The 57,671-nt window shown below is 42.8% G+C and carries 49 protein-coding genes and 6 pseudogenes; 18 read left to right on the top strand and 37 right to left on the bottom strand.

The window, feature by feature from the left end; translation table 11 throughout:
* Positions 1-9: 9 nt before the first annotated feature.
* Entirely contained in the window at positions 10-675 is a 666-nt protein-coding gene (locus tag DYE66_RS07200; RefSeq protein WP_002998235.1) for a Crp/Fnr family transcriptional regulator, read from the bottom strand.
* 163 nt (positions 676-838) lie between these two features.
* On the opposite strand from DYE66_RS07200, the gene nrdI reads away from it, so the two are divergent.
* The 10 genes and pseudogenes from nrdI to DYE66_RS07150 all read left to right on the top strand — a co-directional run bounded on the left by nrdI (position 839) and on the right by DYE66_RS07150 (position 12,025).
* The gene (gene nrdI / locus DYE66_RS07195) at positions 839-1,333 is read left to right on the top strand and encodes a class Ib ribonucleoside-diphosphate reductase assembly flavoprotein NrdI (RefSeq protein WP_002998064.1); all 495 of its coding nucleotides are present in this window, start codon (positions 839-841) and stop codon (positions 1,331-1,333) included.
* Positions 1,320-3,497 carry a class 1b ribonucleoside-diphosphate reductase subunit alpha gene (gene nrdE / locus DYE66_RS07190; protein WP_115325064.1) on the top strand — a complete coding sequence of 726 codons (2,178 nt, stop codon included), beginning with the start codon at positions 1,320-1,322 and terminating at the stop codon, positions 3,495-3,497. The genes nrdI and nrdE overlap by 14 nt, the downstream gene beginning before the upstream one ends.
* Before the next feature lie 50 nt (positions 3,498-3,547).
* Complete coding sequence (locus DYE66_RS07185; protein ID WP_002997906.1) at positions 3,548-4,504, top strand: ribonucleotide-diphosphate reductase subunit beta; 957 nt, start codon at positions 3,548-3,550, stop codon at positions 4,502-4,504.
* 11 nt (positions 4,505-4,515) lie between these two features.
* Positions 4,516-5,466 (top strand): class 1b ribonucleoside-diphosphate reductase subunit beta, encoded by a 951-nt coding sequence (gene nrdF / locus DYE66_RS07180; RefSeq protein WP_002998382.1) that lies wholly within the window; start codon positions 4,516-4,518, stop codon positions 5,464-5,466.
* Between the two features lie 88 nt (positions 5,467-5,554).
* Positions 5,555-6,121 (top strand): hypothetical protein, encoded by a 567-nt coding sequence (locus DYE66_RS07175; RefSeq protein ID WP_044123795.1) that lies wholly within the window; start codon positions 5,555-5,557, stop codon positions 6,119-6,121.
* Between the two features lie 117 nt (positions 6,122-6,238).
* On the top strand, positions 6,239-6,526 hold the full coding sequence (locus tag DYE66_RS07170) for a cupin domain-containing protein (RefSeq protein ID WP_115325063.1): 288 nt from the start codon (positions 6,239-6,241) through the stop codon (positions 6,524-6,526).
* A 200-nt stretch (positions 6,527-6,726) separates the two neighbouring features.
* A pseudogene (gene leuC / locus DYE66_RS07165) lies at positions 6,727-8,131 on the top strand (3-isopropylmalate dehydratase large subunit).
* A 157-nt stretch (positions 8,132-8,288) separates the two neighbouring features.
* Positions 8,289-9,701, top strand: a complete 1,413-nt coding sequence (gene sufB / locus DYE66_RS07160) for a Fe-S cluster assembly protein SufB (RefSeq protein ID WP_002998447.1) — start codon at positions 8,289-8,291, stop codon at positions 9,699-9,701.
* 196 nt (positions 9,702-9,897) lie between these two features.
* Positions 9,898-10,854 (top strand): annotated as a pseudogene (locus tag DYE66_RS07155) (zinc-binding dehydrogenase).
* 178 nt (positions 10,855-11,032) lie between these two features.
* The gene (locus DYE66_RS07150; RefSeq protein ID WP_115325062.1) at positions 11,033-12,025 is read left to right on the top strand and encodes an aldo/keto reductase; all 993 of its coding nucleotides are present in this window, start codon (positions 11,033-11,035) and stop codon (positions 12,023-12,025) included.
* 233 nt (positions 12,026-12,258) lie between these two features.
* On the opposite strand, the gene DYE66_RS07145 is transcribed toward DYE66_RS07150, so the two are convergent.
* The 7 genes and pseudogenes from DYE66_RS07145 to DYE66_RS07115 form a co-directional block, all read right to left on the bottom strand.
* Positions 12,259-13,467: a tyrosine-type recombinase/integrase gene (locus DYE66_RS07145; RefSeq protein WP_002997834.1), complete on the bottom strand. Its 1,209-nt coding sequence runs from the start codon at positions 13,465-13,467 to the stop codon at positions 12,259-12,261.
* A 13-nt stretch (positions 13,468-13,480) separates the two neighbouring features.
* The gene (locus DYE66_RS07140; RefSeq protein WP_115325061.1) at positions 13,481-13,672 is read right to left on the bottom strand and encodes a DUF3173 domain-containing protein; all 192 of its coding nucleotides are present in this window, start codon (positions 13,670-13,672) and stop codon (positions 13,481-13,483) included.
* The gene (locus DYE66_RS07135; RefSeq protein WP_002998462.1) at positions 13,662-14,249 is read right to left on the bottom strand and encodes a replication protein; all 588 of its coding nucleotides are present in this window, start codon (positions 14,247-14,249) and stop codon (positions 13,662-13,664) included. The genes DYE66_RS07140 and DYE66_RS07135 overlap by 11 nt, the downstream gene beginning before the upstream one ends.
* 179 nt (positions 14,250-14,428) lie before the next feature.
* Positions 14,429-15,046, bottom strand: coding sequence for a hypothetical protein (locus tag DYE66_RS07130; protein WP_002998198.1), 618 nt, complete (start codon positions 15,044-15,046; stop codon positions 14,429-14,431).
* A 2-nt stretch (positions 15,047-15,048) separates the two neighbouring features.
* Entirely contained in the window at positions 15,049-16,125 is a 1,077-nt protein-coding gene (locus DYE66_RS07125; protein ID WP_002997943.1) for an ATP-binding protein, read from the bottom strand.
* A pseudogene (locus tag DYE66_RS07120) lies at positions 16,125-16,429 on the bottom strand (hypothetical protein). The gene DYE66_RS07125 and the pseudogene DYE66_RS07120 overlap by 1 nt, the downstream one beginning before the upstream one ends.
* A gap of 156 nt (positions 16,430-16,585) precedes the next feature.
* Positions 16,586-17,020 carry a sigma-70 RNA polymerase sigma factor region 4 domain-containing protein gene (locus DYE66_RS07115; protein WP_002998364.1) on the bottom strand — a complete coding sequence of 145 codons (435 nt, stop codon included), beginning with the start codon at positions 17,018-17,020 and terminating at the stop codon, positions 16,586-16,588.
* Positions 17,021-17,300: 280 nt separating this feature from the next.
* Here DYE66_RS07115 and DYE66_RS07110 point away from each other — a divergent pair, with 280 nt between their 5' ends.
* A complete protein-coding gene (locus DYE66_RS07110; protein ID WP_115325060.1) occupies positions 17,301-19,055 on the top strand; it encodes a helix-turn-helix domain-containing protein in 1,755 nt (584 codons plus the stop codon).
* 114 nt (positions 19,056-19,169) lie between these two features.
* On the opposite strand, the pseudogene DYE66_RS07105 reads toward DYE66_RS07110, so the two are convergent.
* The 3 genes and pseudogenes from DYE66_RS07105 to guaA all read right to left on the bottom strand — a co-directional run bounded on the left by DYE66_RS07105 (position 19,170) and on the right by guaA (position 23,380).
* Positions 19,170-20,257 (bottom strand): annotated as a pseudogene (locus DYE66_RS07105) (IS256 family transposase).
* Between the two features lie 225 nt (positions 20,258-20,482).
* Complete coding sequence (locus tag DYE66_RS07100; protein ID WP_115325059.1) at positions 20,483-21,658, bottom strand: ATP-binding protein; 1,176 nt, start codon at positions 21,656-21,658, stop codon at positions 20,483-20,485.
* A 168-nt stretch (positions 21,659-21,826) separates the two neighbouring features.
* Complete coding sequence (gene guaA, locus DYE66_RS07095) at positions 21,827-23,380, bottom strand: glutamine-hydrolyzing GMP synthase (RefSeq protein WP_002998024.1); 1,554 nt, start codon at positions 23,378-23,380, stop codon at positions 21,827-21,829.
* 173 nt (positions 23,381-23,553) lie between these two features.
* Between guaA and DYE66_RS07090 the strand changes: the two genes are divergently transcribed.
* Positions 23,554-25,092, top strand: coding sequence for a hypothetical protein (locus tag DYE66_RS07090; RefSeq protein WP_002998036.1), 1,539 nt, complete (start codon positions 23,554-23,556; stop codon positions 25,090-25,092).
* A gap of 127 nt (positions 25,093-25,219) precedes the next feature.
* Positions 25,220-25,918, top strand: coding sequence for a GntR family transcriptional regulator (locus DYE66_RS07085; RefSeq protein ID WP_002997775.1), 699 nt, complete (start codon positions 25,220-25,222; stop codon positions 25,916-25,918).
* 516 nt (positions 25,919-26,434) lie between these two features.
* Here DYE66_RS07085 and DYE66_RS07080 read toward each other — a convergent pair.
* Positions 26,435-27,196: an alpha/beta hydrolase gene (locus DYE66_RS07080; RefSeq protein WP_002998485.1), complete on the bottom strand. Its 762-nt coding sequence runs from the start codon at positions 27,194-27,196 to the stop codon at positions 26,435-26,437.
* Between the two features lie 167 nt (positions 27,197-27,363).
* On the opposite strand from DYE66_RS07080, the gene DYE66_RS07075 reads away from it, so the two are divergent.
* The 4 genes from DYE66_RS07075 to xerS all read left to right on the top strand — a co-directional run bounded on the left by DYE66_RS07075 (position 27,364) and on the right by xerS (position 30,995).
* Positions 27,364-27,696, top strand: a complete 333-nt coding sequence (locus tag DYE66_RS07075; RefSeq protein WP_002998425.1) for a putative DNA-binding protein — start codon at positions 27,364-27,366, stop codon at positions 27,694-27,696.
* A gap of 25 nt (positions 27,697-27,721) precedes the next feature.
* On the top strand, positions 27,722-29,296 hold the full coding sequence (gene ffh / locus DYE66_RS07070; RefSeq protein ID WP_002998300.1) for a signal recognition particle protein: 1,575 nt from the start codon (positions 27,722-27,724) through the stop codon (positions 29,294-29,296).
* A gap of 67 nt (positions 29,297-29,363) precedes the next feature.
* Positions 29,364-29,612, top strand: a complete 249-nt coding sequence (locus DYE66_RS07065; protein ID WP_002997864.1) for a hypothetical protein — start codon at positions 29,364-29,366, stop codon at positions 29,610-29,612.
* A 312-nt stretch (positions 29,613-29,924) separates the two neighbouring features.
* On the top strand, positions 29,925-30,995 hold the full coding sequence (gene xerS, locus DYE66_RS07060; RefSeq protein ID WP_019782409.1) for a tyrosine recombinase XerS: 1,071 nt from the start codon (positions 29,925-29,927) through the stop codon (positions 30,993-30,995).
* A 145-nt stretch (positions 30,996-31,140) separates the two neighbouring features.
* On the opposite strand, the gene queF is transcribed toward xerS, so the two are convergent.
* The 20 genes and pseudogenes from queF to DYE66_RS06955 all read right to left on the bottom strand — a co-directional run bounded on the left by queF (position 31,141) and on the right by DYE66_RS06955 (position 51,883).
* Entirely contained in the window at positions 31,141-31,635 is a 495-nt protein-coding gene (gene queF, locus DYE66_RS07055; RefSeq protein ID WP_115325058.1) for a preQ(1) synthase, read from the bottom strand.
* 84 nt (positions 31,636-31,719) lie between these two features.
* Positions 31,720-32,436 (bottom strand): 7-carboxy-7-deazaguanine synthase QueE, encoded by a 717-nt coding sequence (gene queE / locus DYE66_RS07050; RefSeq protein WP_115325057.1) that lies wholly within the window; start codon positions 32,434-32,436, stop codon positions 31,720-31,722.
* Positions 32,433-32,879 (bottom strand): 6-carboxytetrahydropterin synthase QueD, encoded by a 447-nt coding sequence (queD, locus tag DYE66_RS07045; RefSeq protein WP_115325056.1) that lies wholly within the window; start codon positions 32,877-32,879, stop codon positions 32,433-32,435. Before queD ends, queE begins: the two co-directional genes overlap by 4 nt.
* Positions 32,879-33,532, bottom strand: a complete 654-nt coding sequence (queC, locus tag DYE66_RS07040) for a 7-cyano-7-deazaguanine synthase QueC (protein WP_115325055.1) — start codon at positions 33,530-33,532, stop codon at positions 32,879-32,881. Before queC ends, queD begins: the two co-directional genes overlap by 1 nt.
* Before the next feature lie 541 nt (positions 33,533-34,073).
* Positions 34,074-34,700: a hypothetical protein gene (locus tag DYE66_RS07035; RefSeq protein ID WP_019787781.1), complete on the bottom strand. Its 627-nt coding sequence runs from the start codon at positions 34,698-34,700 to the stop codon at positions 34,074-34,076.
* A 438-nt stretch (positions 34,701-35,138) separates the two neighbouring features.
* A complete protein-coding gene (locus DYE66_RS07030) occupies positions 35,139-36,281 on the bottom strand; it encodes an AI-2E family transporter (RefSeq protein ID WP_044123768.1) in 1,143 nt (380 codons plus the stop codon).
* A 547-nt stretch (positions 36,282-36,828) separates the two neighbouring features.
* Complete coding sequence (trmFO, locus tag DYE66_RS07025; RefSeq protein WP_002998386.1) at positions 36,829-38,160, bottom strand: methylenetetrahydrofolate--tRNA-(uracil(54)-C(5))-methyltransferase (FADH(2)-oxidizing) TrmFO; 1,332 nt, start codon at positions 38,158-38,160, stop codon at positions 36,829-36,831.
* Positions 38,161-39,257: 1,097 nt separating this feature from the next.
* The gene (locus DYE66_RS11205; protein WP_115325054.1) at positions 39,258-39,338 is read right to left on the bottom strand and encodes a CAT RNA binding domain-containing protein; all 81 of its coding nucleotides are present in this window, start codon (positions 39,336-39,338) and stop codon (positions 39,258-39,260) included.
* A gap of 438 nt (positions 39,339-39,776) precedes the next feature.
* Positions 39,777-41,501, bottom strand: coding sequence for an ABC transporter ATP-binding protein (locus DYE66_RS07010; RefSeq protein WP_115325053.1), 1,725 nt, complete (start codon positions 41,499-41,501; stop codon positions 39,777-39,779).
* Positions 41,498-43,225 (bottom strand): ABC transporter ATP-binding protein, encoded by a 1,728-nt coding sequence (locus tag DYE66_RS07005; protein WP_002998008.1) that lies wholly within the window; start codon positions 43,223-43,225, stop codon positions 41,498-41,500. Before DYE66_RS07005 ends, DYE66_RS07010 begins: the two co-directional genes overlap by 4 nt.
* 1 nt (position 43,226) lies before the next feature.
* Positions 43,227-43,832 carry a lysozyme family protein gene (locus tag DYE66_RS07000; protein ID WP_002998120.1) on the bottom strand — a complete coding sequence of 202 codons (606 nt, stop codon included), beginning with the start codon at positions 43,830-43,832 and terminating at the stop codon, positions 43,227-43,229.
* Between the two features lies 1 nt (position 43,833).
* Complete coding sequence (locus DYE66_RS06995; protein ID WP_115325052.1) at positions 43,834-44,811, bottom strand: nucleoid-associated protein; 978 nt, start codon at positions 44,809-44,811, stop codon at positions 43,834-43,836.
* Position 44,812: 1 nt separating this feature from the next.
* Positions 44,813-46,063 carry a serine hydroxymethyltransferase gene (gene glyA, locus DYE66_RS06990; RefSeq protein WP_002998209.1) on the bottom strand — a complete coding sequence of 417 codons (1,251 nt, stop codon included), beginning with the start codon at positions 46,061-46,063 and terminating at the stop codon, positions 44,813-44,815.
* A 159-nt stretch (positions 46,064-46,222) separates the two neighbouring features.
* Positions 46,223-46,672 (bottom strand): GNAT family N-acetyltransferase, encoded by a 450-nt coding sequence (locus DYE66_RS06985; RefSeq protein WP_002998250.1) that lies wholly within the window; start codon positions 46,670-46,672, stop codon positions 46,223-46,225.
* A 16-nt stretch (positions 46,673-46,688) separates the two neighbouring features.
* Positions 46,689-47,288, bottom strand: coding sequence for an L-threonylcarbamoyladenylate synthase (locus DYE66_RS06980; protein ID WP_002998341.1), 600 nt, complete (start codon positions 47,286-47,288; stop codon positions 46,689-46,691).
* Positions 47,281-48,111 (bottom strand): peptide chain release factor N(5)-glutamine methyltransferase, encoded by an 831-nt coding sequence (prmC, locus tag DYE66_RS06975; protein WP_002997804.1) that lies wholly within the window; start codon positions 48,109-48,111, stop codon positions 47,281-47,283. Before prmC ends, DYE66_RS06980 begins: the two co-directional genes overlap by 8 nt.
* Complete coding sequence (gene prfA / locus DYE66_RS06970; protein ID WP_002998141.1) at positions 48,108-49,187, bottom strand: peptide chain release factor 1; 1,080 nt, start codon at positions 49,185-49,187, stop codon at positions 48,108-48,110. The genes prmC and prfA overlap by 4 nt, the downstream gene beginning before the upstream one ends.
* Positions 49,184-49,777 (bottom strand): thymidine kinase, encoded by a 594-nt coding sequence (locus tag DYE66_RS06965; RefSeq protein WP_115325193.1) that lies wholly within the window; start codon positions 49,775-49,777, stop codon positions 49,184-49,186. The genes prfA and DYE66_RS06965 overlap by 4 nt, the downstream gene beginning before the upstream one ends.
* Before the next feature lie 365 nt (positions 49,778-50,142).
* Positions 50,143-50,787 (bottom strand): endonuclease III domain-containing protein, encoded by a 645-nt coding sequence (locus tag DYE66_RS06960; RefSeq protein ID WP_019770227.1) that lies wholly within the window; start codon positions 50,785-50,787, stop codon positions 50,143-50,145.
* A gap of 93 nt (positions 50,788-50,880) precedes the next feature.
* Positions 50,881-51,883: pseudogene (locus DYE66_RS06955) on the bottom strand (NADP-dependent oxidoreductase).
* A 436-nt stretch (positions 51,884-52,319) separates the two neighbouring features.
* Here DYE66_RS06955 and DYE66_RS06950 point away from each other — a divergent pair.
* On the top strand, positions 52,320-52,502 hold the full coding sequence (locus tag DYE66_RS06950; protein WP_002998552.1) for a 4-oxalocrotonate tautomerase: 183 nt from the start codon (positions 52,320-52,322) through the stop codon (positions 52,500-52,502).
* A 216-nt stretch (positions 52,503-52,718) separates the two neighbouring features.
* Here the strand turns inward: DYE66_RS06950 and DYE66_RS06945 are convergent.
* From DYE66_RS06945 to DYE66_RS06920, 5 genes and pseudogenes are all read right to left on the bottom strand, one after another.
* Positions 52,719-53,251 (bottom strand): annotated as a pseudogene (locus DYE66_RS06945) (DUF7010 family protein).
* A 621-nt stretch (positions 53,252-53,872) separates the two neighbouring features.
* Complete coding sequence (locus tag DYE66_RS06935) at positions 53,873-54,946, bottom strand: ABC transporter substrate-binding protein (RefSeq protein ID WP_019788506.1); 1,074 nt, start codon at positions 54,944-54,946, stop codon at positions 53,873-53,875.
* Positions 54,939-55,715, bottom strand: coding sequence for an ABC transporter permease (locus DYE66_RS06930; RefSeq protein WP_002997707.1), 777 nt, complete (start codon positions 55,713-55,715; stop codon positions 54,939-54,941). Before DYE66_RS06930 ends, DYE66_RS06935 begins: the two co-directional genes overlap by 8 nt.
* Positions 55,712-56,512, bottom strand: a complete 801-nt coding sequence (locus DYE66_RS06925) for an ABC transporter permease (protein ID WP_002998221.1) — start codon at positions 56,510-56,512, stop codon at positions 55,712-55,714. The genes DYE66_RS06930 and DYE66_RS06925 overlap by 4 nt, the downstream gene beginning before the upstream one ends.
* On the bottom strand, positions 56,496-57,650 hold the full coding sequence (locus tag DYE66_RS06920) for an ABC transporter ATP-binding protein (protein WP_019788505.1): 1,155 nt from the start codon (positions 57,648-57,650) through the stop codon (positions 56,496-56,498). Before DYE66_RS06920 ends, DYE66_RS06925 begins: the two co-directional genes overlap by 17 nt.
* Positions 57,651-57,671 lie beyond the last annotated feature (21 nt).

The raw sequence follows: 57,671 nt of genomic DNA, 5'->3' as shown, positions 1-57,671 counted from the left end.
TTACAGTGCTTATTTCATGTCTTCTAGTCTCTGCCAAAATTTAGCGCCCAACTCCACCTTGCGAATCTTTCTTGAAATCAGACCTTCCTTTTCCAGGCTTTTGAAATTTCGCGAGAGGGTTTCTGGGTTGGTCCCCAGGTAATTAGCGACTTCTTTTAAGGGGATGGGGATTTTGATGGTCTCTTGATGTCCCGGTTCTGCAAGGTCGGCCAAGTAAAAGAGGAGTCTGTCTTCAATCTTGTCCAGACCGAGGAGCTGGGTCTGATTTTCTAGCTCGACAGTCTTCTGAGCATTCAGGTCCAAAAGTTTCAAGCCTAACTGGGGATATTTCTTGAGTAAATCCGCAAACCTTGTCTGCAGTAGACAACAAATCATTGTATCTGTTAAGGCTTCACCATAGAGGGCCTTATTTTTTAGGCCAAAAAGGTAATTTTCACCATCGTAGTCACCTGGACCGACAATCCGAATCAGCTGTTCGCGACCTTGAGAGGAAAGGTGGTAAACCTTCATTTTCCCCGAGGCAATAATGGTTAGCTGTTCGGGATTTTGAGGAGAAAAGATAATTTCTCCCTTCTTATAAGAGCGGTGATAAACTAGGGACTGGATTTCTGCCTGCTCTGCTGGAGTCAAATGGTTGAAGAGGGGAACCTTATTGACACAGTGGTCATTTTCCATGATGAACTCCTTTCAATTTATTTAAAATCTATCTCATAAAGAGAAAATTGACTAGCATCAATTTTTTACGACTTTCTCTAGTATAGAATATAAACACAATATATAGTGGTTATTTACTTTTATAGCCACCATATATTGACATTATATAGAGGAGCACTGAGAAATGCAACCAATTGCTATCTTTTATATCAGCCTCAGCGGAAATACCGAAGATTTTATTCATCGCTTGGCTGCTCATATTAAACAGAAATATGGCTTAGAGCTAGAGACCACCAATCTTAAAAGTCTGGTCAAGAAGGGCCAGCCTGCCATTTTCGATATTGATAAGCCCTATTTTAGCTTTCTTCCATCTTATTTAGAGGGTGGAAATGGTTTAGACAATGGTTATCAAGAAATATTGACCACCCCTTTGAGAAGATTGATTGCTCATGGGGAAAATGCCACTTATTGCCTGGGAATTGTTGGTAGTGGGAACCGCAATTTTAATAAGCAATTCTGCCTAACGGCCCACCAATATGCTCAGGATTTTGGTTTTCCAGTCTTGGACGAATTCGAATTGCGGGGAAGCCAAGAAGACCTAGAGAGAATTGGCGACAAGCTGGTCAAGGTTTTTCAAACAGCAACAAAAACAAAAGGAGTAGCCTATGTCCAAAACTAGTCAAGATTATTTTGTCTTAAATAACATGGTCAATATCCCAGTCGCTGGGAAAATTCCACTACATTATGACCAAGAAGCCCTAGAAGATTATCTGCAACATGAGATCAAGCCCAAGACCAAATCTTTTGAGAGTTTCTCTAACCAGATTGATTACCTGATTGAGCATGACTATATCGATCAGGATGTTTTATCAGCTTACTCCAAAGAAGGTAACGGTATTGATAAGGCCTTTATCCAAGAGCTTTTTGAGGAGGCCTATCAATACGGTTTTAAATTCAAATCCTTTATGGCAGCTTATAAATTTTATAACCAGTATGCCATGAAGACAGATGACCTCCAGCAATACCTAGAAAATTTCGAGGATCGGGTTGTCTTTAATGCCCTCTATTTGGCTGCTGGCAATCGAGAATTGGCCCGTCATTTGGTGGATGAATTGATTAGTCAACGCTACCAGCCAGCCACGCCCACCTTTTTAAACGCCGGTAAGAAAAGGCGAGGGGAGATGGTTTCTTGTTTCCTCATTGACATTAATGACTCCATGCTCTCTATCGGTCGCGGGATTAATTCGGCCCTGCAGCTTTCCCGTATAGGTGGGGGTGTCGGCGTCAACCTCTCCAATCTGAGGGCTAGTGGTTCACCCATCAAGCGGATTGCCCATGCTTTCTCAGGAGTTCTACCTGTTATGAAACTTTTAGAAGATTCCTTTAGCTACAGCAACCAACTAGGTCAACGCAATGGCGCGGGTGTTGTCTATCTTAATGTCTTCCACCAAGATATCCTGGCCTTCCTATCAACTAAAAAAGAAAATACCGACGAAAAGATTCGGGTCAAGACCCTCTCTCTAGGTCTGGTGGTTCCTGATAAATACTATGAACTTCTAAAGACCAATCAACCCATGTATCTCTTTAATCCCTATCATGTCGAAAGAGCTTACGGACGGCCTTTCTCCTATGTTGATATTACAGCCGAATACGATAAGCTAGTAGCTAATCCAGCCATTGAAAAGATGGTCATCAATGCTAGGGAATTGGAACAAGAGATTTCCCGCCTCCAACAGGAATCCGGTTATCCTTACATCCTCAATATCGATAGCGCCAACCGCTCTAATCCTGTCAAGGGTCGCATCATCATGAGCAACCTCTGTTCGGAAATTCTACAACCGCAAGAGCCTTCGACATTAAATAGGGATTTGACCTATCAAGAAGTCGGAACCGATATCTCCTGCAATCTCGGTTCTATGAATATGGTCAATCTCCTCCGTTCACCTGACTTTGGTAAGTCCATTGAATACGCCGTGCGTGCTTTGACCACAGTTACGGATAGCGAGTCCATCGAAGAAGTCCCCACCGTTGCTAAGGGGAATGCTCTCTATCACACCATAGGCCTAGGAGCTATGGGGCTTCATACCGCCCTAGCCTTAAATGGTCTTAATTATGACTCAAAGGAGGCCCTAGAATTTGTTGATGCCTTCTTCTTAGCCATGAATTATTATTCTCTAAAGGCTAGCCATCAAATCGCCCTAGAAAAAAAGCAAGTTTTTCATGATTTTGAAGCCTCCAAGTATGCTGACGGTAGCTACTTTGACCAGTATTTGCAAGATGATTTCCACTTTGATTTTCCTCAGGTCGCAAAAATCTTTGAAACTATCCACTTACCCAGTTTAGAAGACTGGCAGGCTCTGAAGGAAGCAGTTATGGCGGATGGGCTTTATCATCGCAATCGTTTGGCGGTGGCCCCCAATGGTTCTATTTCTTATATTAATGAAACTAGTGCCTCTCTCCATCCTATCACTCAGCTGATTGAAAACCGCCAAGAGAAGAAGGTGGGGTCCATATTTTATCCCGCTCCTTATCTGTCCAATGACACCATCAGTCACTATAAGACTGCCTATGATATGGACCAAAGAAAGATTATTGACATCTATGCCCAAGCGCAAAAGCATGTTGACCAAGGGCTCAGTCTGACCCTTTTCATGCGTTCCAAACTACCTCAAGGTCTCTATGAATGGAAAAAGCCTGACCATCCCAATCTGACCACTCGCGACCTCAATAAACTTCGCAATTACGCCTGGACCAAGGGCATTAAGTCTCTCTATTATGTCAGGACCTATACTGAGGATGATGAATTTGAAAGCATCAACAACTGCGAATCCTGCATGATTTAGAAGGGCAAGATTGGGAACCATCGGCAAATTTAATAATTAAGGAGGTTAAGATGCCAAAAAATTATTTGTATTACAAGGCCATCAATTGGAACCATATTGAGGATGAATTGGACAACGCTGTTTGGGAAAGGGCGACCTCCCTCTTTTGGTTGGACACGAGGATTCCTATCGAGGAGGATAAGCCTAAGTGGGAAGGCTTGAGCAAGAAGGAGCAGGACCAACTCAATCGCAGCTTGCTTCTTCTAGCCCAAGAGGCTACCTATCAATCCATTGAGGCTGGCCAAATCATCCGAAATAGTCAGCGGTCCCAGCAGGAAATCGCTATCCTCAATAATCTCCAGTTTACCGAAATGGTAGCAACCAAGGCCTATAATCGAATTCTCAGGGTCTTCAATGATGAAAGGGACTTGCAAGTCTGGCTGGATTGGGTGGACGGCCAAGAATTTCTTCAAAAGAGACTGAAAACCATTGATGCCATCTATAATAGCAAGGATCCTCTGGCCAAGCGCTTTGCAGCTATCTGTCTAGAAGGTCTGATGAACTACAGTTTGCTGGCCTATCCCCTTTATCTCTGGCAGAGCAAGGGCTTCACAAGTCTAGGCCTCATGCTGGAGATGGTCATCCGCAATGAATCCCTGCATTGCTACTATTTGGGACACAAGGTCAAGCTGCTTTTGACAGAGGTTGACCAAGATGAAGCTAAGGATTTTGAAAACTGGGCTAGAGACTTTGTTGATAAGCTAGTCCAACAAGAAGAAGACTTGATTGAAGATTATTTTCTGCTAGATGATGCCAAGTCTCTGGCCAAGGATTTGCTCCACCAAGAAGCCAACCATATCCTAGAAAATTTCGGCCTTGGCCAATCGGTCTATCCCTTTGTTCAGGCCAATCTAGCTGGAATTAATCGGTCCCTGCAGGTCTTGCGCCAACACGATTTGACCAGTTCTAGCGCTAAATCAGTTCTGGAGACTGAGGGCGTTATGACTGATGATGATTATGATTTTTAAGGAGGTAAGTCATGCTACACTCGACAATGAATTGGCAGAAGGTTGAAGATGAACTGGACGAATACGTCTGGGATAAGGCAACCGCCCAGTTCTGGCTGGATACAAGAGTCCCTGTCTCCAATGACCTCTTAGACTGGAAGCAACTGTCTGACTTAGAAAAGACAGTGGTCAAAAAGGCCGTCGGAGGCCTAGCTCTGCTGGATACTCTCCAGTCCGAGGAAGGCCTTTATGCCATCAAAAAGAATGCCCGAACCCAGAAAGAGCTAGCAGTTTTCAGCGATTTCAACTTTATGGAGTCCATTCACGCCAAGACCTATGGAACCATTTTAATTTCCCTCAATACCTTTAAGGATATTGAGGCTATCTACGACTGGATGGATAACGATCCAAGGATGCAATTTAAGGCTCAAAGGGTTAATGACTATTATCAAAATGGTAGCCCCCTGCAGGTCATGGTCGCCAGTATCTTTCTAGAAGGAATCCTTTACTATAGCAATTTCTTCATTCCTCTCTGGTACCGTGGTCAAAATAAATTGGCTAATTTGGCAGAACTAATTAAATTAGTTATTCGTGATGAATCCGTCCATGGAACCTATCTAGGCTATAAGTTCCGCCAGGGCTTTGATGAATTGTCACCAGAAGATCAGGCAGACTTTCAAAAATGGATGTACGGCTTTCTAGATGAACTACTGGAAAATGAATTTGCCTATACCGAGGAAGTCTACAGTGACATAGGTCTAGAAGATGACATCAAAACCTTTGTCAAATATAACGCCAACAAGTCCCTGCAAAATATGGGCTTTGGTATTTACTTCGAGAATGCAACCGCCAATGATGTTAACCCCATTGTCATGAATGGGATTTCCATTGAGACGGCTAATCATGACTTTTTCTCTCAAGTTGGGGCCGGTTACCTGATGGGAGAAGCCGAAAGTATGAGCCAAGAGGATTACGATTTTTAGATTGAGGAGAAAAACTTGATTCTGGTCAAGTTTTTTTCTTTGGGTAAATGCTAAAATGGCCCCAAAGAATGGAGGGTCAGGTGATATTATGACACAATTATACAGAGCTAAAATTCAGCCCCTAAATGCTGAAAAGATAGGAACGGCTGCCCATGGTTATGTCGAATTTCTGCAAGAAGAAGAGGAACTTAAGATTAAGCTGGAAATGTTTGATACGCCAGCTAATATTCAGCACTGGGAACATTTTCACGGTTTCCCAGAAGGTAAGGAGGCTCAAGTTCCAACCCTAGCTCAAGATAGCAACGGCGATGGCTGGATTGATTTGCCTGAAACGGAGAGTGTCTCGGGCACGACCATGGTTCCCCTGGACAATGCCCCCCATGAGATGACTATTCCAAATGACGACTATCCTGTCGCAGATGCCAAGGGCTACTATAGTTATGAGAAAACAGTTCCTCTCAAGGCCTTAAAGGCAAAGTTCAAGGAAGTCTTTGGGACTGATGATTTGCAATTGGAAAAACGAGTCGTTTATATTCATGGCATTCCTCGTAGTCTCGATATTCCTGATACGGTCGGGGGTAAATTAACCGAAAGCTACGACCAATATGTCACCCTACCGATTGCGGCTGGAAAGATTCAAAAAGTCGAAGATTAGCCGATTTTCGGGATTGTCAGCCAATCACAGGTTTTGCCAGAAATCATCAAGGCTCCTTACTTTGATGATTTTTTCTAAATTCTCTTTGAGTGCTACGGAACTCTTTTAAGGAGGTCAATGATAAAAGTTTATAAGCTCAACCTAGAAGCAAAAGAAATTGAAAAATTTAACCAAAACAATCGCTTTAGTATCCGCCACATCCACCTGATGTTGAATCAGGAAATTCCTACCCATTCCTCCTCAAGTGATAAAGTTGTTATTGTCCTTGAAGATAATATTGATTTCACAGCCTCAGGGGAAACGGTCAAGATGATTTCAGGCGACTTTGTCGTCCTAGAGCCAGAAGAAAAACATTCCCTTAAAGGAAACGAAGAGTCTCAAGTTCTGGTTGTTCTTCATAAGTAAGCGAGTAGAAATAAGTCTTGGAAAATAGATGGAGAATGGACTATGGAGCCTTGCCTGGGTGGGTCTGCTTGGCCTAAGCCAATTTATAGCTGTCATTATGGCAGTCACCCTTTTGGTGAGAAGCCACATTCTACAAACTTTTAGAAGTCTTGGTGATTTTACAAATCTTCAAAAAATTTTATAGATAAGGAGGTGGACAGATGAGTGGACAAACAATTTTTGACAAACTCTGGGATCGACACGTGATTATGGGAGAAGAGGGACATACTCAGTTGCTTTACGTAGATGAGCAACACATTCATGAAGTAACTTCTCCCCAAGCCTTCCAAGGCCTACGCGATGCTGGCCGAAAACTCAGACGACCAGACTTAACCTTTGCCACCTACGACCATAATGTTCCTACCAAGGACATTTTTACGATTAGGGATGTCATTTCCAAGAACCAAATGGATGCCCTGGCAAGAAACGTTAAAGATTTTGGAGTCGAGGTCTGTGACCATGGTTCTGAAAAAGCAAGGAATCGTCCATATGATTGGTCCTGAGACAGGAAGGATCCAGCCAGGGAAATTTATCGTCTGCGGAGACTCGCACACCGCTACCAATGGGGCTTTCGGGGCTATCGCCTTCGGGATTGGGACCAGCGAAATCGAACACGTCTTTGCGACCCAGACCATCTGGCAAAAGAAACCCAAACGCCTCAAGGTAGAATTCATCGGCAAACCAGCAAAAGGGGACTTCGCTAAGGATTATTTCCTGGCCCTCATAGCCAAATACGGCGTCGACGCTGGTATTGGCTATGCGACCGAATACACAGGCCCAGCCATTGCGGATCTTTCCATGGAAGAACGGATGACCATCTGCAATATGTCGGTTGAATTTGGAAGCAAGATTGGCTTGATGAATCCCGACCAAAAGACATTTGACTATGTCAGAGGAAGAGAAACGGCACCTAAAGATTTTGAAAGAGCTGTTGCAGATTGGAAGACTCTGGTCTCTGATGAAGATGCGGTTTACGACAAGGTCCTGACCTTAGATGTGTCTAAGTTAGCACCCATGGTAACCTGGGGAACCAATCCTGAAATGGGGGTTCCAGTTGACCAGCCCTTCCCTGAAATCAAGGGACCAGATGCCCAGCGAGCCTATCACTATATGGATGTTCATCCAGAGGAAAGGGCACAAGATATTGACCTGGGTTATATCTTTATTGGTTCCTGCACCAATTCAAGACTTTCAGATTTACGCCTGGCGGCTCATTTTGTCAAGGGAAAGAGCCTGACGGCCATTGTCGTACCAGGTTCCAGATCTGTGAAGCGGGCGGCAGAAGCGCTGGGTCTGGATAAAATCTTTCTGGAGGCTGGTTTTGAATGGCGAGATCCAGGCTGTTCAGCCTGCCTAGGCATGAATCCTGACCAGGTTCCCGAGGGGGTTCATTGTGCCTCAACCAGCAACCGAAATTTTGAGGGTCGGCAAGGTTATGGAGCCAGAACCCATCTCTGTAGTCCAGCCATGGCTGCCGCGGCTGCGGTCGCAGGCCACTTCGTTGATATTCGCCAACTCCCAGAACTGGAGACAACTGGAGACGGCTTAAATTCAAAGCTCTGTTAAACTGTTTGGCCGGCACAAGGCTAGAGGCCCAACAGCCAACCAATATCTAAAGTCGCAAATAAAAATGTGGTTCCTCTTAGTTCCTTATAGCGCTAGCGGGAGCTACATTTTTTTGCCAAGAAGTAGTATACTGGAGGATAAGAAAGGTAAGAAACTTATGACAGATACTCCAAATAAAGATATAGAGCTTGGTCAAAACCAGCAGGATACCAACTTTCATGTAGAGATGAATCCTGTCTTTACGACTGGGAAGGGTCTGAGCGAGGAGGTCGTTCGGCAAATTTCGGCCAAGAAGAATGAGCCTGACTGGATGCTGGACTTCCGTCTTAAGGCCTTGAAGAATTTCAATGACATGTCCATGCCCAAGTGGGGGCCAGACTTGTCTGAATTGAATTTCGATGATGTGGTTTACTATCAGAAGGTCTCGGAGACACCGGCTCGAGACTGGGATGACGTTCCTGACAAGGTCAAGGAGACCTTTGAGCGACTGGGGGTTCCAGAGGCCGAGCAATCCTATCTGGCAGGGACCGTGGCCCAATACGAGTCAGAAGCGGTCTACCACAACATGAAAAAGGAATTTGAAAAAGAGGGAATTATTTTCACTGATATTGATAGTGGTTTACAAGAATATCCCGACCTTTTCAAACAGTATTTTGCCAAGTTGGTTCCACCGACAGATAATAAACTGGCTGCCCTCAATTCAGCTGTTTGGTCTGGTGGTACCTTCATCTATATTCCCAAGGGTGTGGAAGTGGAAGTGCCTCTGCAACTTTATCTGCGCATCAACAATGAAAATACCGGTCAGTTTGAGCGGACCCTGATTATCGTTGATGAAGGGGCTTCCATGCACTATGTCGAAGGCTGTACAGCCCCCACCTACACCACCAACAGTCTCCATGCTGCGGTCGTTGAGGTTTTTGCCCTAGAAGGGGCTCATATCCGCTACACCACTATTCAAAATTGGTCCGACAATGTCTATAACCTAGTTACCAAGCGAGCCACAGCCAAGAAGAATGCCACGGTCGAGTGGATTGATGGCAATATCGGCTCCAAGACGACCATGAAGTACCCAGCTATCTACTTGGATGGTGAAGGTGCGACAGGAACTATGTTGACCATCGCCTTTGCTGGGGCTGGTCAGGACCAAGATACTGGGGCCAAGATGATTCACTCAGCTCCCCATACCAAGTCCTCCATTATTTCCAAGTCTCTGGCCAAGGGTGGCGGTAGGGTTGACTATCGGGGTCAGGTCACCTTTAAGGAGGAGGCCAAGCACTCCCTCAGCCACGTGGAATGCGACACCATCCTTATGGATGACCTCTCTTCATCGGACACGGTTCCCTTCAATGAGATCCACAATTCGTCCGTAGCTCTGGAACATGAGGCCAAGGTTTCCAAGATTTCAGAAGAACAACTCTTCTATCTCATGAGTCGGGGTCTGACCGAGAGCGAAGCTACTGAAAAAATCGTCATGGGCTTTATTGAGCCTTTTGCAAAGGAGCTACCAATGGAATACGCGGTCGAACTCAACCAACTCATCTCCTTTGAAATGGAAGGTTCGATTGGATAACTGTTAAGTCCTGCGGAAAGCACGCCCTGTCTGAGTGTGGTAGGTCAGCTGATGGAGCCTACCATGAACTAGTAAAAATAAGAGTCCTCCAGTCATAAGTTGATTTTTAAGAGGAACTAGCTTGATCTGGACCTGACAGGGGTTGCTTGGCAGAAAAAGTGGAGAAGTAAGTGAGGCTAAAGAGAAGGAGTAAGCCATAAAAGCAGTTGTCGTCTATCAAACAGGCGGTCCTGAACTATTAATCTTGGAAGATCGCCCTCTTCCCAAGGTTAAGCCAGGTTAGAGTCTGGTCAAGGTCCTGGGCTTTGGCATCAACCACTCAGAAATTTTCACCAGGCAAGGGCTTTCACCCAGCGTCTCCTTTCCTAGAATTTTAGGGATTGAATGTGTCGGTTAAGTCGTCCAGTCAACCAATGAAAAACTGGCGGTCGGTCAGCGGATTATTTCCATCATGGGTGAGATCAGGCGTAACTATGATGGCTCCTACGCCCAGTATGCTCTCTTACCCAATGAACAGATTTATCCTGTTGAGACCAAGCTGTCTTTAGAGAAATTGGTGGCCCTGCCTGAGACCTACTATACGGCATTTGGGGCCTTCAAGAACCTCAAGCTAGAAGAAAGAGATAAGATTTTAGTTCGGGCTGCCACAAGTGGCGTTGGTCTAGCCTTCTTGAGGCTGGTTAAGGCCAAATTTCCCAAGGCCCAGGTCACTGGTTCCACTAGAAATCTAGCCAAGTCTGACCAAGTCTTGCAGGCTGGTTTTGACCAGGTTATCGAGGATAAGGCTGGCCAGCTGCAGACTGACGATGCCTTTGATAAGGTTTTAGAATTAATCGGTCCTGCCACCATCAAGGATAGCTTTGCCCATACGAGAGAAGGAGGCATTGTTTGCTCCCTAGGGCAATTGGGAGGTCGTTGGTACTTAGAGGATTACGACCCCATAATGGTTCAGCAGGAAAACACCTTCCTGACCACTTTTTATTCGGGCAATGCTTCTGGAACCAAATTGCAAGAGCTCATAGATTTTGTCCAAGAGTTCAATGTAGACACCAGTCCAGAAAAAGTCTTTAGACTGGAGCAAATTGTCCAGGCCCACCAGTACTTGGAAAGCCAAGCTGGCTTTGGTAAGGTTATCGTTCTCAACGAAGATTAACAAATAAGGTTAGGTCCATGAAGGGCTTGACCTCTTTTTTATCTCCAAAATCCATTTTTCGCTTGACCTGAGAGGGGGTCATGGGCGTAAAATGAAAGGGCATTCAAAAAGGACTTGGACTTAGTTAATTTTAATTGTTAACTTTACCAAGTCTCTTTACGATAGAAAGGACTACCTTATGGAATATGTAAAATTAGGTCAAACAGGTCTGGAAGTATCCAAGCTCTGTCTGGGTTGCATGAGCTTTGGCGATGCCAGTCTTGGCTTTCATTCTGGCTGGCTTTTAGACGAGGAGAAGAGCCGTGTCATCATCAAGAAGGCTCTGGATTTGGGCATTAATTTCTTTGATACGGTTAATAGCTATGCGGCTGGGACCAGCGAAGAATACCTGGGTCGGGCGCTCAAGGATTTTGATAATCGCGAGGACATTGTTTTGGCAACCAAGTGCTATTTTAGCGATTTACCCAATGGTGAAAAACGGCCCAATAATCACGATCTCTCGCGCAAGGATATCTTCCATCAGGTCAACCGCAGTCTGGAGCGACTGGGGACGGATTACATCGATATCCTCTATATCCGCCGCTGGGACTACAATACACCGATTGAAGAAACCATGACTGCCCTCAATGATTTGGTCAGAAGTGGTAAGGTCCGCTATCTGGGAGCTTCCGCCATGTATACCTGGCAGTTCCAAAAGGCTCAGTATGTGGCTGAACAGTACGGCTGGGCTAAGTTTTCTGTCATGCAAAACCACTATAACCTCCTTTATCGCGAGGAAGAGCGGGAAATGATTCCCTTCTGCCAGGAAACAGGTGTCGGCCTGGCTCCTTACAGTCCTCTAGCTTCTGGTCGGGTCGTTCGGGACTGGACGGCAGATACAGCCCGCAGTAAGACCGATACCACAGCTAAAAGTAAATACGATAGCACAGAAGCACAGGACATGGCCATCGTCCAAAGAGTAGCAGAAGTCGCCGAAAAATATGGCGTCAGCCGAACCCAAGTTGCTCTAGTCTGGCCCTGGCAAAAGGGCGTGCATTCACCTATCGTCGGTGTCACCAAGGAAAAATATCTGGATGACTTTATGGGTGCCTTTGACGTCCATTTGACCCAAGAAGACATGGACTATCTGGACAAAAAATACCTCCCTCACAAGGTCGTCGGTGCTCTGTAATTTTGGAGGCAGATACTTAGTTGAAGGAAAATCTATGATTGCTATAGCTATTATCTTTAGAAATGAATAATTATTTTGTCCATAAAACAATGAAAAAAACGCAGAAACACTTGATTTCATGCGTTTTTTAAGTATAAACTTTATTCCCACTCAACGATAACAAAAGTACTCATAATCGTTGATATAACAGTATTTTTAGCTGATTAAGTTTTCCTTGGAGACAATTTTGGAGACTATCTCAATAATGCTTGGTTCCCATTAAAGTGAATTCTCGTTTTGTCCGCATGTTTAATTCGAATGAGTCCGGCCATTTCACTTGCTAATTCCTTATCAACACCAGACCAGAGATGAGCGTAGTGCTTTAATGTAATCTCTGGAGAGGAGTGACCTAGTCTTTTTGAGACAATCAAAACTGAAGCATTTAACTCATTAATGAGATAAGAGGCATGTGAATGTCTTAATCCCTTAGCTTGTATTGGTGGAACATCAGCTAGTTTAGCGTACCGCTTGATAATACGTGAAATAGTAGATTTAATCATAGGGTTACCGTCATAGCTTAAAACAAAATTTGTTTTTACTAGTTTTGATTGCCGTTTTTTCCATTCCCTCAATATCTCTACGGTATCATCATCTAATGAAATAATTCTTAGCCCAGCATCTGTTTTGGTTCTATTTTGTCTAACCCAATCAGTCTTAGTTTTAGCGATTAGCATATGACTAACACGTAACTCTTTTTTAGATAAGTCAATATCATTCCACCATAGAGCAGTGCCCTCATTTACTCGTAAGCCAGTACAGAAGTATAACCATAACATCACAAAGCAAAGGTGTTCATAAAAATCAGATATACAGATAGTACTAATGATTTTCTCAAAATCTTCTTTTGTCCAATATTCAATGGCAGTCTTTCCTTTAGGAATGGCTTTGATTTTCATTGAAACATTACTATCAAGATATTGCATATCAACCGCAAAATCAAGAGATTTTCTAAATGTACCAAATGTCAAACTAGCATAAGCATTAGAGTAGTTAGCACCTTTTTCAGATAGTAACCATGTTCTAAAATTTTGGACATCTCTGATAGAAATATCTTTTAACTTTTTCTTGCCAAAGCGTTTAATAATAATATTTAATGAGGGGTGACGAGTAGAGTAGGTGTGCTCAGTAACCTCTGATTTATAATATGGCAGATAAGTAGTATTCATAAACTGCTCATAAGTCATATTATAATTTGAATAACCCTGTGATTGTAAATAGTCATTCTTGATTCTAATAGCTTCAGTATAAGCTTCCTTTGCTGAGGTAAACTTCTTGCCGTTCGCATCTTTACGAGATTTCTTCTTGATACGCTTTCCAGTAATTTTGTCGTTTCCTAAGCTGACTTCATAATAGAACTGTCCTTTATTATCAACGTAGACATCTTGAAAATTTGTTTTTGCCATAAGTCACCACTTTCTAGTCGAGTAACTTAAAGCCAAGAATATCCTCTACAGCAGAAATAGGAACACTTCCTAACCTCCTATTATTATAAATAGTATAGCCTTGTTGTACCATTTTTAATTTTGTTTGTCGAATGATTTGTTGAGCAGTAGCTTTTAGAAAACCTAATTCCATCAAGTTGTTATAATTTACAGTTTTAGCGTTCATTATATTTCCTTTCTTTATTATTACTGTGTCTGCGTGAATCAAGATACTTGGCAAAGAAGTAGGTCTTATTGACTATGAGATTTAGTAGTACGATGTCTTCTTTGCGAGCATATCTAACGAGGCTGTTAAATTCAGTGAAGTTATGTTCTTCAATAATGTCAATGACCGTTGAAAGAAATTTATCACTATTATTTTCAATTAGGAACTTATCTAACTCAAAGCCACAACCCGATTCAATGTCTTCAATATTGTAACGAGTCTTTTCAGGATTCTCCGCATGTATAAAATAGTCGTACATCCCTTTAGGGCTCATGACAATTTCTACGTGGGCTGGTGTGTTTAACTTACTAGTCAGTAAGTCAGAAACTTGAGAGTAGCTCTTTAGAGAATCAAAAAATAGAGCACCATGCTTGTGAGCTTTTTTAAATTCCCCAGTCTCTTTATTGACATCTTTGTCATGCCAAGGGCTCAAAACAAATGGAATGTGCATCTCTTCTAGAATATCCAAATACTTGTCAGGCGCACTTTCTTTATAGAGTAGAAAAGCCCACTTATTCGAGCGTTTATCTTTCGCCATAGGCAGTTACCTCATTTCTATTGGTCTTATCTATTAGGAGATTTTTACGAGTCGTTTGGTAATGGTGATTACTGATTATTGATGTAATGGGGGTCGTAGTAGCCCCATTACATGGTTGAATAGATTTTAAAAGGCGGTACTTTTGGCTTTCACTTTGTGAGCCAAGTACCGCCTTTAGCTTATCTTCTAGTACCTTTGAACCAGAGCTTATTACCTTCCCTATTAGGAGAAGAGAAATAATAATTGGGATTTCTACTAGAAATTTCTTCCTTGATATGAGCTTCCATTTCTCTTAGTAACTTTTGAGCTTGCTGAGTGCTGGGATACTTGATAAAGACTGAGACGGATTCTTTTCGAACATCTACAGTACACTTACTGACGATTTTGTTGAAGTTCTTGAGAATAGGATTGAACTTGGTGACAGTTGTCTGATTATCAACGGTAATCACTGATTCAGTTTTTTCATCCTGCTTCAAGAAGTGACGCAAACGCATGGTTTGATAGATGGATTTGAAGTAATTCCAAATAGAATCATAGAATAAGCATGAAGACAGTTCAGTAGTTATCAAAAAGATGGCTATAATGATTAGTATAGTACCTATAAAATCAGTGTAGTATTCAGCTATATTTAGTTTTGATTGAATAAGACTGATTTCACTAGTGAGGCTTGATATAGATATCTCCCCAATTAAGTAGCTGAGATAACTCATAGCTAGACTAATAACCACACTGAGGAATCCTAATAGAAGTAGGTTATTAACGAGGTTATATGTTCGTTGGAAAAAGCTTTTTTTCATAGCTACAAAATACCTTCCTTAGTGTAATAGGTCGGGCAAAGGAGCGGAAGCACTTGATAAGGATGCTCATTATCGATGATTTGAATGAGTCCTGTTCCTTTGCCTATAGGAATGACAATGCCCTCAGGGTCAAGATCAGGAAATAAGAACTGTGTCGTTTTCTTATTGATATTTCCGATTTGAATAAGGACATTGAGCTGTTCACGGACCGAAACAGGAATGGTATTATGGTCAAAGCGTTGGCTGACAAGTAACAGATGAACCCTCGTAGCACGTCCGAGGAGTGCAATCTGTGAGAGTAGAGAGAAGAAGGAGTCTTTTATCGTTTTGTTGACCCCTTCAGATAAAGCTAGGACTTCATCAATGACAATCGTAAGATGGTCAAACTGATGTTCAGGGTTGTCATATAGAATTTCTTGCCGTTGCTGAATGAGTCCTAAGCATGAGCTGAGGTTTTCATTGATTTCACTGACAAAATCTGATTTAGAACGATCCTTTTGTGGATGAATTACGGCAATGCCATTCTCACGAGCCCAGCGTGAGGGAGTATCAAACTTAGGGTCAACAATGATAAGTTCTGAGAAATTTTTGAGTAAACTTAGGAAGTACGTGAGAGCATAGGATTTCCCTGAACCACTGTTACCAGCAATAGCTAGTGACGTGACCTTGTTATAGTTGAGAAATAGGTTCTTCATGATGGGCAGAATATATTTATCTTGTTCACCAGCAAATGCTTCTAAATCAGAGATAACAAGACGTTCTGAAACTCCCTTTTTCCAAGGGAAGAATAGCCCACGCTGAACGTGAATGTCATCTGTATCAAGTGCCATGAAATAGGCAGAATTCTGCTTTAGTAATGTATAACGTGGGTAAAGTGATGCATTGGCAATCAGAAAGATTTTTTGATATAAGTCATTATCAATGATATACCCTGCTGGAAGCCGTGGAATAAAGAGGAAACCATCAGATAGAATTTTGGTGTCAAAACTATTAGTATAGCTAGTCTCTCCTTGAATCAACGCTCCAAGTCCCATATTTAGGGATTGAAGAAGGTATTGTTCTAATTCTCTCTTAGTCATTATTTAACCTCCTTGAGATTTTGCGCACGGAAATAGACATTAAAGCCAACCTCACAGGCTTCGAGAGTGCCAAATTCATATAGCTAGGCAAGTCAATTTCTGACTCAAACTTTACTTGGAAGGGCGGTAGCCCTTTTTGAGAGAACCAAGCTTTATAGGCAATGATTTCACCAGTAGGCTGATTATCTTCAAATTTCAATTGTGGCTCTAATTCTGTACTTAGGCAGTGAATAGCCTGTTTGTTGTCAATGTATTCCATGGCAGTATTGGCTGAATAGCCAGTTTTACGGTTACGTGTTTTCATGTGAGTTACCTCATGTATTTCATTTTTGTGTTGTGTTAAGGTGGTCAATGGCTCGGTTTTAGTCATGAGCTGGACTGTTGATTAGGTCATAAGTTTTCACCTCCTCATCTTTAAGGAGAAAAAAGACAGGAAATTGGTAATTTCCTGTCAAAAAATTTAAAAATAATTTTTTAGCTCATCTTTTAATGCTTCCAAAGCCTTTAGATAATGACTTTGAACAGTCTTATGACTTTTATACTTAGTTTCTTGTGTCAACTGAAGGGCAGAAGTACCATGTAATGTGATCGCTAAGAAGATATGGCGGTCATCTTCAGAAAGTTTTGAAAGAGCATTGTAAAGGCGCTCATTACGCTCTTTTATTAGCAGTTCTTCAATGGGATTGAAGGTATTGTCAGCATATAAATCCATAACTTCTGTATATTCTCCCTCAGTCTGTACTTCAGCATTGAGGCTAGATAGACTGTAATCCTTGTCTTTACGTTTTAGATTTTCAAATGGCTGACTGAGCAACTTATCTACACTAGACCAGTCACCAGCTTTAACAGCTTTAGTAATGTTTGCATTTCGTTTGTTCTCGACTTTATTAGCCATATTATGTTCCTTCCCGTCCTTGGATGGATTAGAAACACACTAGCCAGCCGAATGAGAGCACGAAAAAAAGCACATCAAAGAAACGGCGAAACTAAGAAGATAGAAAGCATCTGTTTGATGTATCTATACTTAAGTTTCAATCCGTCCACTTGATGCGCATCAATTAGAACGATATTTATTTTTTTTGAAGAATTAACTTCTTCGATATCAATAATAGCAATTAGAAAAACTACAAATTAGGCAATTTTAAAATCGATGGGATTTTTGATATAATCCAAATATGAAAGAAACAAAATTTAGTAAATTGTTAAATGAATTTTTAATACAAATAAAAAAGGACTTTAGCATTACGACTAAAGAACTTACAAAAGAATTAAATTTTTCGAAAAATACACTTGCCAATTGGAGAAAAGGAAATTCAAAGCCTACTTTTGAACTACTCGATAAATTCTATAAATTTCTTCAAAATTTTAAAAAGAATTATAATATTAATCTTTCTCTCAATAGAGAAACTTTAACGGTATTTGAACAGCTTATGGAAGAAATTGATAGTCAATTAATAGTGTATATGCAGAAAGAAAGTATGGAATGTGATATAAGGATTCATAAATCTCTTGATATTAATAGGAGAAAAACATTCCATAAGAATTTTTCGAACTTTATTGAATTTTTAACTACAGTTTCTAAGTCATATAACCAAGAATATGCAACAGAAGAATCAGATTATTTAATTCTCAATGGAAATCAAAAAAGAGAATTTTTAGATTCTTTACAATCGCTAAAACTAATAGGTTTTGATTTAGATACTGATGAAAAAAATGCTATTCAAAAAAGGCTTGCAAAACTAATTGGTGTTAGTGAAGCACAAATTTCTAGGTGGAAGAGTGGAAAAGATTATCCATCACAAGCTAATTTAAAGCAAATAGGAAAATTATTTAATCCTGAAATCGATGCTCCCTTCAGTAGTTACACATTTGACCTGAGTAGATTTCAAAGTATATTTATCGATACTCCAAAATATAGTAACGTTTTACTTGAATTTGAACGGACGTACTTTAAACATATTAAAGAGTTGATAAAACGATGGGGGAAAACTGAACGATTAGAAGTTAATATAATTAAGTTTAGGCACCTAATAAAATATGATTATGAAAATAATAATTTTTATGAAGATTTTGAAGAAATTAAAAGAATATTCTTTAGAGATTGTCTAATGATGTTTTATAAATCATTTACATATTTAAATAACGATGAAGAATTTCAAAATTGGATACATAAACAAATTAGTAGTGAAGAAGTAGAAAGTTATAAGTGTGTTTCGTCAGTAAATTTTGAGTTGAAGAGTAAAGAAGATTTTAAAAATATTGCGAAAGAAGTAGATGATGGTTTCAAGCAATTGGATAATTTTATCAATTACGGAGCAACTTTTGATAACGTAAGGGATTCTGTTTTAAAAAATTACGACCTACTCTTATTTATGAAAATTCAGATAGATTCTAAAGATAATGTAGCTGTTAAAAAAATCTTTGAAAATGCAAAAGATAAATTCGATTCTGAAGGTTTTATCAGACAACAGTGTAGAAATTTATGTAATGGTTTGAGTGTACGAAAAGAGGATAATTCAATTGATGTTCTCGAAGCTTTCTATAATCAGTTTTGGGATTTGATTATATACAAAGTGTCTCAACCTAATTTCGACCTTCGTCCAGCTGATAAAATTTATGGTAAGAATTTGACAAGCATTTGGAAAACTTTAGAAATTGATTATAAATTGTTAAGCGAGGAATTACATCGAATTTTTGAAGAAGTTTCAGAAATGAATGAAAAAATTTCAGATAAAGCAATTTTTGAACTGGTGCAATATATAAAAGATGGCGAAAAAATATTCGAAGAAGTTTTATTTAATGATTCATACTTTATGTTCACAAAACAATATAATGAAAGTGATGGAGAATTTGATAAACTTAGAGAAATCACAAGGCTTTACAACACCGTGAAAGAATTCCAAAAAAAGTACCCTAGTTACATTTTTTGATAAACAATTGATACTGTCAATAATTTTGTGTAAACACTCAAGTAGAGTTTGAACTGCACCCCAAAAGTTAGACAGAAAAATCTAACTTTTGGGGTGCAGTTCAGTTACGGAGTGTTAATCAAATAAGGTTTCAAGTCTGTCAGAACATTGGCCAAACCCATTATGGATGCGTTGACTTTGCTTGAAATTATAATACAAAGTAACTAAGTAACGTTCCAGAGCCTCCTCGTTGGGAAAAAGAACCTTCTTTTTCGTTTGACGTTTGATTTCTTTGTTGAGAGACTCAATGCAGTTTGTCGAATAAATGCTGTGCCAAATTTGGTAGGGAAACTGATAAAAAGTTAAAAGATTGTCCGCATTCTCCAAACTTTCCATCACGATAAATCATTTTAAATTGCTCCAGAATAACTGCCCGATCAGATCGCGTCACCTTACTAGCCAAATTTCGACTAATATGAATGAAGCAACGTTGTTGCTTAGCTAATGGGTAAGCCTGACTGATCATCTGTTCAAGCCCCTTGAAGCCATCGGTCCCTACAAGAGAAACCTGTTGGATGCCTTGGTTTTGAAGCTTGTCTAACAGGGTGGACCAAGAAGCATTGTTTTCATTTGGGGCGATTTCATATCCAAGAACAGCCTTCTGGTGTAATGCCAAGTGCGATAAGAATACATTCTTTACTAACGGTTCCACGTCTTAATGGAAGATAGGTTCCATCAAGAAATAAAACAGAGTAATTGGCTTCTAAGCTTCGCTCATGAAAATCAACGACACTCTCCTGAGTTGCTTTTGAGATATTAGAAATTTTGGCAGGATTATAGTGATGACCATACATTCGCTCGATGATGTCACTAATTTCTCGAGTCGTTACACCGGTTTGATAGAGTTTGATAACCATCTCTTCCAAGTGGTCATCTCGACGTCCATAAGCAGGGATCAAAGCTGGACTAAAGTTTCCATTACGATCTCTTGGAATAGTTAACTGAACAGTCCCATATTTGGTTTCAAATTTCCGTGCATAGGTTCCGTTACGACTATTCCCAGAATTATAGCCTACTTTATCTTAGGGCTCATAACCTAAAAAAGCTGATAACTCTGCTTGAAGCAGGTCATTCATAGCTGTTTCAAGAGAAGTACGGAAAAATCCATCAATATCTTGCTTTTGGGCTAGGAAGTTAAGCAATTCTGTGCGAAACTGTGTCATAGGAATAAATCTCTTTCTAGTAATGTTTCGCAACTCTACTATAACGGATTTATTCCTTTTTGTGTTTACACAACTTATTTTACACTACCAAATAATTTTATAACGAATGAAGAGAAGGTAAAGATAATAGACTAAACTTGTTATAAATAAATCAACTAATATAAAAAGGAATCCAAAGAATTTAAAACTCTTGGATTCCTTTTTTTGATATTTCGAATAAGATATTTAATTATCTAATGACTTGTTGAACTTCTCAGTGAGAGTATGATTTAATAAATCTGTTATTTTCTTTTGTCTTAGCATATGACTCATTTCACTTATACTTATATCGGAGATTTTTCCTGCGATGTGTTGTTCATAATAACTATCGACATCAGAAGCAGTAGTTAACTCTTGAATTTGTTGTAATGAATAAATAGAGTTTACTTTAGCATGCAATCTCTTTTGTACTTCTTTGTTTTCTAATATCACAATACTTTCTTTAAACCTCTGCAAGGAGTAGCTATTAATCATTGGAAATACCACAGCTAAAAATGTTAATAATAAATAATCTAAAGAATCTTTGAAAATATAATAATAGCTTCCTCCTCTGTCCCAACTTTCAAAAGAAGTCAAATTAGGACTAGGAATCAATACCCTCCCTCCATCTAAAAAATTTAACAATCGTTCAAAAATCGTCAGATGTCTGTATCTAATTTCAAGTATATACCAACTGATTTTACAATCCATTTGATTTAGACTATATGCCTCTACCTGATAACGGTTTTGAGTATCGACGTAAAATCTCATATAGAAATCTGGATTTAAGTTATAGATAAAAAACGTTCCTTCATCATTTTCGATATATGACCAATTCTTATTATCTGTTAATACCTGTTTATATCGTTCTTGAATCGAAGTATCCATTTTATTATATTTTTTAAATAATGAATTTAGTTTCTCAAAAGAAGTTGATTCATTTCTAGGTGTATTAATCGCACCATTTCTGGAGTACACTAAACCAGCACTTAATCCCTTAGTTCCTTTTGGTTTATATTCTTTCGTTGGATAAATAGGAACCAAATTAGTATTAAAGATAGTTAAGATATCAATCTCTTTGTCTTCAATTAATTGAGTATCAACTTCTACCTTAATTTGACTATTTGTCGATAAATATAGTTTATGAAGTAAATCAGTCAAAGTTTCACTATCTTTCCGATTAATATCCTCATTTACACCAATAATAGTACCGTCGTCAGCTACTCCGAAAAAGATGTAACAATCATCATGATGAATTGTATTAACAAAATTTAAAATATCACGCACAAGTTCTGAATTATCATTATGCCATCTTTGTTTGAAATCATGATACTCATCTTCAGGTAATTTCAAATAATCAAGTACAGCAGTAGAAGAGGTCATATATCATTCCTTCCATATTCTTTAAACAAAAAAGAAACTTTCAAACTAAAAGCTTCTTTTGGAGACACTTTGGAGACAATCCAAAGAATTTTATCTCATTTTCACACTATTTATAATGTCTAAAATACTGTTAAATCAAGGTTTCTTAGCCAAAGTTACTCTTATATATTATTCCCACTCAACGGTTGCTGGTGGTTTGCTGGTGATATCGTAGACGATACGGTTGACGTGGTCTACCTCATTGACGATGCGGGTGGAAATTTTCTTGAGGACTTCCCAAGGAAGTTGGGCAAAGTCGGCTGTCATGCCATCGATAGAAGTGATAGCGCGGATAGCGATAGTGTAGTCGTAGGTGCGACTATCACCCATGACTCCGACGGAACGGACACCGGTATTAACGGTAAAGTACTGCCAGACATCACGCTGTAGGCCAGCCTTGGCGATTTCTTCTCGCAAGATGGCATCGGATTCGCGGACGGTTTCCAACTTCTCAGCGGTAATGTCACCCATAACCCGGATAGCCAGACCTGGACCAGGGAAGGGTTGGCGCCAAACAATCTCATCTGGCATACCCAGAGCAGTTCCTAGAGCCCTGACCTCATCCTTAAAGAGGGTGTCGAGGGGCTCAATCAATTGAAACTGCATATCTTCTGGCAGGCCACCGACATTGTGGTGGGATTTGATGGTTTGGGCGGTTTCGGTTCCTGACTCGATAATGTCCGTATAGAGGGTCCCTTGAGCAAGGAAGTCAACTCCCTTAAGCTTGCTGGCTTCATCATCGAAAACATAGACAAATTCATTCCCGATAATTTTCCGCTTTTTCTCTGGATCATCAACACCCGCTAGGAGTTTAAGAAAACGCTCAGAAGCATCTACACGGATGATATTGAGGCCGAAGTTACCACCCAGCATATTCATGACCTGGTCGCCTTCGTTTTTGCGAAGTAAACCATGGTCCACAAAAATACAGGTTAATTGGTCACCAATGGCCTTTTGCAGAAGGACACCGACGACAGAAGAATCAACCCCACCTGATAGACCGAGAAGCACTTTTCTATCTCCGACAGTTTGGCGGATTTTGACGATTTCCATCTCAATGAAATTATCCATAGACCAGTCGCCCTTGGCCCCGCAGATATTTAGAGCGAAATTGTGTAAAATATCATTGCCGTAAACCGAGTGGCGAACTTCTGGGTGGAACTGGATGCCATAAATCTTGCGGTCGGTATTTTCGATAGCAGCATAAGGGCAGTCAGCAGAGTCGCCAACTAGGTGGAAGCCTTGAGGAATCTCAGTGACAGCATCGCCATGACTCATCAGAACAACCTGTTCATTAGGAGTATGAGCAAACAAGGCTGATTCTTGGCGCAGGTTGAGAGTGGATTGACCATACTCACTGTTTCCGGTTTGACCAGCAGGCACCACCTTGCCCCCCAGACGGTCAGTTAGCAATTGCATACCATAGCAAATTCCTAGTACTGGAATACCAAGATTGAAAATTTCCTCGTCAATCCCGAAAGAATCCTCTGTATAAACAGAGTTGGGACCACCTGAGAGGATAATCCCAAGGGGCTTGATTTTCTTAACTTGTTGAGCAGTAATTTTATGACTTTTAAGTTCAGAGAACACACCAATTTCACGGATACGGCGTGCAATCAATTGATTGTATTGACTACCGTAGTCTAATACGATGATTCTCTCAAGGTTGTTAAATTCAGTCATCAATAATCCTTTCCATTTTTGTCGGTCCAACCGACTGATTATCAAGTCCATTGTAACACACTTTATAGGGAAGTGCACTTGAAATTAGAAATGAAAAAACCACATGAAAATTCAGCGGAATTCCTGTAAATAGTCCCTATTCTAGCTGGTCATTCTATGGTATAATAGGAGCCATGCGTAAAGAATTGCCACCTCAAAATAAAAAGATAAAGGGGAGTCGTAAGGAGACTCTACTCAGAGAGAAAAACCAGAAGGGACTTTTCCGACCTCAGGAATTGATTGCCTTAGGAGTTCTTATCCTAGCGGTTATCATTCTTCTTGCTGCCACCCATAGTTTCGGTGTGCTTAAAAAGGATGTCCAAGGTATTGCCAGTCACTTGCAAATTGGTTCAGAAAACTTGCAACCTAAGTTCCAATCGGATGAAAAGGTTCAGATTTCCGGTCAAGCTAGCAAGTCTATCGCTGGTAAGGACCTGACCAACTATCAAAACTGGATTGGTAAGGTCAAGTCAGATGACCAGGTTGACACAAAAGATGGAAAATCTGTCATGACCTATTCCATCAAATTTTCCAACGGCGACAGTATCAATGGTGTTAAGGAATCTGACTTGAGCAAGGCACCAGACGCTAAATTCAAGAAGAGTACGACCATTCAGGTTAGCCAATCTGCCCAAACCGACTTGGACGGCTATAATCTCAGCGACTTCCGCTTGGAGGCGGCTAAGGTCATGGCGGTTGACTATAATTATTCCTCTGGTGGTGGCTACAAATATGACTTGAGTTTTGATGATGGGACCAAGGTCTATAACGTTGGTGAATCAAGTCTCAATGATATATATCATGTCGGCTTGAAGGAATCCAATTCCGCTAGCCAAAATAATAAAATTCTGGAAGATGCCTTCAACTATGCTAAGGATAATCCAGGAACTATCCTTGGCCTACCGAGTGGCAACTATACAGTCGGAAGCCAGAATCCCCAGTCTGAGTATGTAACCCTGGCTTCAGATACCCAGATTCGGGGCGATAATACCAAACTAATCGTTGATGGGACCGAGTATTGGTTTGCCTTTGCGACGGGACCAGGAGCTACCGATGGTGTGCAAAATTTTACCATGCGAGATATTACTATCCAAGCCAAGGACCTCACTAAGGGTGACCACTTCATGATTATGGCCAATCACGGTAGCAATTGGGATATCGCCAATAACACCTTTACCATGGTTCACAAGATGGGCAGCCATATTTTTGACCTGGGAGGCCTACAAAATTCGACCTTTAGTGGAAATACCTTCGAAGGTTATGCTCCAGAGTTGACCGATAAGACAGAGATGTCCCAGGTCGCTAGCGACCATGATGTCTATGCCGAGGCTATTCAATTTGACACCTCTGACAACAAGGGGGAATGGGATGGGAAAATCCTACAGGGTATTGATCCCAACTATTCCAGCTACAACCCTAACAAGGTTATGACCAGTAATATCAGCGTAACGGGTAATTCCTTCATCCCCTACAAGGATAAGTCTGGGAAAGTTATCGCCTACGGGGCTAGCCTGGGCCAACACTCAGGCGACGTTAGCAACGTGGTTGTGACTGGTAATACCTTTACCTCAACTTTGACCAGTCGTTTCCACCAGGATACCAATTGGATGTTTAAACCAGTCCATTTCACAGAAGCCTCTTCAACCTCTGTCTATGGCAATACGACGAATTAAATGCTGATATCCTCAGTCATATAAGATGAATAAAACGATTAAAATAATAGCAGGCTAAGTGAATTTGTCCTGCTATTTTCTTATGAAAAATGCTACAATATTGGTATAGACAAAAGAGGAGAATACTATGTTACCAGCCTATATTCGGATTCATGATAGTATCAAGGATGAAATCGATCAAGGAGTCTGGAAAATTGGCAGTCGGCTGCCTAGCGAGCGAGATCTGTCTGACCAATTTCAAGTCAGCCGAATGACCCTACGTCAGGCCATTACCCTCCTAGTTGATGAAGGTATTTTAGAAAGACGCGTGGGGAGTGGCACCTACGTGGCCAGTCAACGTGTTCAAGAAAAAATACGAGGAACGACAAGCTTCACCGAAATTATCAAAGCCCAGGGAAAGGAGCCTTCGAGCAAGCTTATTTCTTATGAAAGAAGCTACCCTAACGAGCAGGAAATCCGTCATCTAGGCGTAACTCCCAAATCTTATATCGTTCGGATGGAGCGAGTTCGTTATGCGGATAAGATTCCTGTCGTTTACGAGGTAACCAGTATCCCCGAAAAACTTATTCGCAACTTTGCAAGAGAAGAAGTGACCAATCACTTTTTTCAAACCCTAACTCAGCATGGCTATAGTATCGGTAAGAGTCAACAAATTATTTCTGCTAAAATTGTTAATCCAGAGATTACCCAGGAGCTGGCCATCGAAGAGGGACATGCCATACTAGCCCTGACCCAAACCTCTTATTTAGAAGACGGAACGGCTTTTGAATATGTTCGCAGTCAATACGTGGCCGGAAGATTTGAATTTTATTTAGAGAATAATTAAACGAGGTTGGGACCAAAAGTCCTAGCCTCGTTACTTTTTCAACATTGGACACATTGACGCAGTGGTTGATTTGTGACGAGTGACCTGACACTTTAGTGCTTAGTCACTCACATGCCGGTGAAACAGCGATAAGGTCCTTATCCCTTGCTAGGCAGGGATAAGTCCAAGGGTCTGGGAGCCCCTTGGAGAAAACCAAAATCAACTGTGTGGAGACGGGAAATAAAAAGGTTCAGTGTACCTTTTTATCCCGAGCCTTGAGATGAGAAAGCGAGGATAGTCTGGGGATGGACTAGATAGACTTCCCGCGACAGATCCGTTCAAACTCGATGATAGTTTGAATGGGAAACCTTAGTAAAGAGAGCTCAGTAGTTCGCAAAATAGCAACTGCTGAGCTCTCTTGAACCTTGAAATTAAGGAGTGAGGTAAATTGATTTCTCCGAAATCACGATTTTTGTCCCCGCCCTCTTTTACATAAATATATCTATGTTGTTTTTGTCGATTTTCAAAGAACTTTTATTACTGCATCCAGAGAAAGTCCATAAAGATTGGGACCTGTTTTTCCCAGTCAGCTTCCTGGTGACGGCCTCCGTCTTGACAATAGACATAGGTGGTAGCCTTCTGTTCTTGAAAGGCGGTTTCGATGGAGAGATTAGCCCTGGCCGCCCGACTTTCCCATTTTCCTCCCTGACTCGGTCCAGCTTCCTGGCTTCCCCAAGACAGATAAATGCGGGTATCGGAGTCAATCGAAGAAGCTCGGACATCGGCCTCTAAATTTCCTAGAATTGCTGATGAAAGACAGGCAGCCTTGGAGAAAACAGCATTGTATCTAGCCAAGGCATAAATGACCATAAGACCACCCATGGAAGAGCCAGCGATTCCTGTCGCCTCTCTAAATGGATAGGTGCGGTAGTGGCTATCAATATAGGGCTTTACATCATTGACCAACCATTCCATCGTTTCTTTGCCACGGCCATCAACATGGCCACCAAAGAAATCTGAATCAATATCGTAAGGACTATACTCAGATAAACGCTCATTACCTTGGTGGCCACATTCAAGACCAACGACAATCATCTTCTTGGGCCAGTTTTCTAAGAAGTCATAAAGTCCCCAAGACTTACCATAGGTCGCCATCTGGTCAAAGAAGAGGTTCTGACCATCAAAGAAGTAGGTGACAGGGTAGGAGTTCTCACTATCATAATAGTCATCGGGTAGGTAGATATGCAATTTTCGTGTTTGATTGATAGCAGGAAAGTAGGCATCGTAATATTCAATCATTTCTTCATTTTCCTCCTGAAGTTAAGACTTGCTGGATTAAAGTCATTATAGTGAATTTTTCGCCTCAAGACAAGTTTAAGAGTTGCTTTGTTAGGAGGATTAGAATTGGCCAAACATTCCTGATTTTCAGCTATAAAATCGCTGAATTTTTTGATATAATGAAGCTTATGGAAATTGAAAAAACCAACCGCATGAATGCTCTATTTGAATTCTATGCGCCACTTTTGACGGATAAGCAGATGAATTATATTGAGCTTTATTATGCTGATGACTATAGCTTGGCTGAAATTGCTGAGGAATTCGGTGTCAGTCGCCAGGCGGTTTACGATAATATCAAGCGGACGGAAAAAATTCTGGAAGACTATGAGCGCAAGCTCCATATGTACTCTGACTATATCGTTCGCAGTCAGATTTTCGATAGTATTTTGGAGAAATATCCCGAAGACAGCTATTTGCAGGAAAATATTTCTCTTTTGACCAGTATTGATAATCGAGATTAAAAAGACAGTAAGGAAGAGATAAAAAATGGCTTTTGAAAGTTTAACCGAACGTTTACAAGGCGTCTTTAAAAATATTCGTGGCAAGAAGAAGCTCTCGGAAAAAGATGTTCAAGAGGTCACCAAGGAGATTCGCCTGGCCCTGTTGGAAGCCGATGTAGCTTTACCAGTCGTTAAGGACTTCATTAAACGGGTTCGAGAGCGGGCTGTTGGACATGAAATCATCGACACTTTGGATCCGACCCAACAAATCATCAAGATTGTCAATGAAGAACTGACGGCGGTCTTGGGTTCGGAAACAGCTGAAATTGAGAAATCTCCTAAGATTCCAACCATCATCATGATGATTGGTCTCCAGGGGGCAGGTAAAACCACCTTTGCTGGGAAATTAGCCAACAAATTGGTCAAGGAAGAAAATGCCCGTCCCTTAATGATTGCTGCCGATATTTATCGGCCTGCAGCAATCGACCAATTAAAAACTCTTGGTCAGCAAATCTCTGTCCCTGTCTTTGATATGGGAACAGATGTTCCTGCGACTGAAATCGTCAAAAATGGTTTGGCCCAAGCTCGTGAAAACCGCAATGACTATGTCCTGATTGATACGGCTGGTCGTCTGCAAATTGATGAGACCCTCATGCAGGAATTGCGGGATGTCAAGGAACTAGCCCAACCCAATGAAATTCTTTTGGTTGTTGATTCCATGATTGGTCAAGAGGCGGCCAATGTCGCTCGTGAATTCAACCAACAATTAGATATTACTGGGGTTGTTTTAACCAAGATTGATGGGGATACCCGCGGTGGTGCCGCCCTATCGGTTCGACAAATTACTGGTCGTCCCATTAAATTCACCGGTACAGGTGAAAAAATCACTGACATCGAAACCTTCCACCCTGATCGGATGTCCAGCCGTATCCTGGGCATGGGAGACCTGCTGACCCTGATTGAGAAAGCCAGTCAGGACTACGATGAGAAGCGCTCAGCTGAAATTGCTGAGAAAATGCGGGAAAACACCTTTGATTTCAACGACTTTATCGAGCAGTTGGATCAGGTACAAAACATGGGCCCTATGGAAGACCTCCTCAAGATGATTCCGGGTATGGCTGGTAATCCCGCCCTCAGCAATATCAAGGTAGACGAGAAGGATATCGCGCGCAAGCGGGCCATTGTCTCATCAATGACGCCAGAGGAGAGGGAAAATCCCGACCTTCTTAACCCTAGTCGTCGCCGACGGATTGCCTCGGGCTCTGGTAATAGCTTTGTTGAGGTCAATAAGTTCATCAAGGACTTTAACCGTGCCAAGGGCATGATGCAGGGGGTTATGAATGGCGATATGAGCAAGGCCATGAAGCAAATGGGCTTGGATCCCAATAATCTCCCAAAAAATGCCCCAGGTGGTATGGATATGTCAGCCTTAGAAGGTATGATGGGCGGAAATGGCATGCCTGATTTGTCTGCCTTAGGTGGGGCTGGTATGCCGGACATGAGTCAGATGATGGGTGGTGGCCTCAAGGGTAAAATCGGCCAATTCGCGATGAATCAAGCCATGAAGCGCCAAGCTAATAAAATTAAAAAAGCCAAGAAAAAACGTGGGAAGAAGAAATAGGAGTTTTATTTAGGGAAGTTAGCCACTCTTTGGCACTAGCTTCCCTTGTTTTGTGGAAATAAGAAGTATGATGAATCAAACAAATAAGGAACAATTTAACGAAAGAGAAATCAATTGGCAACAGGCCCTAGATTCTAGCAAACGTGTCTCACAAGGCCTCTATAAAATTCTAAAAGGATTAGGAAGATATGCTTGGTCCTCGCTCAAGAGAAATGCGTCTAATCGTTTAAAGGTATTTATAATTGCCTTGATGGAAAAATACAAGGTTGATGTCTATTTCAACAGGAAAAAAGGCCTGATGATTTATCCAGCCTAAAAATACATAGATTTACCAAATTTAGAGTGATAAACTGTCTGAATATCTTCAGGCAGTTTTTGAATGAGAAAAAGAAAGTTTCCTGCGAGGAGATGTGATGGTGAAGCTCGCAACCCTTCTAATTGTTGCGTTTTTTAAACTAAAAGGTTCTTAATGTCAATGAGCTTATGAATTTCAGCCTATCTAGCCCTTTCGAAAATTCCCCTTATCATCTTTCCGAAAAACTGTAATTTTCTTGAAAGAAAGATAGACCTGTGCTATACTATCATTATAGAAAATCGGCCCTTTCGAGGCCCTTGTTGGGAGAAAAATATGAGACGTGAGTTACTGCTAGAAAAAATTGAGGAACTTAAGGCTGTCATGCCTTGGTATGTGCTGGATTATTACCAATCCAAGCTTTCAGTCCCCTATAGTTTTACGACCCTCTATGAATATCTCAAGGAATATCGACGATTCTTTGAGTGGCTCATAGATGCTGATTTGACAGATGCCAAGAATTTAGCTGACATTCCCCTTCAGGTGCTTGAGCATCTGTCTAAGAAAGACATGGAGGCCTTTGTCCTCTATTTGCGAGAAAGACCTTCGCTCAATACCTATTCGACCAAAAATGGTGTCTCGCAGACCACCATCAATCGCACCTTATCCGCTCTGTCCAGTCTCTATAAGTATTTGACCGAGGAGGTTGAAAACGACAATGGAGAACCCTATTTTTATCGCAATGTTATGAAAAAGGTGGCGACCAAGAAGAAAAAAGAAACCTTGGCGGCTCGTGCGGAAAACATTAAGCAAAAGCTCTTTCTGGACGATGAAACCATGGAGTTTTTGGACTATGTTGATAAGGAATATGAAGGCAAGCTTTCTAATCGAGCCAAATCATCTTTCCGAAAAAATAAGGAACGTGATTTAGCCATCATTGCCCTACTGCTGGCCTCTGGTGTTCGTCTCTCTGAGGCCGTTAATCTGGATCTGAAGGATGTCAATCTCAATATGATGGTTATTGAGGTTACTCGAAAAGGAGGTAAACGGGATTCGGTCAATGTGGCTAGTTTCGCCAAACCCTATCTAGAAGGTTACCTCAAGGTGCGCAAGAGCCGTTACAAGGCTGAAAAAGGCGATGTCGCCCTCTTCCTCTCGGAATACCGCGGGGTTCCCAATCGCATTGATGCCTCTAGTATCGAAAAAATGGTTGGAAAATATTCTCAAAACTTCAAAATTCGTGTCACTCCCCACAAGCTTCGACATACGCTAGCTACTCGCCTTTATGATGCGACCAAATCACAAGTTCTAGTCAGCCATCAACTCGGTCATGCTTCTACTCAGGTCACCGACCTCTACACCCACATTGTTAACGACGAGCAAAAGAATGCCCTAGATAATCTATAAAGCGTAAATATGATTATGTAAATATTCACACAAAAGTTAATCTTACAGCCACATCAACTGTAGGATTTTTTCTATCTAACATCGTTTTAGGTAGGAACTACGTTCTCATTTAAATTGCAGTCTCGAGTTAGTCTAATTGACTTTTTTAACGATTATTAATGGTTTCTGGATAGAGGTCGTGATTCATTAGGCGATAATTGGCCATTTCTTGGTATTTGGTGTCAGGGCGACCATAATTATAATAGGGGTCGATAGAGATGCCACCGCGGGGAGTGAATTTACCCCAAACTTCTAGGTAACGAGGCTTGAGCAGGTCTACCAAGTCTTTGCCGATGGTATTGATGCAATTTTCATGGAAATCCCCATGGTTGCGGTAGGAAAAGAGATAAAGCTTGAGGGACTTGGACTCAACACAGAGTTGGTCAGGAATGTAGGAAATATAGATGGTGGCAAAGTCTGGTTGCCCGGTGATGGGGCAAAGTGAGGTAAATTCCGGACAGTTGAATTTGATGAAAAAATCGTTGTCCTGATGACGGTTTTGAAAGGACTCTAAAATACTTGGGTCATAGTCAAAAACATAAGGAATCTGCTGATTGCCTAGCAAGGTTAAATCTTTCATGTCTTGGTCATTTTGGGTCATGCTACTGCTTCTTTCTGTTTGATGGTGTATGGTGTTGTAATGGTGATGGGGTTGGCAATGCCTCGAGCTAAGAACTAGATAGGCTTAGACCCCTCTTTGGTTGTCGTAAACTAGGGTATGGAGTTGGGGGAGAACTCGGACATTTCCCCAACTATCATCCTTGGCTACCTTATCCCAGAGGGCCTGGAGGCGGTCTAATTGATGGCGGACAATGTCGCCTTCAGCCTTTGGTTCGGGATTACCAACCGATAGATAAAGGACATCGGGATTATAACGGGCTTGAATCATCTTGGCAAAGGCTAGATCGTCATCGTTAAAAATAGGAATCTTGTAGGTGACCTTGCTAGAATCGAGTTTACCAACAATAAAGTCTAGGGTTTCCATGTTGACTTCCATCTTGCTGGAAGGTGGCTTGGGGCTCAAGGTCACCTGGTCAATGTCCAAGAGCCAGTCTTGCCAACGTGAGCCTTGAGTCTCAACAGCTAGGATGACACCACGTGATTTGAGCTTGTGGACTAATTCTTCCATGTTGGCAGCCTGCAGGCAAGGATTACCACCAGACAGGGTGACATAATCATAGGTTCCTAGCTTGTCTAATTCGGCGATGACTTGGTCGCTGGTCATAGGGGTGGCTTTCTCAGAGCCATCCCAAGCAAAGGCAGAGTCGCACCAGTCACAATGATAATCGCAGCCGCCTGTTCGGATAAACATGGTCTTTTGACCAATGGCACGGCCTTCTCCTTGAAATGTTGGTCCGAATATTTCCAGAATGGGGAGCTTGAGCTCACGTTTTTTTCTCATTCTAGGTCCCATTCCCTTCTAAATTCGGCATAGGAACTTGGGGTCTCATAGAGACGAACGGATTCCATGCGCAGACCTCGAATTTGACTTAAGTTGGCCTCGAACGTTTTGTAAATCCAGTAAACCATATTCTCTGCGGTCGTATTCATATAAGGCAGACTCTCGTTGAGATAACGATGGTCCAGATGGGGCTCTAAATGCTCCTTATAGATAATTTTGAGGTCAGCAAAGTCAAAGACCATGCCACGCTCGTCGAGCATTCCGCTGATAGCAATCTGCAGGCGATAGGTGTGACCGTGAAGTGACTTGCACTTGCCTGCGTAGTGAAAGAGATGGTGGGCAGCATCAAAGGTGAATTCCTTAGAAACTAAGACCCTTTTTGGAGTGTAGACTAGGGATTTGTTGGGAATTTCTTCCTTGATTTCTTTGGGTGCTAAAAACATCAGGCCTCACCTCTTCTAGCTAGATAGGTATCAAGACCATGTTGACGGAGTTTGCAGGCTGGGCACTCACCACAGCCTGCTCCCATGATGCCATTGTAACAGGTTAGGGTTTTGTCTTTGACGTAATCGAAAGCCCCTAGTTGATCAGCCAATTCCCAGGTTTCTGACTTATCCAACCACATGAGAGGCGTTTGAATCACAAAATTATAACCCATGGCCAGATTGAGGGTGACATTGAGAGACTTGACAAAGGCATCTCGGCAATCGGGATAGCCTGAAAAGTCAGTCTCACAGACACCCGTGACGATGTCACTAATCCCTTTTTGCTTGGCCAGAATGGCCGCAAAAGAGAGAAAGAGATGGTTACGACCATCAACAAAGGTATTGGGAACTTGGCCTTCTTGGGCCTCGATTTCCATATCAGAAGTCAGGGCGTTATTAGTGATTTGTCCTAAAAGAGACATATCAAGAACCTGATGCTCAATTTCTAGATCCTTAGCGATACCTTTGGCTACTTCTACTTCATGACTGTGGCGTTGACCGTAAGCGAAGGTGACAGCTTCAACGTGGTCATAGTGCTTGAGAGCCCAGAAGAGACAGGTGGTTGAATCCTGACCGCCAGAGAAGACGACCAGGGCAGATTGACGTTTCATAGTTTCCTCCAAGTATTTGTTGCATAAGAAAAAGCCCTTACCCAAGGGTAAAAGCCACTAAATTCTTACTCGCATTTGATAAAAATCAAAAGGAGCTTTCTGCTAACCTAAGGCCTAGAAGATTTAAGAACCCTAAGATAAATCGTTAGGAATGCTTTTATTCTTCTTGAGGCTAGGCCGGTTTTTTTTAGTGATGGCTTTTCCCAAACATCAGTATTTGTGCTTCCCCATCTTAGCATGATGAGCCGAATATTTCAAGTTTCTTGAAATGGTGGTCTGGGAATTATTGTTTTCATGAAACGATTACAACTTTAGGACTAGCGATGAGAAGACAAAAAATTAGCAGAACCTGGCTCTCGCTACCGCTCTATCTGGGGCAACGATTCTAAGCTTTGCTTTGCTGAAGTTAAGTTAATCAGGAGCATCGTTTTCGTCTTTGCCCAATCTGGATCAAGGCTCTAAATTCAGCTTCGCCATTTTGGCTCGCTTCAATAAGAGCTATAGAAAAAGCCGAACTTTAGTCCGTCTTTTTAACTGTTTTTTAACGGCGATCCTTACGAGAACGACGACCGACTGGTTTTGGAACTTCCAGATAATCTTCATCCTGGTCAGAATCTGCTACTGAGTTAGGCGTGTTTAGTTCTATTTTGATGGTTTCGGAAGGTTTATCCTCCTTGTCCTCATCATCGAAATCCAGGTCTGTTGAGACTTGACGCCGTTTGGGGCTTTCTTCTCTATGTCTAGGGGATGGATCTTCATCTTCGTCCCTCTCCTTCTCTTCACTACGATGGCGACGACGGCTAGTAGCTTCGTCGTTATTGTTGTCATCGTCTTTATCAAGGTCGTAGTGGCGAGACCGTTGAGTTTCTGCTCTGCGACTACCACGCTCGCTGTCGTTTCTTGTTGAGCTAAAGAAATGTCTTAAAAGACCAATGAAGAAGACGACTTGTAAGACGAGCCAACCCGCAAAGATGAAAATTAGCTTTTGTACTGGGTTGTCCAACTCAGTTAATTTACCTCTTTGATTAGTAAAATGAACCCCTAAATTTTCGGCCAAAGTCTTGATATGCCAGACTTCCAGGCAGAGCCAAGCAAAGAGTCCTATGGAAACTAGTAAAACTAAGATAACCAAAAGACGTTGTAAAATGTTTTTCTTTCTTTGTGACATTATTTTTCCAACTTTCTTAGAAAATCTTAACCTATTATAACATGATTAAAGCCATTAGGAAAGGGGTTACAAGGGAGGATGTCCACCTAAGTGCTAAAGGGTTAAAGCACTTGGTGTCCTAAGGCAGCCACTATGGGTGGTCTGCCTACCTCCCTTACTAACTTCGCTGAAGGAGTATTATCGACTCCTTCAACTCCGTGTCGCAATTCAAATAATAAACCTTAATTACACGAAGGTGCTGACCTTAAAATCCTGTGACTAGGGTTAAGATACCAACTTTCTCACTAACTACGTTTGCCCAACCGATAAAGCTGGGCAAACGTAGTATCATATAATGAAGTCTATGCTTCTATTAACGGATAAGAGCGTTAAGTCGTCTTAAGGTAGTTTTCTCATCGCTCTGCAATCGAGCTATTGAAGACCTTACTAGAAGGTCTTTCAGGAAGACAAGTCTTGCTCTTTTTTCTGCTCAGTTTCTCGAGCCTTTTTGGTATAAACTTGATTTCTGATGAGTTTGTAAATGGTGGCGGCTGATGGTACAGCAATCAGGAGGCCTAAGACGCCCCAGAACGAGGCTCCGATGGTGATGGCCAAGATTACCCACATAGGTGGCAGGCCGATGGAATGTCCGACAACGCGGGGATAGATAAGGTTTCCTTCAAATTGTTGGAGAATAATGAGATAGATAACAAAGAAGATAGCCTGAGGAACAGATTGGGTGGCTATTAGAATAGCACCAATGGAAAGGCCAATATAGGGTCCGATAACGGGAATGAGGGCTGTAAAGCCAACCAAGATACCAATGGTACCAGGATAAGGAATCTTAAAAATCAGCATGCCCAATGCACAAAGACTGCCCAGGATGCTGGCTTCTAAGGTCTGTCCCACAAAGAAGCCGTGAAAGCTCTCGTGAGCGACCTTTCGGACATAATGAAACTTCTTTTCATAATGAGGAAGATAGGCATGGACCAGCATATTGCCTTGTCGTCCCAGTTTCTCCTTGCCAGCCAAAACATAAATTGAAAAGACTAGGCTAATAAAGAGGGAAATGAGGCCTGATGCGAGGTTAGTTACCGAAGTCAGGAGGTTGGTAAGAATACCGATAACCGTTGTCGAGATTTGCCGATTATACTGATTCAGGAGGTGGGAGACATTCTTATTCAAATCAATATCGAAATAGCGCATGAATCTCTGGACATTAGAGTCCTTCTGGACATTGTTGACCAGTTTTCCTAAACCTTCGATATCAATGGATACCAAGGCCTTCAGACTATTAATCAAATCCGGCAGAACAATGGAAAAAATCAGGAAAATGACGATGACGAAGGTCAGGTAAGATAGGATTAAGCTAAGGGCTCTCTTACCTGGAATATCCCGACGGAATATCTTTTTCATCAGGTGCTCATAGCCTGACATAACAATATTCACCACATAAGCGAGGCCAGCTCCAGCAACAAAGGGCATACTGGCCTTGTAAATGGTCATGAGGATGGATTGCCCCAAAGACCAATAATTAATTGTGGCATAGATGAGGGCTATCACCAGAAAAAGATAGCCATAGTGTCTTTTTGTTAATTTCATAGTCCCTATTATAGCCCAAAAAGCTGGTTGGCTCAAGGCCTCTTCAGTCTTTGGCCAAAGAAAAGGAGCAAAGTCAAAATCATCAGGTCTAGGCCTTGGATTTTTCTTTCCTCCTTAATTGTAGTGACAAAATGTTATAACGATCGTCCTCGTCCGCGACCATTTGGGATGTTGACTTGGCGGATGAATTTCTGGTCTTTGAAAAGAAACTTCTAACAGTCCTCAGCCAGTCTTATACTCAAACTTGGTCGATATTTCACCAACTTTGTGGAGTTAGTAAGGGAGCTAGGCAATCGCCATGAAGATTGCCGTTTGGGAGTAAGACAGAAGGGCTTTGACAGATGTCAAAACCTTTGTCACCTCCCCCCTTTTTATTTTAAGGTGTCGGCTAAGACAGCCCACCGGACTGTCTTACTACCCCCACAGCAAGGGTGACTAGCTGTCTTGCTGGGGCGCAAAGATAGCCAACACCTACTGCCGACATCAGTCACTTTAGTGACTTGATGTCATTGCTCCTTGCCTCGGATCTTTCGATTTTCATTGAGTATTAGAAAGTAATTTCGGCCAGGTCCGCAAGAGCTCTTTGGACAATTTTTTCGTAGCGCTCCTTCTTATCTCGGATGCGGGGGCTTTCCAATTCCTTGATAATCCCAAAGTTAACATTCATGGGTTGGAAGTGCTTGCTATCTGTATGAGTGATATAGTGGGGCAAGCTTCCGATGGCTGTTGTCTCTGGGAAAATAAGTGGCTCTTGGCCATTGAAGAGACGGGCCGCATTGATGCCAGCCACTAGACCTGAAGCTGCAGATTCGACATAGCCTTCTACCCCTGTCATCTGACCGGCAAAGAAGAGATTGGCCTGTTTTTTAGACTGGAAGGTTGGGGTCAAGAGATTGGGCGAATCCATATAGAAATTACGGTGCATGACACCATAGCGAACAAATTCGGCATTTTCTAGACCTGGAATCATGCGAAAGACTCGCTTTTGCTCGCCCCACTTGAGGTGGGTCTGGAAGCCAACCATATTGTAAAGAGAACCAGCCGCATTGTCCTGACGGAGTTGGACAACAGCATATGGCGTCTTAAAATCGCCGTCACGTGGTCCTTGGTAATCATCAGGATATTCTAGGCCGACAGGTTTCATGGGACCGTAGAGCATGGTCTTGATGCCACGCTTGGCCATGACTTCAATGGGCATACAGCCTTCAAAATATTTTTCCTTTTCAAATGAATTTAGCGGAGCTTCTTCCGCCTCTGTCAGAGCTTTGTGGAAGGCCATAAACTCTTCCTTGGTCATGGGGCAGTTGAGATAGGCTGCTTCTCCCTTGTCGTAACGAGATTTGAGATAAACCTTACTGCGGTCAATCGTTGCGATATCCACAATCGGAGCCGCAGCATCATAGAAATAAAAGCCGTCGCCTCCGTTGAGTTGGTGAATTTTCTCAGCCAAGGCATCGCTGGTTAGAGGACCAGTCGCAATGATGGTAATGGCATCATCTGGGATTTGGGTGATTTCCTCTCTGACCACTTGGATAAGGGGGTGGTTATGAAGTTCATCGGTTACGGCTTGAGCGTAGCCCTCACGGTCAACTGCCATAGCTCCACCAGCAGGCACTCGGTGCTCTTCCCCTTTTCGCATGATGATGGAATCTAGCCGTCGCATTTCCTCCTTGAGTAGGCCAACAGCATTGGTCAGGCTGTCACCACGAAAAGAATTGGAACAGACTAATTCAGCGAAATTTGCTGTCTTATGCTGGGGCGTTGGCTTCACCCCACGCATTTCATAAAGCCTAACAGGAATCCCTTGTTTGGCAATCTGGTAGGCTGCTTCGGAACCAGCCAGACCAGCTCCGATAACATTGATATAAGTTTGAGACATTGCACGCTACCTCTATGAGAAAAAGCGAAAGACCTGCTACCGCTGTGGTAGTTACTTCTTCTCCTTCTCGCAAAACTTTCTAAAATTTTCAACTGTTTTATTATACTGAAAAAGCCCCACTTTAGCCAATTAAATGGTGGGGGCTTTAAGCCAGAGGGAGTTTTCTAAGAAACGTTACTTTTGACCAATGTCGCTTATAAAGGACATTTTGAAAATTTTCCATTATAAGCGACTTCTGCCACCCAAGGATATTTACTTGGTTGAACTTGTAATTAGCAGATAATTGAGACCTACCAAAAGCAAATCGCCCAGGCACCTAGGACACCAATTAAACTAAAAAGGGTTCCGATAAAGTAGAATTCAGCAAAATCATCGTCTCCTTTGATTTTATTTTCCCTGACCAATGCCTTAGCTGCAAGAATCAGGCCAATGGTCTCGAATGCTTTAAATAATAATAGGAATCCGATTGCCAGTCTTTCAATAATACCAAAAGTTTTAGAGCGTTAATTCTTGTGTGAATCACTTTCACCGCCAGGATTGAAAAATATATCAAAGAGATAGTTGATTGGTTTAGAAACCAGAGTTACAAATAAAGCAAAGCGCAGGTAAGGGGACAAATCATTTAATCTCGGGAAGGAGAGACTATTTGCTAAGGTGAGATAGAGACAAATCACCACTAAACTATTGATGAGAATTCTAATTAAATCAATTTGCTTCGATGTTAAGCACCTAGAACCTAAACTAAAAATCCAACTTAGACCTTTCATCTCAATTTTAATAAACTTCTGATAAAAGGTGAAATGTGAGTAAAACTCAAGGATAAGAAAGGCTATCAGAGCCGTTGTTAATATTGGATTTTCAGACAAATAAGTAGAAATTTTAAACAAAATGGAATTTTCCCTTCAACGAGTTTTGCAACAATAACTTTTAAAAATTCTAACAAAAACTCCCCCAAATTTCTACGCTTGTTGCTTCGTAGAATTGGGGGAGGTTATACTAGTACTTATTTGGGAGATTCAAGTGAGTATCGGTACTAGTGGTTTAACTAGGTTGATTAATCTTTGTAGAGGCTATCACCGTTCGTCGCGATAACTTCCTTACACCAATTGAAGGATTTCTTCATGCCCATTGTCCCGAACTTGGACAACATTGTTATTATAGACACGCTCAATTTTCATGCCAACCTCTTCATTCTTTTGATAGTCTTATTCTATCAGAAAAACCTAAAATTAGTAATAGCACCAAAAATGTGCCGATTGCAGGTTGGCAAACCGATAATAAAAAACTGCCCTCTGATTGGACAGTTTAGATGAGAAAGAGATATTTACATAACTATAATTTTGGCTGACTAATTTATTTCCGCCGAAGAGCTTCTTTTAGAAAGACTAAGGGTTCTCACGAAAGGATAGGTGCCTGTGCCGGGACCGAGACCGATAGCAAGTTTCTAAGTCTTATAAGCTTACCCTTGCCACAGTGCAAATTGAGCTTATGTTCCAGTGTTATGACTGGGGGTTCCTGCAATAATCGCAAGCCATTGACCTAAAAACCACAAGACTTATCATAGTCATGATCAATAACAGCCACATGGTGGCTAGCCCCTTCTCCTGCCTTCTTTTTTAGGCCTGACTCTGGGCTGTTTGTATCTTGTAGTAGACGCCTTGAGCATGCATGAGTTCTTGATGGTTCCCATGTTCGACGATGTTACCATCAACCATGACCAGGATAATATCAGCGTTTTGAATGGTTGACAGCCGATGGGCGATGATGAAACTGGTCCGTCCTTGCATGAGCTTTTCAAAGGAATCCTGAATCAGGCTTTCAGTCCTAGTATCAATAGAGGAAGTCGCTTCATCCAAAATCAAGATTTTAGGCACGGCGACAAAGATTCGAGCAATGGTCAAAAGTTGCCGTTGACCTTGCGATAGGGAAGCTCCTGCATCGGCCAGATAGGTATCATAGCCATCAGGTAATTGCTTGATGAAGAAATCTGCATTGGCAGCCTTAGCAGCTTCTATGACCAATTCCCGGGTGGCATTTGGGTGACCAAAGGCGATATTGTCGTGGATGGTCGCTTCCTGCAACCAGGTGTCTTGGAGGACCATACCAATTTGCCTGCGCAGACTTTCGCGTGTGTAGTCGGTCGTCGGATGGCCATCCAAGAGGATTTGGCCAGAATTGACCTCGTAGAAACGCATGAGGAGGTTGATCAGGGTAGATTTCCCTGCACCTGTAGGACCAACAATAGCTACTCGACTAGCAGCCAGTATGTCAATACTAAGGTCCTTGATTAAGGTTTTGTAGGGGGTGTAGCCAAAATTGACATGGTCAAAGGTCAAGCGCCCTTTTACCTGTTGGCTAGTCAAGACTTCTTGACCTGTTTCTTCCAAGCTATCTTGATCTAGCACCTGGTAAAGGCGTTGGGTACAGGCCAGGGCTCCTTGTAGTTCTGCTAGGACTGAAGAGATATCATTGAAGGGCTTAGTGTACTGAGTGACATAGTTGAGAAAGGTAGTCAGCTGACCAATGGTAAAGGCACCATTCATAATTCGAAGAGCCCCTACTGCTGCCAAGAGAGCATAGATAAGGGCGTTAATAAAGCGGGTGGCAGGATTAACAGTTGACGAATAGAAAATAGCGCTTTGAGAATAATCGGCATAGGTTTCATTAACCTCAATGAAATTCTCAATAAACTCATCTTGTGCATTGAAGCTGTGAATCAGGCTTTCCTGATTAAGACTTTCCTCAATCAGCTGGGTTTGGTGGCCCCGTGATTGGGTCTGCTTTTGAAAGAGGGTAAAGGACTTGCGAGCGATAAAACGAGCCAAAAAGAGAGATAAAGGCGTCAAGAGCAAGACTAAGAGCATCATAATCCAGTCAATCTTAGCCATGGTAACCAGAACCACCAGAATGGTTAGAAGGCCAACAAAGAATTGGTTGAAGACCATGAGCAAGCCATTGTTGAGCTGCTCAACATCAGTGGTCACCCGACTGACCATATCACCGACTGATTGGCTAAGGGCTGAAATCGGTAGCTCGTGGACCTTATCAATCACCCTCTGGCGGAGATCTTGACTAAAGCTAAAGACTAGCTTGTTATAGATCAGAGGATTGAGGTACTGAATCAAAGTATTGCTAGCAATGACCAAGAGCATCTTGAAAATAATTCCCCAGATGAGTTGACGATTATTGGGGACCAAGACAGCATCAACAGCATTCCCAATCAGAATTGGCAAATAGATAGTCAGAGCCACCTGTAGGCAAATACCAAGAAGAGCCAAAGCAAGCAGGAACTTTTGCTTGGCGAAGTCTCGGACCAAACGTTTTAATGGTGATGATTTCATGCTTGGTCCTCCTTGTGTTGCGAATAATGGATATCTTGGTAGGTTGGGCAATCAGCCAAGAGGCTTTGGTGACTGCCAAGACCGACTTGATTTCCCTTGTCCAAGACTAAAATCTTATCAGCCGACTTAAGGCTATTGGTCCGTTGCGAAATTAGAATTAGGCTGATTTTGAGCTCAGATTTGATGGCCTTAAGCAACTTGCTTTCGGTCAGATAATCCAGGGCTGATGTCGAGTCATCCAAAATCAGGATAGGAGCCTGTTTGAGGACGGCTCTGGCGATGGTCAAACGTTGCCGTTGACCGCCAGAGAAGTTACGGCCGAATTCCTTAACCTCGGAATCCAGCCCCTGCTCCTTCTCCTTGACGAAATCGCTGGCTTGAGCGATGTCCAGGGCCCACCAAAGCCGGTCATCAGAAACTTGACTACTATCCATGCCCAAGGTCAAATTAGAGCGGATAGTCCCTTGAAAAAGCTCGGCCTTTTGCGGAACCAGACCGACCCATTCCCGCCATTGAGCTAGGTTGGCTGGGCTTTGGCCTTCTTCAAAAATAGCTAACTGGCCTTCCTGAGCACGATAGAGGCTCAGGATAAGCTGAACCAGGGTCGATTTCCCAGAACCAGTACCGCCGATAACCCCCAGAGTCTGGCCTTGATCCAGGCTCAGAGAAATATCATTAAGAGAGGGTCTGGCCGCTGTCGGATAGGTAAAGGTCATGTCGGAAATGGTCAAGACTTCTTTCTTATCAGCCTTTAGTAGGTCAATACTATCGTTAAGATTTTCCTGCTTTTGCTCGAAAACTTCCTGAACCCGGCGGGCACTGATGAAGCTCTGGTTGAGATTGGTGACCATCATGGCCAATTTGAGCAATTCGGCCAGAATATTGAGCAGATAATTGACCAGGGCAATCAGAGACCCCTGGGTCAGAAGGTTATCACCAATGGCCAGATTCCCCTGCCAGATGACCACGACCAGCGTCCCATTGACAATCAGAAAGGTCAACGGACTGACCAAACTGGATAGAAAGCCTGTCCGAATTTGGGCTTTGGTGTAGCTCTGATTGAGATCTGCAAACTCCTGCTTGACCCGCTCAATCTGACCAAAGGCTCGGATGACCTGCATCCCTTCCAACTGCTCACGGATCTTGCTAACCAGCTTATCGGTCAATTTGCGGATGACCAGATAGAGAGGATTGACCAGACGAGACATGATATAGATCAAGAGAAAAAGGAGGACCACCATGATGGCAAACCAGATGGTAATCTTGGGACTAAGCAGGTAGGCCATAATGACTGAGCCAAAGACAATGATAGGTGCTCGCAAAAAGAGCCTCAGAAATTGGTTAATCCCCGTCTGAATCTGGTAGGTATCGCTGGAAAGACGAGTGACCAAGCTAGCTGTCGTTAGGCAATCCCGACTCTCCTTGGGGAGCTTCATAATTTTCTTATAAAGGTCCTTGGTCAATTGCTTGGTGTAGCCTACTGCTGCTTTGGATGAATAATATTGAGCTGTAATAGAGACCAGAACCCCAAAAATAGCAAGGCAGACCAAAAGGCCTATCATCATAAGGAGGTGAGTAGTGTCCTTATGAGGAATGGCCTTGTCGACTATCCTAGCTATAATAATTGGAACCAGCAATTCAAGGCTGGCTTCTAAAAGTTTAAAAAGAGGGCCTAGGAAGGTTTGCTTGATATAGCCTCGGAAATATTTTAGTAAATCTTTCATCTTAAATCTTTTCTATGATGCGAATCAGGAAGAGGCTGAATTGGACCTGCTTGGCGTAATAGTGGTTACCCCCATTAACATAGAGCTTCCCGCCCCCATAAAGAATGGAAACTGGGTTGATATGATAATAGGTCTTGCCAGTCTTGTTGCCCAGGCTAGGGGCGACCACGTTTTTAGAATAGGCCTTGGCCAGCTGAATGGTATTCTTGCCACCGTGGTCAGCTACGTAGTCAATATAATTGGCACCGAAATTATAGGCCTGGATAGCCGTCCAAGAATCGGTTTTGGCTGCTTGGGCCTTTTCCAAATTCTCAGCTAGGACCTTGGTGCCCTGCTTGATGCTTTCCTTATTATCCTTGATGGACTTGGTGTTGCCAGTCGAACTTTCGCTGGACTGCATGACATCGTCATCCTTCCCCTTGGTTTCGGTGTAAATAACGGCCAGGACCAAATCCTCATTGGTGTTGTTATCATCTTCAGCCAAGACCTGCTCGACCAGAGGTCTGTAGGCCAGCACTCGCTTTACCGACTGGTAAAGGGTGACCCCCTTGTATATCAGCAATAAGGCGATAATCACAAAGATGATGCGTCTAATTTTTTTAAACATACTATTTGTTTTGAATATCCTCGACATTTTTGATTAGAATGGAATAGGTGCCATCATTATTTTGGATAAATTCAACCGATTCCGCATCCTGGTAGATCCCATTGGGGACAATCAGCTCAATCCCATTAGAGAGTGAGAGTTTCTGGCTCTTCAGCTTCTTGGTCTGTCTGGAAACATCCACATCGGCTACTGCAACCGGCTCAGGCATAACCTCCTTGAGCTGATCCACAAAGGTCAGGCGGGCCGTTAGATTATCATCAAAGAGTTGGTCAGCCAACTTTTCTGGAGATAGCTCCTGCTCCTCCTCTAAATTCTTGAAAATGGCTGATTTCATCTTGGATTGGAAATTAAAATCATCCTTATTGTAACTATCGGCCACCTGCTGGGCGGTTTTTTCCACTTGCTTAATGGATTTATTGACCGATTGTTGGGGCTGGACCTTGAGCAGATTTTCCGAGAAATAATTAGCGAAGCTACCATTGTGCTTAATTCGCTTTTCAATCAGGTAATACTGCATGGTCTGGCGATTGATAACCAGGGCCTCGTCTGGTGTTTGAGCAGCCGAAGGAAGATTATTCTGGGTAAGCTTGAGCGGCTGCTCATCATCACCCAAAATGTGGGCCAGATTTTCCTTGAGAGCAACCCGTAGGAAAGCAAAATACTCCTGGCCTTCCTTATCGAATTGGATAAAAATCAGGTCGTTGGTCTTTTGATCCTCGCTGATGACGAACTCTTCCTTCCAGAGCTGGGCAATCTTGCGCGTCGATTCCAGCAAATCATCTCCTAAATTGGCTATGAAGTCATTTTCAGGCTCAAAAAGACCTCGCTTGGCATCGGCCGTAAAGACCTTGCTCAATTTTTTGCGAAAATAGTCGTCCAGACTCGGTGTCAAGGTCAGGGGCTTATCAGCGAAGGCAATTTCGGTATCGTCGGGGCTGAATTGATGAATAATAATTTTCTTTAAATATAAATCTAGCATCTTAATAAAGTGGGAAAGAGTCGGTTAGGGTCTTAACATCTTGGCGAATACGCTCCAGAGCAGCCTCGTCCTCATGATTTTCAAGAGCTTCAATCATGAGCTCAGCAATCTTGGTGCTTTCAGCTACTCCCATACCCCGACTGGTGATGGCAGGGCTACCAATCCTAATACCGGAAGTCTTAAATGGGGACAGGGTTTCAAAAGGAATGCTGTTCTTATTGAGGGTAATATTGACCCCTTCCAAGATATTTTGGGCCAATTTTCCATTTTCCACAACCTTGGTCACATCAACCAAGAAGACATGGTTGTCGGTTCCGCCAGAAATGACATGGAAGTCAGGGTGCTGGCTAAAGACGTCAGCCATGGCCTTGGCATTCTTGATGACGTTTTGACCATAGTCCTTAAAAGCAGGATCCAAGGCTTCCTTGAGGGCAACTGCCTTGGCAGCAATGACATGCTCCAAGGGACCACCTTGCAAACCAGGAAAGACAGCCGAATTAATCTTCTTAGCGATAGCCTCGTCATTGGTCAAAATCAGGCCACCACGGGGACCACGCAGGGTCTTGTGGGTGGTTGTCGTCGTTACATGAGCATAAGGGACTGGACTTGGGTGGAGACCAGCAGCGACCAGACCAGCAATGTGGGCCATATCCACCATGAGATAGGCACCAACTGCATCGGCAATCTCACGGAACTTGGCGAAATCAATCGTGCGAGAATAGGCAGATGCCCCTGCAACAATCAATTTAGGCTGGGCTTGGACCGCTAGCTCCCTGATTTGTTCGTAGTCCAATTCTTCGGTGTCCTTGTTGACATTGTAGGCCACAAAGTTATAGGTTTTACCTGAAAATGAGACTGGCGAACCGTGGGTCAGGTGACCACCAGCCGACAAATCCATTCCCATAACGGTATCGCCAGGCTCAATCAGAGCCATATAGGCTGCGGCATTGGCTTGAGAGCCTGAGTGGGGTTGGACATTGGCAAATTGAGCGCCAAAGAGTTCCTTAGACCTCTCAATAGCTAGGTTTTCAACCACATCAACGATGTCGGTCCCGCCATAGTAGCGCTTGGCAGGGTAGCCTTCGGCATATTTGTTGGTCAAAACAGAGCCTTGAGCCGCCATCACAGCCTTAGAGACCACATTTTCTGAAGCAATCAACTCGATGTTGTTCTGCTGGCGGTCTTCTTCTTTAGCAATAGCCTGCCAGAGCTCTGGGTCAAAGGCCTTGTAATCTTCCTTGTCAAAAATCATAACATTACCTCACGAATTTCATAAAGCGTTTTTGGGAGTGAGACAGAAATCAGTTGATTTCCTTGCCCCCCCTCACAGCGTTTGCTAGCTTGGTTGCAATCCCAGAAAAATTCGAGGAATAAAAACAACCAGACAGAGTTTTAGGGAAAGTTTTCTCTATCAAAATCCATCAATTGACTTCATAGATTTGATAAAGCGTTTCTGGAGTTTGTCTCCATTGTATCCAATTTTTCCATAAAAAGCATGGGCAGACTTGCGTTGAGCACCTGAATTGAGACGAATAAAACTGTAAGAATGCTTCTTAGCCTCCTCTTCCAATCCCTTCATCAGTTTTTTACCAATTCCTTGATTTTGCCAGTCTGACAAAACTGCAAGTCCCAGGACGTTCAAACCAGTTTCAGCATAGAGAGTATCGAAAACCTCGGCGTGGACGTAGCCTAGCAAACGACCACTGCCTGGATCCTCAAGACCTAGGAGGATATGGTGGGCATCGCCTAAAAGCTTCTCTAGCTGTTGCTGGGTTCGGTCTAAGGGAAATTGATAGCCCAAAGACAGCTTATTGATAACTTGAAGGGCCTCGGCATCTGAAATTACTAATGGCCTTAACATCTGCAAGCCTCCTAGACTAGTACTTCAATTCAGGGACCACCTCGAGCAAGTCTTCTTTACTGATAGCCCCTTGGCGGAGAATTTTAGGCTTGGTTCCAGATAAATCTAATATAGTCGAATCCAGACCCTGAATAGCCCCATCATCAGCCAGTCCAGTAACTTTCTGGTCAAAATCAGCCATAATATTAGCAAAAACCTTGCCAGAGGCTTGTCCAGAAATATTGGCCGAAGGACCGACCAAGGGACCAAACTGGGCAATTAACTCCTGAGTGACAGGGTGCTGGGGCAGGCGAAAACCGACGCTATCTAGGCCAGCATTGACCCAACCAGGGACCTTGTCGTTAGCCTTAAGAATAATGGTCAGAGGACCGGGAAAAAATGCCTGATAGAGCTTTTCCAGATAGCTGGGTTGGTCTTGGCTGTAGTCCAGAATATCCTGGTAGCTGGCCACATTGAGGTTCATGGCCTTGTCTGCCGGCCGCCCCTTGAGGGCATAAACCTTTTTAACCGCAGACTCATCTAGGGCCTTGGCAAAGAGACCATAGACCGTCTCGGTCGGTAGGACCACCGCACCACCCTCAGCTAAGGTCGCCTTGAGGGCCTCTAAATCAGCCATTATCGACCACCACCATTCTGTCTTGACCAAATTGGTCAGGCAAAACTCGGACCCGTTTATCTGGAAAGGCCTCTCGGAAAAGTTGAGAAACAATCTGGCCTTGTTTGTAACCAATTTCCAAATAAATCTTGCCATCAGCTTTGAGGTGTTTACCCGCTTGTTGCGCAAGTTTGCGGTAGATAGCCAGTCCCTCTTCATCTGCAAAAAGGGCTAGATGAGGCTCAGAAGTCAAGACATTGAGGCCAACTTCGGCTTTATCCGCCTCTGAAATATAGGGCGGATTGCTGACGATAATATCATAGCTGACCGAAAGCTGGCTAAAGAGGTCGGACTGGCAAAAATCTACAGCAATCTGATTAGCCTGAGCATTTTCCTTAGCCAAATCCAAGGCCTCTTGAGAAATGTCGGAGGCCACAATCCGCCAAGTGGGGCGCTCATGGGCCAAGGCTAGGGCAATAGCTCCACTACCTGTCCCGATGTCCAGTAAATCAAGTTGTTCGTCAGCATTTTCAGCCAAAATCAAATCGACCAATTCTGCCGTCTCAGGTCTTGGAATCAGGATGCGTTTGTCAACTTTGAGCTTTAAATCATGAAAGGTCTCGTAGCCTAGAATATACTGGGCAGGCTCATGAGCCAGGAGGCGCTGGGCTATCCTAGCCAATAGCGCTTGGTCTTCCTCTGATACTTCTTGTCTCAGGAGGAGGACAAATCCTGTCATATCTAGCCCCTTGAGATTTCTAAAGGTGAAGGTAAGGCTTTCGGGCTCCTCGCCCACCTTCTCGAGCTCCCATTCGTATTGTAGAAAAAGCTGGGCATAGGTCATTGCGCTAGCTCTTCCAATTTCTTGGTTTGGTCATAAAGAACTAGAGCATCAATGACTTCGTCCATTTTGCCAGAGAGGATGGTATCCAGCTTTTGCAGGGTGAGGCCGATGCGGTGGTCGGTCACCCGATTTTGTGGGAAGTTGTAAGTGCGAATCCGCTCAGAACGGTCACCCGTCCCGATGGTGGATTTCCGCTCAGCATCCTGCTCGTCTTGAGCAATCTGTGCGAAGTGGTCAGCTACCCGAGCCCGGATAATCTTCATGGCCTTATCACGGTTCTTCTGCTGGGTCCGCTCTTCCTGCATTTCAACCTTGATACCGGTTGGAATATGGACCATTCGGACCGCTGTCGCTACCTTATTGACGTTCTGTCCACCAGCACCGGAGGCGTGGTAGATGTCGACTCGCAAGTCTTTAGGGTCAATGTCGTACTCCACTTCTTCCACTTCTGGCATGACCAGAACCGTAGCGGTTGAGGTGTGGACCCGTCCCTGACTTTCGGTGACAGGAACCCGTTGCACACGGTGAGCACCCGATTCATACTTGAGCTTGGAATAAACGGATTGACCAGATACCATAGCGACGACTTCTTTAATGCCGCCAACTCCATTGTAGGAGGCTTCCATGACTTCGAAACGCCAGCCCTGACTTTCGGCATACTTCTGGTACATATTGAGCAGGTCGCCGGCAAATAGGGCGGCTTCATCACCACCAGCAGCCCCGCGGATTTCGAGGATGATATTCTTATCGTCGTTTGGATCCTTAGGCAGAAGCAAGATTTTCATCTTTTCTTCGTAGTCTTCCTTGGCTATCTTAGAGTCCTTGAGTTCTTCCTTAGCCATCTCTTCCAATTCGGGGTCGCCTCCGGCCTCTTTAATCATCTCTTCTGCATCAGAGATGGCTTGCAGGATCTGCTTGTACTCCCGATAAACAGTCACAGTTTCGCGGCTTGAGGCTTCTTCTCGTGAGAGCTGCATAAAGCGTTTTGTATCAGAGACCACATCAGGGTCACTGAGCAATTCGCCCAACTCCTCGTAGCGGTCCTCCACCGCCTGTAATTGATCATAGATATTCATTCGTCCTGATTCTTCTCACTTTCTAGTTGCGGATGATAATAATGCTTGCGACAGACAGAGACATAGGTCTCGTTACCACCGATTTGGACCTGCTGGCCCTCGTAAACAGGCTGGCCGTCTTTCATGCGTAAGACCATGGTGGCCTTCTTGCTACAGTATTGGCAGATGGTCTTGATTTCTTCGATTTTATCCGCCAGGAGCAAGAGCTCTCTGGACCCTTCAAAAAGGTGATTGCGGAAATCGTTTTTAAGACCAAAGGCCATGACAGGGACATCCAGTTCATCAACTACTCTGGCTAAATCAAAAACATTATCCTTGGTCAGAAATTGACATTCATCCACCAAAACGCAAAATGGCTTGTCTGGCAAATTTTCAATATAACCAAAAATGTCGGTATCGCTAGAAATCGGCTTAGCCTGACGCTTGAGGCCAATCCGACTGGAAACCCAGCCGATGCCATCCCGAGTATCCAGAGCCGAGGTCAGGAGAACGACCGGCTTGCCCTGCTCCTCATAGTTGTAAGCAACCTTGAGAATCTCAATGGATTTCCCCGAATTCATAGTCCCATAGCGATAGTATAACTGTGCCAAAATCTTCATCCTGTCTAAAACGTTAATGGTACTATTTTACCATAAAATGCCAGCCATTGGCAGGGGCTAATAATCAAGAAAACTCTTACATAATAAAGCAAAATCATGTTTTGTTCCCAGGAGCTTGCGGCTCCTAGACTTTGCTTGGCAAAACTAAGTTGAGTGCACTAAACTTAGTTAAAAACCATGGTCAAGAGTTATTCGAGACTAATCCTCACCCTAGCTCAAACTGCTTTGATAGCACTACACTCGCCCTCGTCCAAACCAAGTCGTCTTGGTAAAATTAATAAGAACCTGACCCGATGGCTAAGTTCCTAATCGAATATTTAATGCTAACTTTTATAGCTAAGTCAATAGTTTTACTCTCAAGTTAAGTCAAAAGTTGCTCCAAATAAAAAACTCTCTTCAAAACTGGCTCCCCGAGCAAAATAGATTTTGCCAAATTCAAGGATAAGAATATGAAATTGCTGAGCTTCTGATAGGCTAAATCCTTCTAGCTCAACCGCTTGATGTAGGCTGGAATAGTCAGAAAACTCTTTCCTTGTGAGACTTGAAAATAGTTTCTGAGCATATTTGTCAGCGATAAAGACCAGTTGGTCAAATACATAGAGCAAAAGGACATCGGCGGTCTCCTGACCGATGCCAAAGAGACCCAATAGTTCATCTCTTAGATTCTTGCCGTAGTTATCTTCAATCTCCCCGTAATTGTAAGCATGCTGGTCTAGCCAGCTAAATACCTTAAGAATAGATTTGCTTTTATTTTTGTAAAATCCTGTGGGACGAATTAAATCCTGTAAGGTCTCCGGCTCCAAATCAAGAATCTTCTTGAAATCTCCATCAAGGACTTGTCGTAAATTATTAATGGAAAGAAGGACATTTTCCCAGCGGGTATTTTGCACCAAAATGGCACCGAGTATGATTTCTTCGGGGCTTTCTGCCGGCCAGTTACCCTGATCTCCCAGATTTTTCAATAAATCTTGGTAGAGCTGCTTCAATACATCTTGTTTCATGGCTTTATTGTAGCACAAAACAAATTAAATAATTACTCAGCTTAGGGTAACTTTGGTAATTACCTTGGATAAATATTTCTAGGGATTTGAACATTAGTCAAAAGTCAAGACAGTTTTTCCTTTTGAATGGCCGTTAGCAACCTTATCCAAGGCTTGGTTGACATCAGCGAATTTATAAACCCTATCAATAGATGGTTTAATCTGAAGTTCGCTAAAAATGTCTGCAACTTCTTGCAGCTGCCGGCCATTAGCTTCTACAAAGACGAAATGAAAACCAACGCCGTATTTTTTAGCTAGCTTATCAAATTTACGACCAGCGAGACCCATGGCGATTTGTTTCCATTTGGGAAGCTTCATCCGTTTAGCGAAGCTGCCGTTTGGCATAGCACGTAGGGAAACTAGTTGTCCACCTTCTTTCATGATGGAAAATTGCTTCTTGATCTCAGAGCCACCCAAGGTATCCAAGACATAGTCAACTTGACTAAGGGTCTGACTGTAGTCTTCTGTTTTGTAGTCAATGAAACGGTCCACTCCCAGCTTTAAAACACGCTCTTTGTTGCCGATACTGCCATTAGTAACAACAATCAAGCCTTTGGCCTTAGCGAGAGGAATAGCCATCGCACCAAGGCTACCAGTACCTCCTGAGATAAAGAGAGTTTTTCCTTCTTTAGCCTCCATAAGCTCCAGAGACTGCATAATGGTCAGTGAAGTCAATGGGACGCCTGCCGCCTTGATATCTGTCAAATAGTCAGGTACCAAAGCTAGAGCATGGTAGTCTACAGCAAGATATTCAGCGAAAGCAACCAATACGGTCAAGTGGCAGTCGGGCAAAAACACAGTCGCCTGCTTGGAATCCCGTCACTTAGCTACCGACTTTCTCAACAATTCCGACAAACTCATTACCAGCAATTTGAGGTAGTTTGTAAGGAACGATAATTTTAACCTCTCCACGAGAAATTATATTATCCAAAGGATTGACCCCTGCTGCCCTTGCCTTGATCAGGACATCATCGGGGCCAATTTGCGGTATGGGTATTTCTGTCATCTCGAGATTGATATTATTTTTGTTATACTGACTTACTAGTGCTGCTTTCATAGGTAATTTCTTTCTCCTTATCTTCGGGTTAGCAATTTTTATGTAATGGCACGTATTTCTTTAATCAAGCCTGCCAAATTCTCTTGCCTCAACTGATAAAGCAAATTTGTAGCCATGACTTCTCCCTTTTCTCGATTATCCGAACATAACAGGTGTCTGTTTCAGATACAAGTTTAACTATAAATGATTGTAAGTAAGTGGGCAAGAATCGTGCTCACTTAGAAACTTTGGGAGAAAGACAATCACTCTTCTCTTCCTTTTTAAAGTAAGTACGAGCCCAAAAACTAGTGAGCCTCAGAAATAACGACTTTTATCTTCTTCCTGATTTTTATACAGTCTTCAACTGTCTCAGCCTAATCTTCTACTATTTCTCCTGTCTATATTTGCGGATTCATGCTAAAATGAAGCTGATAATAAATTTTTAGGAGGAATTCCCATGCCATTTGTAAAAATTGACCTTTTTGAAGGCCGCACGCAGGACCAAAAAATTGAACTGGCCCGCGAAGTCACCGAGGTCGTTTCCCGCGTTGCCAACGCACCCAAGGAAAACATCCACGTTATCATCCGTGACCTGCCAGAAGGCACCTACTTCCCTCACGGTGAGATGAAGAAGAAATAAGTCGACAAACTCAAGTAGAACAAACATAAAACGAGCTATCCTCAGAGGTCGCTCGTTTTTTCTACGCCTCTTAGCAAGATGAGTCACCTGGCAAGATTGAACTTAGAGACGTTGACCCAGGTTGAACCAAGCGAAAACTAGCTTCCGCTAAACTAGTGAAAAATTTCAAAAGGTGCTAGAATTCATTTCCTAGCACCTGATATTTATAAAACAATATTATTCTGTGAAAGTCTTTAATTCCCTTTGTAAGATATGGACAAAGATAAGAACAATGACGGCGAAGGTCCCTGCTACAACTACCCCACTGAAGAGATTGCCCAAAACCAGAGAAAGAATTGGTATGACTATAGCGAAAATCTGATAGGCTTTGGATTTATAGAGCCAAGAGTAGGGTAATAGATGAGCTCCAAAGACCATGGCATAGACCATAATCATTTTTTCGGGTGCCACATTAAAAACCCACATAACAATCAAAAGGTAGAGCACCTGATTCATGGTGAATAGGAAACCCAAATTGCCTAGTTCGTTTTCCTTAGAAAAATGTCAACCTTCATCATTTTTCCTATCACCCAAGCAAGGGGGAGTATGGGCACAGCACAACAGAATACCAGGATATGTTTTACATCAATGGAAATATTCAGCGCTGCTACAAGCGTAATCAGACTCCAAATCATTACTGAAGCCGTAATAAAGGGGAGTCCTTTTTTCTGCTTGACAATAATGTCATTTCTTAAGGTATCTAGTTTCATTGCGTTACCTCCTCAGTAAAATGAAGTTGCTAGGTTCAGACCAATTTCTTGCCATCATCTGGCTTGAACTCGTCCGAACAGGGGTAGTTAAAATGCTGATTCTTAAGGGGGTAGTTCTGTTGCTTTACATTTTCATTTTATCATATGGACTAAGGATTTTGAAGGTTATCAGAGAAAATATTTTCAACTATAAATATTTTTCGCTGGGGCGATTTAAACCGTTCTTCAAATTGATTTTCGATTGAAGCAATTCTTGGAAAGTCCAATGGCTAGACTAATAATTAGTAATTGACAGACAAAGGCAAACAGTCGATTACCACCGAGAGGCAATTGGGCGAGGGCACTAACTTTTTAAAGAATTTGGAACAATATCGGTCATAAATCCTTTTTCTACTTTATTGCTCTATACAAGTCTCGGTGCTGTCCTGTTCTATAGTCTTCTGCATAAATATGATAAACAGGGTCTCCTTTGGGAAAAGAGTAGTTTCTTTTAGCTTCAAAAATCCGACCTATCATTCTTCTTAGCAAGTCCTAGAACATCAAATCGTCTTTTTCTCATCATCAGCTGGTCAAAAAAAGCCCAGAAACCTGCGTTTCTAGACTGTTAAACTTATAGAGTTCTTAATGGCCATACATCTTGAATTGGAGATAGAGGTCATTGTATATGCCCAGCCACTTGGGGCCTAGGTTATTGTAGACCTCCAAATGACTGATGACCTGCTCAGAAGGATAGAAGGATTTATCAGAGGTGATTTCTTTAGGTAGAAGCTTCTGGGCGGCCTTATTTGGTGTGGCATAGCCAATGTATTCCGCATTTTGTGCCGCATTCTTTGGCTCTAGCATAAAGTTGATGAAGGCGTAGGCAGCCTTTTTATTCTTGACTGTCTTGGGAATCACAAGGTTATCAAACCAGAGGTTGGAACCCTCGCTGGGCAGGACATAATGGAGGTGAGGATTAGCTTCCAGCATATCCCTAGCTTCTCCAGAAAAAGTGACCCCTAGAGTGGCATCGCCATTTTTGAGGTAGCCCTTCATTTCATCGCCAACAATGGCCTTGATGTTGGGAGTTAGCCGACTCAATTTTTCAGAAGCCTGGTCCAGTTGCTTCCTATTCTTGCTATTGAGGCTGTAGCCCAAGGAATTGAGACTCAATCCCATGACCTCTCTGGCGCCATCAACTAACATGATCGAATCCTTGTAGTCGGAATTCCAGAGGTCGGACCAATGCTGGGGCGGATTTTTGACCACGCTGTCATTATAGACAATCCCGACGGTTCCCCAGAAGTAAGGGATGGAATAATCATTCTTGGGGTCAAAAGACTTACCCAGGAACTGACTCCCCAGATTGCCCAGCCCTTTAAGCTGTGACTTATCCAACTTGACCAGGAGCTTCTCCTGACGCATCTTATCAATCATGTAGTCGCTAGGAATGGCAATATCATAACGAGTGCCTCCCTGCTCAATCTTGGTGTACATGGCCTCGTTGGAATCAAAGGTCTCATATTGAACCTTGATACCTGTTTCCTTTTGGAACTGACTAATTAACTGGGGGTCTATATAGTCACCCCAATTATAGACCACCAGACTATTGGCCTGACTACTGCTATTATTCTTCTTTTCTAGGGTCAGCATCAGGCTGGCCAGAGCCAAAATTATCAGAACAAGACCTAGAAAAAAGGAGCCTAATCTACGCATCTTGGTCACCTTCTTCCTTGCTGATAAAATAATAGCCAATGACTAGAAGAATGGAGAAGATAAAGACAATAGTGGATAGGGCATTGATTTCCAGCGATATCCCCCGTCTAGCACGGGAATAGATTTCCACCGAGAGGGTCGAAAAGCCATTTCCCGTGACAAAGAAGGTCACCGCAAAATCATCTAGCGAATAGGTAAAGGCCATAAAGTAGCCGGCGATGATACTAGGGGTCAAGTAGGGCAACATGACTTCCTTGAGCATCTGCCAGTAACTGGCCCCTAAGTCAAAGGCGGCGTGAATCATATCTTGATTCATCTCTTTGAGCCTGGGCAGGACCATAAGCACCACAATAGGGATGGAAAAGGCAATGTGACTGAGTAGGACTGAGCTAAAGCCCAGTCGAAAGCCCAGAACCGTGAAAAGAATCAAAAAACTAGCCCCCATCATAACATCAGGAGATACCATGAGAATATTATTGAGTGACAACAGGGTGTTTTGTCTCTTACTGCGACTTTGGTCAATAAAAATAGCTCCCAAAGTGCCGATAATAGTTGCCAAAAGAGCGCTGAGGAAGGCCAGGAGAAAGGTCTCAACCAAAATCAAAATCAGGCGACTATCAGAGAAAACCTGTCCATAATACTCCCAAGTAAAGCCAGTAAAGCCATTCATATCGCCTCCCTTGTTAAAGGAATAAAAAATCAAATAAAAAATGGGTAGATAAAGAAGGGCAAAGACTAATCCCAAGTAAAGTCTAGAAAGTTTTTTCAAAGTTCCTTCCTCCTTTCCTTGGTCATGACCATAATCCCTAGCATGGCTAAAATCAGCACGACACCAATGGTCGATCCCATGCCCCAATTCTGGGTAGTCAGGAAATGTTGCTCAATAGCTGTTCCCAGAGTGATAACACGGTTTCCCCCAATCAAACGCGTCAACATAAAGAGGCTGAGACTGGGAATAAAGACCGACTGCACACCCGACCTTACGCCAGACAGAGAAAGGGGGAAAATCACTCGGCTAAAGGTCTGCCAATTACTAGCCCCCAGATCACGACTGGCATTAGTCAGATTGACATCCAGGTCATCCAAGGTATTAAAAATGGGCAGAATCATAAAGGGCAGTTCGATGTAGGCAGCGACAAAGATAAAAGAAAAGTCTGTAAAGAGCAACTGCTTAGGGCCGATACCCACAAAGCTTAAGAAATGATTGATACCGCCATCTTGGCCAAAAATCCCCATAAAGGCATAGGCCTTGAGGAGAAGATTTATCCAGGTGGGTAAGACCACTAGCATGAGCCAGAGTTGCTTATGTTTGAGTTTGGTCAAAGCTAAGGCCGTCGGATAACTAATCAGGAAGGTCACCAAGGTGATAATCCCTGCATAGAGAAGCGAATTCAGACTCATTCTCAGGTAGGTCCAGGAGCTAAAAAAAGTTTGGTAGTTGGCAAGACTGACCTGTCCTTCTAGATTGAAAAAGGAACGATAGACAATCAGGGCCAGGGGAGCCAAAACAAAGAGCAAGAGCCAGAGGAAATAAGGGAGGGCAAAGAGTCTAGTCGTCTTCTTCATGGCGTTCCTCCTCAATGGCATTTATCAAGCCATCTTCAACCTCTTCGGTTTCGACATACTCTTCAATCCGAGCATCGAATTCTTCCTCGGTCTCATTGAGTCGCATAATATGGATGTCTTCTGGTGTAAAGTTAAGGCCAATCACCTCACCCTCAAGAGCCTTACGTGTAGAGTGAATCAACCACTCATGACCAAGCTCATCATGGGCAATAATTTCGTAATGGACGCCGCGGAAAAGTTGGGTGTCCACCGTGACCACCAGCTTGCCTTCTTCAGGGAGAGTAATCTGCAAGTCCTCGGGACGAATAACCACCTCAACCGCTTCATTGGGTCGCATACCCCCATCAACCGCCTCAAAACGTCTGCCATTAAATTCGACCAGATAGTCTTTAATCATAGTTCCGTTGATGATATTGGACTCTCCAATAAAGGTGGCCACAAAATGGTTGATGGGCTCGTCATAGATGTCAACGGGCGTGCCAGATTGGACGATTTCTCCCTCATTCATGACAAAAATCCAGTCTGACATAGCCAAGGCCTCCTCCTGGTCATGGGTGACAAAGACAAAGGTGATGCCAAGACGCTGCTGCAGCTCTCGCAATTCATACTGCATTTCTGTCCGTAGCTTCAGATCAAGGGCAGACAGAGGCTCATCTAAAAGAACTACCTTGGGTTGGTTGATAATAGCCCTAGCGATGGCCACCCTTTGGCGCTGACCACCGGAAAGCTTTTGGATGGAGCGCCTTCCATAGCCATCCAGTCGCACCATTTTAAGGGCCTTCCCCACCCGTTTTTCAATGTCACCTTTGGCAACCTTCTTTAATTTTAGGGGAAAGGCGACATTGTCAAAGACTGACATGTGGGGGAAAAGAGCATAGTTTTGGAAAACTGTATGGACATCTCGCTTGTTGATAGGAATATCGTTGATGCGCTTGCCGTCTAGGTAAATATCCCCACTACTAGCCTCTAAAAGTCCCGCAATAATATTAAGGATGGTTGATTTTCCAGAGCCCGAAGCCCCAAGCAGGGTGTAAAATTTCCCTGCCTTCAGCTCAAAATTAATATCTTTAAGAACCTGGGTGCCACTATCCTCAAAGGTCTTGGTCACATGGTGAAAGGCAATAATTGGTTGGGTCACTTCTTCATGTCCTCCCTACAA

Origin of the sequence: Streptococcus downei MFe28 (assembly GCF_900459175.1) — a bacterium.
In the GTDB taxonomy this organism is placed as follows: Bacteria; Bacillota; Bacilli; order Lactobacillales; family Streptococcaceae; genus Streptococcus; species Streptococcus downei.
Note: the sequence above shows the minus strand (reverse complement) of the source record. Positions and strands in the feature narration are given on the sequence as shown.

Excerpts from the sequence above, each read along its gene's own strand:
- DYE66_RS11205 (WP_115325054.1), bottom strand. The coding sequence starts at position 39,338 with ATGAAAATTGAGCGTGTCTATAATAACAATGTTGTCCAAGTTCGGGAC.
- DYE66_RS07075 (WP_002998425.1), top strand. The coding sequence starts at position 27,364 with ATGGAAATTGAAAAAACCAACCGCATGAATGCTCTATTTGAATTCTAT.
- nrdF (WP_002998382.1), top strand. The coding sequence starts at position 4,516 with ATGCTACACTCGACAATGAATTGGCAGAAGGTTGAAGATGAACTGGAC.
- DYE66_RS07080 (WP_002998485.1), bottom strand. The coding sequence starts at position 27,196 with ATGATTGAATATTACGATGCCTACTTTCCTGCTATCAATCAAACACGA.
- DYE66_RS06995 (WP_115325052.1), bottom strand. The coding sequence starts at position 44,811 with ATGCTAGATTTATATTTAAAGAAAATTATTATTCATCAATTCAGCCCC.
- DYE66_RS07150 (WP_115325062.1), top strand. The coding sequence starts at position 11,033 with ATGGAATATGTAAAATTAGGTCAAACAGGTCTGGAAGTATCCAAGCTC.
- DYE66_RS07145 (WP_002997834.1), bottom strand. The coding sequence starts at position 13,467 with ATGGCAAAAACAAATTTTCAAGATGTCTACGTTGATAATAAAGGACAG.
- DYE66_RS07005 (WP_002998008.1), bottom strand. The coding sequence starts at position 43,225 with ATGAAAGATTTACTAAAATATTTCCGAGGCTATATCAAGCAAACCTTC.
- DYE66_RS07115 (WP_002998364.1), bottom strand. The coding sequence starts at position 17,020 with ATGGCTAATAAAGTCGAGAACAAACGAAATGCAAACATTACTAAAGCT.
- glyA (WP_002998209.1), bottom strand. The coding sequence starts at position 46,063 with ATGATTTTTGACAAGGAAGATTACAAGGCCTTTGACCCAGAGCTCTGG.
- DYE66_RS06935 (WP_019788506.1), bottom strand. The coding sequence starts at position 54,946 with ATGCGTAGATTAGGCTCCTTTTTTCTAGGTCTTGTTCTGATAATTTTG.
- guaA (WP_002998024.1), bottom strand. The coding sequence starts at position 23,380 with ATGACTGAATTTAACAACCTTGAGAGAATCATCGTATTAGACTACGGT.
- DYE66_RS07030 (WP_044123768.1), bottom strand. The coding sequence starts at position 36,281 with ATGAAATTAACAAAAAGACACTATGGCTATCTTTTTCTGGTGATAGCC.
- trmFO (WP_002998386.1), bottom strand. The coding sequence starts at position 38,160 with ATGTCTCAAACTTATATCAATGTTATCGGAGCTGGTCTGGCTGGTTCC.
- DYE66_RS07140 (WP_115325061.1), bottom strand. The coding sequence starts at position 13,672 with ATGAACGCTAAAACTGTAAATTATAACAACTTGATGGAATTAGGTTTT.
- DYE66_RS07065 (WP_002997864.1), top strand. The coding sequence starts at position 29,364 with ATGATGAATCAAACAAATAAGGAACAATTTAACGAAAGAGAAATCAAT.
- DYE66_RS06985 (WP_002998250.1), bottom strand. The coding sequence starts at position 46,672 with ATGTTAAGGCCATTAGTAATTTCAGATGCCGAGGCCCTTCAAGTTATC.
- DYE66_RS07170 (WP_115325063.1), top strand. The coding sequence starts at position 6,239 with ATGATAAAAGTTTATAAGCTCAACCTAGAAGCAAAAGAAATTGAAAAA.
- DYE66_RS07125 (WP_002997943.1), bottom strand. The coding sequence starts at position 16,125 with ATGACTAAGAGAGAATTAGAACAATACCTTCTTCAATCCCTAAATATG.
- DYE66_RS06960 (WP_019770227.1), bottom strand. The coding sequence starts at position 50,787 with ATGAAACAAGATGTATTGAAGCAGCTCTACCAAGATTTATTGAAAAAT.
- DYE66_RS07175 (WP_044123795.1), top strand. The coding sequence starts at position 5,555 with ATGACACAATTATACAGAGCTAAAATTCAGCCCCTAAATGCTGAAAAG.
- DYE66_RS07130 (WP_002998198.1), bottom strand. The coding sequence starts at position 15,046 with ATGAAAAAAAGCTTTTTCCAACGAACATATAACCTCGTTAATAACCTA.
- DYE66_RS07085 (WP_002997775.1), top strand. The coding sequence starts at position 25,220 with ATGTTACCAGCCTATATTCGGATTCATGATAGTATCAAGGATGAAATC.
- DYE66_RS07035 (WP_019787781.1), bottom strand. The coding sequence starts at position 34,700 with ATGTCACAAAGAAAGAAAAACATTTTACAACGTCTTTTGGTTATCTTA.
- xerS (WP_019782409.1), top strand. The coding sequence starts at position 29,925 with ATGAGACGTGAGTTACTGCTAGAAAAAATTGAGGAACTTAAGGCTGTC.
- DYE66_RS07110 (WP_115325060.1), top strand. The coding sequence starts at position 17,301 with ATGAAAGAAACAAAATTTAGTAAATTGTTAAATGAATTTTTAATACAA.
- prfA (WP_002998141.1), bottom strand. The coding sequence starts at position 49,187 with ATGAATATCTATGATCAATTACAGGCGGTGGAGGACCGCTACGAGGAG.
- DYE66_RS07185 (WP_002997906.1), top strand. The coding sequence starts at position 3,548 with ATGCCAAAAAATTATTTGTATTACAAGGCCATCAATTGGAACCATATT.
- ffh (WP_002998300.1), top strand. The coding sequence starts at position 27,722 with ATGGCTTTTGAAAGTTTAACCGAACGTTTACAAGGCGTCTTTAAAAAT.
- DYE66_RS07090 (WP_002998036.1), top strand. The coding sequence starts at position 23,554 with ATGCGTAAAGAATTGCCACCTCAAAATAAAAAGATAAAGGGGAGTCGT.
- nrdE (WP_115325064.1), top strand. The coding sequence starts at position 1,320 with ATGTCCAAAACTAGTCAAGATTATTTTGTCTTAAATAACATGGTCAAT.
- queF (WP_115325058.1), bottom strand. The coding sequence starts at position 31,635 with ATGACCCAAAATGACCAAGACATGAAAGATTTAACCTTGCTAGGCAAT.
- queE (WP_115325057.1), bottom strand. The coding sequence starts at position 32,436 with ATGAGAAAAAAACGTGAGCTCAAGCTCCCCATTCTGGAAATATTCGGA.
- sufB (WP_002998447.1), top strand. The coding sequence starts at position 8,289 with ATGACAGATACTCCAAATAAAGATATAGAGCTTGGTCAAAACCAGCAG.
- DYE66_RS06925 (WP_002998221.1), bottom strand. The coding sequence starts at position 56,512 with ATGAAGAAGACGACTAGACTCTTTGCCCTCCCTTATTTCCTCTGGCTC.
- DYE66_RS07000 (WP_002998120.1), bottom strand. The coding sequence starts at position 43,832 with ATGTTTAAAAAAATTAGACGCATCATCTTTGTGATTATCGCCTTATTG.
- DYE66_RS07135 (WP_002998462.1), bottom strand. The coding sequence starts at position 14,249 with ATGGCGAAAGATAAACGCTCGAATAAGTGGGCTTTTCTACTCTATAAA.
- prmC (WP_002997804.1), bottom strand. The coding sequence starts at position 48,111 with ATGACCTATGCCCAGCTTTTTCTACAATACGAATGGGAGCTCGAGAAG.
- DYE66_RS06980 (WP_002998341.1), bottom strand. The coding sequence starts at position 47,288 with ATGGCTGATTTAGAGGCCCTCAAGGCGACCTTAGCTGAGGGTGGTGCG.
- DYE66_RS07010 (WP_115325053.1), bottom strand. The coding sequence starts at position 41,501 with ATGAAATCATCACCATTAAAACGTTTGGTCCGAGACTTCGCCAAGCAA.
- queD (WP_115325056.1), bottom strand. The coding sequence starts at position 32,879 with ATGTTTTTAGCACCCAAAGAAATCAAGGAAGAAATTCCCAACAAATCC.
- DYE66_RS06950 (WP_002998552.1), top strand. The coding sequence starts at position 52,320 with ATGCCATTTGTAAAAATTGACCTTTTTGAAGGCCGCACGCAGGACCAA.
- DYE66_RS07100 (WP_115325059.1), bottom strand. The coding sequence starts at position 21,658 with ATGACCTCTTCTACTGCTGTACTTGATTATTTGAAATTACCTGAAGAT.
- queC (WP_115325055.1), bottom strand. The coding sequence starts at position 33,532 with ATGAAACGTCAATCTGCCCTGGTCGTCTTCTCTGGCGGTCAGGATTCA.
- nrdI (WP_002998064.1), top strand. The coding sequence starts at position 839 with ATGCAACCAATTGCTATCTTTTATATCAGCCTCAGCGGAAATACCGAA.
- DYE66_RS07200 (WP_002998235.1), bottom strand. The coding sequence starts at position 675 with ATGGAAAATGACCACTGTGTCAATAAGGTTCCCCTCTTCAACCATTTG.